The organism is Phaeobacter sp. JH20_02 (assembly GCF_048056915.1).
GTDB lineage: Bacteria > Pseudomonadota > Alphaproteobacteria > Rhodobacterales > Rhodobacteraceae > Phaeobacter > Phaeobacter bryozoorum.
This window is the reverse complement of the sequence record NZ_JAYMVP010000022.1, coordinates 456,483-514,153: the sequence shown is the minus strand read 5'-3', so window position 1 is coordinate 514,153 and position 57,671 is coordinate 456,483. Positions and strand designations below refer to the sequence as shown.

Below are 57,671 nucleotides of genomic sequence, written 5' to 3'. Positions count from 1 at the left end.
CCGCTCCCAACCCGCTCGACCAGAAGGATGGTCGCGCGGTGCTCAACCCCTTTGTGTTTGTGGATCAATCCGGCGTCACTCTGATTGCGCCCCGGGCGGAGATGGGACAGGGCGTCAAATCCGCCTGGGCCAGTCTGATCGCCGAAGAGCTGGACGTCGATCCGGCCAAGGTCACGGTCCTGCACGGCCCCGCCGCCAAGGCCTATTACAACAGCGCCATGATGTCAGAGGCGCTGCCCGGACGGGGCTATGACAGCTCGCCTCTGCAGCATTCACTGGGCGAAATCGTCGGTCACATGGCCAAGTTCCTTGATCTTCAGGTCACCGGCGGCTCCTCTTCCATGCGCGACGGCTTTGAGCGGATGCGCCATGCGGGCGCCAGCGCCCGCGAGACCCTGAAACAGGCCGCTGCGGAGCAGCTGGCAGTCGGACGCGATCAGCTCGCCACCGAAGATGGTCATGTCATCGCGCCGGATGGCACCCGCCTGCCCTATGGCAGCCTTGCCGTTGCAGCCGCCGCCCTTGACCCTGTCGAGGCGGATCTGCGCCCGGCGTCGAGCTGGCGCCTGATCGGCAAGGATGTGCCCCGCATCGACATGGTTGCCAAATCCACCGGCACCGCAGATTTCGGCGTCGACGTCCGCCTGCCGGGCATGAAATTCGCCGCCATCAAACAAAGCCCGCATTTCGGCGTGGGCAAGACCGCCTTTGACGCCAGCGCAGCCGAAGGCATGGCCGGTGTGGAAAAGGTACTGGATCTTGGCGATGCTGTCGCGGTGGTTGCCAGCAACACCTGGCTCGCGCAGCAGGCCGTGGATGCCATTGACGTAACGTGGGAGGCAGCCCCCTACCCCGAGACAACCGACGCGATTTTTGACGAGATCGCCCGCAGTTTTGACACTGCCCCCAACTCGACCCTGCGCGATGACGGCGATGTGGACGAGCTGCCGGACGGGGCAACCGTGATCGAAGCGGAATATCGCCTGCCCTATCTGGCCCATGCCACGATGGAGCCGATGAACGCGACCGCGCTTTACACCGGGGATGCGCTGCAAATCTGGGCGCCCAATCAGGGGCCAACCGTGGTGCAGAAAAACGCCGCAGCGCTTGCCGGGCTCGATGCCGAGGCGGTTGAGGTCAATACAACCTACCTCGGCGGCGGATTTGGGCGGCGGATTGAAACCGATTATACCGACCGCGCCGTTCAGATCGCATTGCAGATGCCCGACACCCCGGTGCAGCTGACATGGAGCCGCGAGGAAGACATGACCCATGACTTCTACCGCCCAGGCGCCATCGCCCGCTACCGCGCCGCGGTAAAGGACGGCAAGGCGGTGATGGTCCACGGCAAAATCGCCGCGCAATCGACCACCGTCGAAGGCGCTGGCCGGATGCTCGGCCTGCCAATGTCCGGCCCGGACAAGGGGCATGTGGATACCGCTTTCAACCAGCCGCTCGCCATCCCCAATTTCCGCGTCGAAGGCTATCTGGCCAAACCGATGATTCCCGTCGGCTTCTGGCGCTCGGTGGGGGCCTCCTTCAACGGCTTCTTCTCCGATTGTATCATCGACGAAATGGCCCATGCCGCCGGGCGCGATCCGCTGGAATTCCGGCTGGAGCTGGCCCGCGCCGAGTGGGAGCCTGCTGCCAAGGTGCTGGAAACCGTGCGCGACATGTCCGGCTGGACCGGCAAGACAGCCGATGGCATCGGCCGGGGTGTGGCGCTTGCCTATAGTTTCGGCACGCCGGTCGCGCAGGTCATCGAGGTCGCCGACCAGGACGGGCAGATTCGCATGACCAAAGCCTGGATCGCCGCAGATCTGGGCCGTGTCATCGACCCGCAGAACACTCGCGCGCAGATGTTTGGCGGCATGGTCTACGGTCTGTCTGCGGCCTGCTTTGGCGAGATCACCTTTGACGGTGGCGCGGTCCAGCAGCAGAATTTCCCCGACTATGACGCCCTGCGCATACACACGATGCCCGAGGTGCAGGTCGCGCTGCTGGAAAACCAGCCCCGCATGGGCGGCGCCGGGGAACCCGGCACGCCCCCGGCGGCCCCGGCGCTGGCCAATGCGATCTTCGATCTGACCGGCAAACGCGTCCGTCAGCTGCCGCTGATACATGAGTTTGATCTGCTGGTCTGAAAGACCAACGGCACCGCCCTAAAGGCGGTGCCGATTGAGGTGTCTACGGGTAGTCAAAGACCGGATGCCTCAGGCCGATGTCGTGTCTCAGGCCGATTTCCGTTGGGTTGGTCTGCCCGCACCCTCGGCCCAGGCGCGCACCGCGTCACCAAAGGCGGTGAACAAAGGCCGCGACACCGGGTCATTCGCGGCGTCCCACTCTGGATGCCATTGCACCGCAAGGGTAAAACCGGGAGCGTCTTTCACATAGATCGCCTCGGGCGTGCTATCAGGGGCGGTTCCGTCGATCACGATCCGCTTGCCCGGCACCTTGATCCCCTGCCCATGCAGCGAATTGGTCATCACCTCCGCCGCACCGAACAGACGATGGAAAACGCCGCCTTCACTCAGCTCAACGATGTGGCGCATGGCGAATTTCTCTTCCAGTGTCCCGTCGGGGGGCATCCGGTGGTTCATCCGTCCCGGCAGATCGCGGATTTCCGGGTAAAGCGTGCCACCCATGGCCACATTCACCTCCTGAAAGCCACGACAGATGCCAAGAAATGGCTGCCCCCGCTCGACGCAGGCGCGCACCAGCGGCAGGGTGATGGCATCACGCGCCCGGTCAAAGGCGCCATGGGCATCCGTCTCGGCCTCACCGTATTCATGCGGGTGCACATTCGGCCGCCCGCCGGTCAATAGAAAGCCATCAAAGCTCTCCAGCAGCTCCTCCACCGTCAGAAACCGGGGATCCGACGGAATCAGCAGCGGCATACAGCCTGCAACCTCGGCCACCGCCTCGGAGTTCATCGTCCCCCCGGCATGGGCGGGGTATTCATCATTGATGAGATAGGAATTGCCAATAATGCCGACTTTGGGGCGTGTCATTCTGTCCTCAGCGGTTTGGGCGCCGGCCCTTCTGTCCATCCTCGGACAGCATCTCCGGGTCACCGCAATCCTACAGCCCTGCCGCGGCGGGTTGCAATTCCCCTATGGGGCGCAACCTGCCGCTTTGCCGTAAAAAGCTGTATCTCCGCCGCAGCTTTCGGCAGATCGCGATCATCTGCCAGCTCGTCAGCGGGCGCCTCGGCTCACGCTTCCCCGGTCAGCCCGGTGGCGCGGATCCCGGCCATCGCCGCCTCGGCGTCATTGTCGGAGGTATCGCCGGTGACCCCCACAGCCCCGATCACCGCACCTGCATCACTGCGCAGCAATACGCCACCGGGGACCGGTACGACCTGCCCGCCGTAGACACCGTTCACGGCCGCCATGAAATAGGCCTGCTGTTCAGCGCGCGCCATCTGCGCAGTGCCAGCCATGCCCAGCATCACCGCGCCATAGGCCTTGCCATGGGCGATGGCAAAGCGGCCGGGCGCGGCGCCGTCCTCGCGTTCAAAGGCAAGCACATGTCCGCCCGCGTCCAAGACGACGACAGAGAGCGGTTTCAGCGCCATCTCCCGCCCCTTGGCGCGGGTATGTTCGATGATGCTGCGGGCCTGATCCAGAGTGAGGGTCATGTCTATTGTCCTTGATGTGCACATAAAAAGGGGCCGGGCAGACCGCCCGACCCCAGTCGTTTTTCTCAGCCCTGCGCCTTCAGCTCCAGGCGGCGGGCGTGCAGCACCGGCTCGGTATAGCCGGAGGGCTGGACGCGACCACGGAACACCAGATCGCAGGCCGCCTGAAAGGCAACCCCGTCAAATCCGGGTGCCATCGGCGTATAGCTCGGATCACCCGCATTCTGCTGGTCCACAACCGCCGCCATTTTCTGCATCGCAGCCATGACCTGCGCCTCGTCCACCACGCCATGATGCAGCCAGTTGGCCAGCGCCTGGCTGGAAATCCGACAGGTCGCCCGATCTTCCATCAGCCCCACGTCGTGGATATCGGGCACCTTGGAGCAGCCGACGCCCTGATCAACCCAGCGCACCACATAGCCCAGGATACCCTGCGCGTTGTTCTCGATCTCTTGCGCGATATCGGCGTCCGACAGGTTCTGACCATCCATCATCGGAATGGTGAGCAGATCCGCAAGGGTTCCGCGCGCACCGGCTGCCTTCAGGCTGTCCTGCACCGCGTGGACATCAACATGGTGGTAATGGGTGGCGTGCAGGGTCGCCGCCGTCGGCGACGGCACCCATGCACAGGTCGCGCCGGATTTCGGGTGGCCGATCTTGGCCTGCAGCATCTCGCCCATGCGATCCGGCATCGCCCACATCCCCTTGCCGATCTGCGCCCGACCCTTCAGACCGCAGGCCAGACCGATATCGACATTGCGATCCTCGTAGGAGGCAATCCAGGGGGTCGATTTCATCTCGCCCTTGCGTAGCATCGGGCCTGCTTCCATCGAGGTGTGGATCTCATCGCCGGTCCGATCCAGGAAGCCGGTGTTGATAAAGGCCACACGATGCTTGGCCGCGCGGATACATGCCTTGAGGTTCACCGAGGTGCGGCGTTCCTCATCCATGATACCAATCTTGACCGTGTGGCGCGGCAGGCCCAGCGCGTCTTCGACATGGTCAAAGATCCGGTTGGTAAAGGCGACTTCCTCGGGCCCGTGCATCTTCGGCTTCACCACATAGACCGAACCATGCAGCGAATTGCCGCCCTCCGCCTGGAGGTCGTGCATGGCGCAGAGCACGGTGATCATCGCATCCATGAAGCCTTCGCCCGCCTCACGGCCTTCGCTGTCCAGAACCGCTGGATTGGTCATCAGATGGCCGACGTTGCGCACCAGCAGCAGCGAGCGCCCCTTCAGCCGCAGATCGGACCCATCCGGCGCGGTGAAGGACAGATCGTCATTCAGCACGCGGGTAAAGGTGGTCCCGCCCTTGCTCACCTCCTCGGAAAGGTCACGCTTCATCAGGCCCAGCCAGTTGGAATAGGCCGTGACCTTGTCCTCACTGTCAACGCAGGCAACGGAGTCTTCGCAATCCATGATGGTCGACAGCGCGGATTCCAGGATGATATCGTTGATCCCAGCCTGATCGCCCTTGCCGATATTGCCCTCGGCATCGACCACGATCACTGCATGCAGCCCGTTGTTTTTTAGCAGGATCTTGCCCGGCGTGGCGGCGGCGCCGTCATAGCCTGCAAACTGCGTCCCATCCTTGAGCGCAGGCACCAGCGCGCCATCCTCAACCGACAGGCCAGTGCAGTCCGACCACGACCCGTCAGCAAGCGGGAAGGTCTGATCGAGGAACCCACGCCCCCATGCGATCACCCGCGCGCCCCGCCCGGCATCATAGCCTTTGCCCTCAGGCAGGTCGCCCATGGCATCGGTGCCATAAAGCGCATCATACAGGCTGCCCCAGCGCGCATTGGCCGCATTCAGGGCAAATCGCGCGTTGGTGATCGGCACCACCAGCTGCGGCCCCGGAACATTGGCGATTTCGTCGTCAACATTCTGCGTCTCGATCTCGAAATCATCCCCTTCGGGCAGCAGATAGCCGATCTCGCGCAAAAACACCTCATAGGCCGCCGCGTCATGGGCCTGGCCCCGGCGCGCGATATGCCAGGCATCAATCTGCCCCTGAAGATCGGCGCGTTTGGCCAGCAATGCGCGATTTTCGTCACCCATGCCGTTGACCAGACCGGCCAGTCCACCCCAGAAGGCATCTGTCGTGACACCGGTGCCGGGCAGCGCCTTGTCCTCGATGAAGGACACCAGCGTGTCAGCCACCTGCATATCATGACGTTCCTGCATCCCGCTCATGGGGCCATCCTCCTGTTAACTGGGCGTATTACTGCCCCCGATACACCAATAGTTCCGTATCATCAACGCTGGCGGTAATATTAGTTTACCAATTCATGCGAAACTGCTTCAAATAAACTCTACAGATGCCCGACAGCGCTGACCGTCTCTCACACTAGCGACACTCTCCAAACAGAAAAAGCCCGGTAGCGAGCTACCGGGCAAGTCGGGGAGGAATATCAGATTGTCATACAGGGTCAGTCACCGGCGATGGTCGCCTGCACTTCGGCGGCGGTCTGCGGTGCTTCGACCACGTCCTGCTCGCCACCTTTGTTGAAAACCCACAACAGGAAGACGGCGAACATCAAAAGCACCGCAACAACGACGCCCCGAATGCCCAACAGGGCCGGTTTGTGCAGTTTCTCTTCGCGTTCAACATTGGTGTCAGGTGCCGACATGGGCCGCTCCTTTGTCTACAAGTTTGCGCGGTTGCTGGCGCGGGGCCGCAGCCGCTGGTACATAGTCTTGGTATAGATACGCTGACGGACCCATCCGGGTTCCATGGAACAGGAAAAAACCATGAAAGATGCCGCGCCCGCCACCGCACCGGAGACGATTTATCTAAAGGATTACAAACCCTTCGGATTTGAGGTGGAGAAGGTCGAGCTGACGTTTCAACTCTCGCCGAATGCCACCCGCGTTCTGAGCAAGATCCGGTTTTCGCCCAAAGCCGAGGCCGCCGATCCCCGGTTCTTCCTGCATGGCGAAGCGCTGAAGCTGATCTCGGCCAAAATCGACGGCGCGCCGGTGACACCCGAGCTGATCGACGGCGGGCTGACCTGCGCCACCCCCGATACTCCCTTCGTCTGGGAGGCCGAGGTTGAAATCGACCCCGCCGCCAATACCGCGCTGGAAGGGCTTTATATGTCCAGCGGCATGTATTGCACCCAATGCGAGGCCGAAGGGTTCCGCAAGATCACCTACTACCCGGACCGCCCGGACGTGATGTCGACGTTCTCGGTGCGGATTGAAGGCGACGCGGCGGTGATGCTGTCGAACGGCAACCCGGTGGGCGCAGGCGAGGGTTGGGCCGAATGGCACGACCCCTGGCCCAAACCGGCCTATCTCTTTGCGCTGGTGGCCGGCGATCTGGTGAACCACCCCGACCGCTTCACCACCAAATCCGGCAAGGATGTCGAGCTGAACATCTGGGTCCGTCCGGGGGATGAGGGCAAATGCGCCTTTGGCATGGAGGCGCTGAAAAAGTCGATGAAATGGGACGAGGACGTCTATGGCCTCGAATATGACCTCGATCTGTTCAACATCGTCGCGGTTGACGACTTCAACATGGGTGCGATGGAAAACAAGGGGCTGAATATCTTCAACTCCTCCTGCGTACTGGCATCACCCGAAACCTCTACGGATGCCAATTTCGAACGGATCGAGGCGATCATCGCGCATGAGTATTTCCACAACTGGACCGGCAACCGCATCACCTGCCGCGACTGGTTCCAGCTCTGCCTCAAGGAAGGGCTGACCGTCTATCGCGACGCCCAGTTCACCGCCGACATGCGATCGGAGCCGGTGAAGCGGATCGAAGACGTCATCGCCCTGCGCGCCCGCCAGTTCCCGGAAGACGGCGGCCCCCTCGCCCATCCGCCGCGCCCGGAACAGTTCCAGGAAATCAACAACTTCTACACTGCCACCGTCTATGAAAAAGGCGCCGAGGTAATCGGCATGCTGAAGCGGCTGGTCGGCGATGAAAACTACTACAAGGCGCTGAAGCTCTATTTCGAGCGCCACGACGGGCAGGCCTGCACCATCGAGGATTGGCTAAAGGTGTTCGAGGACGCAACCGGCCGCGACCTGACCCAATTCAAGCTGTGGTACAGCGAGGCAGGCACGCCGCGGGTAAAAGTGTCCGAGGATTACGCCGACGGCACCTATACCCTGACATTTGAGCAATCAACGCCGCCGACACCCGGCCAGCAGAACAAGGCGCCGCGGGTCATTCCGATCGCGGTGGGCCTGTTGTCCCCCAACGGCGACGACCTGCGCGGCACCGAAGTGCTGGAGCTGACCGAAGCCAGACAGAGCTTCACCTTTGACGGCCTCGCCTCGAAACCGGTGCCCTCCATCCTGCGGGAGTTTTCGGCCCCGGTGATCCTGGAGCGCGAGACCACCAACACAGAGCGTGCCTTCCTGCTGGCCCATGACACCGACCCGTTCAACCGCTGGGAGGCCGGCAATCTCCTCGCGACCGAAACCCGCGTCGCCATGGTGACCGATGGCATCGCCCCCGATACGGCCTATCTTGATGCGCTGGTCAAACTGGTGCGCGACGATGCGCTGGACCCCGCCTTCCGCGCGCTGGTTCTGTCTCCCCCCAGCCAGTCGGAAATCGCCCAGACCCTGCACGATCGTGGGGTCACACCCGACCCGCAGAGAATCTACGACGCGGCGGAGACCTTCACCCAGACCCTGGCGCAGCAGCTGGAAACCAGCCTGCCCCGGCTCTATGCCGCCACCACTGTCGATGGCCCCTATCAGCCCGACGCCCATGGCGCGGGCCTGCGGGCGCTGAACGGCCGTATTCTGGCGCTGCTGACCCGTCTCGACGGTGGCGATCAGGCTGCGCGCCAGTATCAGACCGCCGACAACATGACCCAGCAATATGCCGCACTGGCAAGCCTGATGAAGGCGGAGAAAGGCGCGGACCAGAGCCAGGCCTTCTTTGATCAGTGGCAGGACGACCGTCTGGTGATGGACAAATGGTTTGCCCTGCAAGTGGCCTGCGCCGCGCCAGACGCCGCCGCTCGCACGGCCGCAGAGCTGACCCAGCACCCGCTGTTCAGCATGAAGAACCCCAACCGGTTCCGCGCCGTCATGGGCGCGCTTGCCGGCCATCACGCAGGCTTTCACCACGACAGCGGTGCAGGCTATTCCCTGCTGGCGCAGAACCTCATCGCGCTGGACCCGCTGAACCCGCAGACCACCGCACGGATGTGTGCTGCCTTCCAGACCTGGACGCGCTACGACAGCGCGCGTCAGGCGCTGGTCCGGGCCGAGCTGGAGCGCATTCTGGCCACTGACGGGCTGAGCCGGGACACCCATGAAATGGTCAGCCGGATCCTGAAGGGGTGATGCGACAGGCCGCGCAGAAGAGCGGGCCATATCATGGCCCGTTCGCAATCCGCCGCCGCTCCTCCGCGCCTCGGCGCGAACCATCTGTCATCGAGGCCCCGCCTCATGGCTGATGCTCCGATGACAGATCCGCCGACGAGCCGCCGGGCAGTCATTCCCGCCTATCGCTACAGCCGGGCCGCCCGCTCGCCACGCCTGCTGCTCGCCCTCGGCCTGTGGGGGGCCGGGATTGCGGCGCTGTCCGTCGCGCTCTGGATCTCGCTGCTGCTGATCCTGCCAATGCTGCCCGGCCTCTGGGAACTCTGGCGCAACCCGACTGCCAGTCTGAAGCTGAATGCAACACGGCTCTGCTGGCGCAATGCCTCCGGCGCCGTAGACCTGCCGATCAATCGGATAAGCCATGTGACGCTCGACCGGCGCTGGGACTTTTCTCACCGCGCCACCATTCATACGGAGGCGGGCAAGCGGTTGCGCATTCCCCCCGATTGCCTGCCACCGCATCAGATCCTTGAACAGGCCCTCACCGCAGCAGGCCTGCCCGTCAGGCGGCATCACTTCCGCATCTATTGAGCGCGGACCTCCCCAAAACGACTCCCCGCCGCCACGCAGGCAAATCTTAACCCGCGTTAACCTGCCACTGGAATATCCCAATCGTCCATCGCAATGGCGCGCGCCCGCCATGATTGCGCCCCAAAGAACGGCCAGTCTGATTGCAGTGATTTCAGCTGCCAGCACGCGGACATGGATATGCTCAACAAAAACACCCCAGCGCGCGACCTTATCAGACAGGTATTTTCAACTCTGCTACCCGGTGAAGGCCGGGCGACCCTCACGCAAAACACAGCGGCGCACCCCTGCGCTGCCGCCCGCAGCAGGCAGGATCAGGCAACCGCCCCCCGCCGCGCCGCAGACCGCCCGGATCACCCGCCGCAGCAGCTCATCGTGCCGGTCTGCGAGCCGGATCAGGGCGAAAGCGACTGCGCAACGCTTCAGGACAAGGGACAGTTTCTGGCCCGTCAGGACCGCTGGACCGACCTCTCCGCAGAGATCGCAAAAGCCGACAAGGCCCGCCAGAATACGCCGCATGGCCTGCCCGTTGCCGAGCTTCTTGCCCATGGCGCGCGCAGCGATGTGGTCAATGCCGTCGAACATGCGCTCAGCCTTGGCCACGCCGGAGACCGGCGCAAGATGATCGAAGGCGTCATGGGGCTGGAGACGATGTGCGTGGAACACCGCGACGATCCTTATCTGCGCACTCTGGTGGCCCTCGCCCATATTGATGTGGCCTGGATCTGGCGCGGCTATTCCGATGTCCTGTCAATCACCGTGGCCAATGGCCAGCGTTGCGCCGCCCATTTCGACAGGGCAGCCGCCTTGCTGCATCCGCTGGATGGTATTGCCCTCGACAGCCCGTTTATTGCCGCAGCGAAAACCGCGCTGCTCGCCGGGCAACGATCCGCCAGCGCGACGCAGGTGGCGGATGATTTCGCCGCACTCATCGACCTGGACCCCGACAATCACCGCCACATGCGCAGTCTCGGCACCCATATGCTGCCGCGCTGGTTCGGCAGCTACGATGCCCTCGACCTCGAAGCGCGCCGCACTGCCGCCCGTACACAAGAGATCTGGGGCGACGGCGGCTACGCCTGGGTCTATTTCGACGCCATCGCCTTGGACCCGGAAGCCTGCGCCCGCGTCGACATCGACTTCTTCATGGATGGCTTGCGCGATATAGTCTCACGCCGACCGGATCAGGAAATGATCAACCTGCTGGCCTCTTACTGCGCGGTGGCGCTGCGTTATGTCGAAGAGACCGCAACGACCACCACCGGGCAGCGCGCCGAGATCGCCGGGGCGGCGGATTGGCTGATCCGCGACCACCTGCGCGAAATTCATCCGCTGATCTGGGCCCACGCCGCGCAGCGGTTCGACAACAACCTGCGCATCGCCTCACCGCGCCGGTTTGCCGACCATGGCCGCCGGGACGCGCTGCGCTTCATCGCCGGCCTGTTTCGCAGCGAAATCGAGGCCGGCCAGCGGGTGGAGTTTTCCGCCAAAGGGCTGCGCGTCTCGCCTGATTAGGCGGGCCGCGCAGCATCGCTCAGGTTTTCTTGAACGCATCCAACAGGGCCGCACCCAGCGCGCCCGTGGTTTGGCCAGAGCTTTGCCCAGAGCCTTGACCTGAACCCTGCCCCCTGCCCTGACCACCCTTTGGGCCAGCGGACGTCTGGCGCTTGCCGCCGCCCGAATGCCCACCGGGCTTGCCACCACGCTGCGGAGCTGCGCCCTTGGCCGGGCCGCGAGCATTGCGCTCCTCTCTGGCTGAGGCACCGCCGTCCTTCTTCATGGTGAGGGCGATGCGCTTGCGCGGCACATCCACCTCGGTGACAGTGACCTTGACCACCTGTCCTGTCTTCACCACCTCATGCGGGTCTTTCACGAAGCGGTCGGCCAGCTGGCTCACGTGCACCAGCCCATCCTGATGCACCCCAATGTCCACGAATGCCCCAAAACCCGCGACATTGGTGACCGTGCCCTCCAGCACCATGCCGGGTTTCAGGTCGGTGATCGTCTCCACCCCATCCTTAAAGGACGCCGTCACAAAAGACGGGCGCGGGTCGCGGCCCGGTTTCTCCAGTTCCGCAAAGATATCCTGAACCGTCGGCAGGCCCACGTCGCCGCCCACAAAATCCTCTGCCCGCAAGGATTTAAGCGCCGCACCATCGCCCATGATCTGGCGGATATCACGGCCGCAGGCCGCCACGATCTTGCGCGCCACATCATAGCTTTCGGGGTGAACTGAGGACGCATCCAGCGGCTCCTTGCCATCGCGGATCCGCAGGAATCCCGCGCATTGCTCAAACGCCTTGGGGCCGAGGCGCGCCACCTTCAGCAGCTGCTTGCGCGAGCTGAATGCGCCGTTCATGTCGCGGTGCGCCACAATCGCCTCCGCCAGGCCGGGGCCAAGCCCCGAGACATGGCTCAGCAGCGGCGCCGACGCCATGTTGAGGTCTACCCCCACGGCGTTCACCACATCCTCAATCACCGCTTCCAGCGATTTCGACAGTTTGTGCTGGTCCACATCATGTTGGTACTGGCCAACGCCGATGCTCTTCGGTTCGATCTTCACCAGTTCCGCCAGCGGATCCTGGAGGCGGCGGGCAATCGAGACCGCACCGCGCAAGGAGACATCCAGATCCGGGAACTCCCGCGCCGCCAGCTCAGATGCGGAATAGACCGAGGCGCCGGCCTCGGACACCACCACCTTGGTCGGCGCCTTCACCTTGGCCGGCAGGTGTTGCAGCACCTCCGCCACCATCCGCTCGGTCTCGCGGCTGGCGGTCCCGTTACCAATGGCGATCAGCTCAACGCCATGTTCGGCAATCAGTCTCACAATCGACACCTGCGCCCCGCGCAGATCGTTCTTCGGCTGGAACGGATACAGGGTCTCGGTGGCCACCAGTTTTCCGGTTGCGTCAACCACCGCCGCCTTGACGCCGGTGCGAATGCCCGGATCCAGCCCGAGAGTCGGCCGCGCACCGGCTGGCGCGGCAAACAACAGATCCTTCAGATTGCGGGCAAAAACCTGAATCGCATCTTCTTGCGCCCGGCCGCGCAGATCGCCCATCAGCTCCAGCATCATCGAGAGCGACAGCTTCACCCGCCAGCACCAGCCCGCGACCTTGCGCAGCCAGACATCTCCCGGCCCGTTGCCGCCCGCGCCCAGCACCGCCGCTACCATCGCCTCGGCGCGCGCCACGCCTTCCTCCGGCTCCGGCCCGACGTCCAGCGTCAGCACGCCCTCGTTGGAGCCGCGCAGCATCGCCAGCGCCCGGTGCGAGGGCACATCCGCCCAGCGCTCGGAATGCTGGAAGTAATCAGAGAACTTGGCGCCCTCCTGCTCCTTGCCCTCGACCACCTTGGCAGACAGCACCGCCTCCTTCTGCAGGAACTCCCGCAGTCGGCCCAAGAGGGTTGCATTCTCCGTCAGCCGTTCGGTCAGGATATCCCGCGCGCCGTTCAGCGCGTCCTTCACCGTCACGACCGCCTCGGTAACATAGCCTTCGGCCAGCGCCTCCGGGTCGGTGCTGCGGTCGGCCAGAATGGTATCCGCCAGCGGCTCCAGCCCGTTCTCCTTGGCGATCATCGCCTTGGTGCGCCGCTTCGGCTTGTAGGGCAGATAGATATCCTCCAGCTGCGCCTTGGTCTCCGCCTTGGCAATCGAGGCGGCCAGATCGTCGGTCAGCTTGTCCTGCCCCTTGATCGAGTCAAGGATGGCGGCGCGACGCTTTTCCAGCTCGCGCAGATAGTCCAGCCGCTCCGCCAGCGTGCGCAGCTGGGTGTCATCCAGCCCGCCCGTGGCCTCCTTCCGGTAGCGCGCGACAAAGGGCACTGTGGCGCCTTCATCCAGCAGCGCAACGGCGGCACTCACCTGTTTGGCGGCGGCGCCGATTTCCGTAGCAATGGTCTGGCTGATGCGGGCGGATGTGTCCAAGGCGGCCTCCTGAAAATTCTGCTCGGGCTGCCAGTACTAGCCCTGCCGGAACGTCTCGCCAAGAGGCTGAATCAGCCCCGAGCGAACCATTGCGGAGGGCAGAGTCCGTCCCGAGGGTGGGCGTGAAGCGCCCGCCCATGGGCGCGGGACGGGCGCTGCCCGGACCTGCGGCCCATGCAAAAGGGCAAATCAATGTACCCTTCTGCCCCTCAATGCCCCCTTGCCCCTGCCCGCGCGGGGGCCTAGAACGCTTGCCAACATCGGACATTCGGATACGGCGGAAAACCATGCTCGACCTGACATATGAACTCCCCAAGCCCAAGGTGATCGCGGGCGCCAAGCATGACTGGGAACTGGTCATCGGTATGGAGGTGCATGCTCAGGTCAGCTCCAATGCAAAGCTGTTCTCCGGCGCCTCCACCAAATTCGGCGCCGAGCCGAACTCCAACGTGGCCTTTGTGGACGCGGCGATGCCCGGCATGCTGCCCGTGATCAACGAATACTGCATTGAACAGGCGGTGCGCACCGGTCTGGGCCTGAAGGCCGATATCAACCTGTGGTCGGCTTTTGACCGCAAGAACTACTTCTACCCCGACCTGCCGCAGGGCTACCAGATTTCCCAGCTTTACCACCCGATCGTGGGCGAAGGCGAAGTGCTGGTGGAACTGGGCGACGGCACCGCGCGCAACGTGCGTGTGGAGCGGATCCACATGGAGCAGGACGCGGGCAAGTCGATCCACGACATGGATCCCAACATGTCCTTTGTCGACCTGAACCGGACCGGCGTCTGCCTGATGGAGATTGTCTCGCGCCCCGACATTCGCGGCCCGGAAGAAGCCGCCGCCTATATCGCCAAGCTGCGCCAGATCATGCAGTATCTCGGCACCTGCGACGGCAATATGCAGAACGGCAACCTGCGCGCCGACGTCAACGTCTCCGTCTGCCTGCCGGGCCAGTACGAGAAATATCAGGAAACCCAGGACTTCTCCCACCTCGGCACCCGCTGCGAAATCAAGAACATGAACTCGATGCGCTTCATCCAGCAGGCGATCGAGGTCGAAGCCCGTCGCCAGATCGCCATCATCGAGGCAGGTGGCGAGATCATGCAGGAAACCCGCCTGTACGATCCGGACAAGGGCGAAACCCGCTCCATGCGCTCCAAGGAAGAGGCGCATGACTACCGCTATTTCCCCGACCCCGACCTCTTGCCGCTGGAAATCGAACAGGCCTGGGTGGATGAGATCAAGGCAAACCTGCCGGAACTGCCGGACGAGAAAAAGGCGCGGTTCATCAAAGACTTCGGCCTCAGCGACTATGACGCCTCGGTACTGACCGCGGATGTGGAATCGGCGGCCTTCTTCGAGGAAACCGCCAAGGGCCGCAGCGGCAAGCTGGCTGCAAACTGGGTCATCAACGAGCTGTTCGGCCGCCTGAAGAAAGAAGACCACACGATTACCGACTCCCCGGTCTCACCTGCCCAGCTGGGCGGCATCATCGACCTGATCGCCTCCGACGCGATCTCCGGCAAGATCGCCAAGGACCTCTTTGAGATCGTCTATACCGAAGGCGGCGACCCCGCTCAGATCGTCGAAGAGCGCGGCATGAAGCAGGTGACAGATACCGGCGCCATCGAAGCCGCGCTGGACGAGATCATCGCCGCCAACCCCGCGCAGGTGGAGAAGGCCAAGGTGAACCCGAAACTGGCAGGCTGGTTTGTCGGCCAGGTGATGAAGGCCACCGGCGGAAAGGCGAATCCGGCCGCCGTGAACAAGCTGGTGGCGCAGAAGTTGGGCGGCTGATCCGGCCACCGGGCACGCAACGCCCCTCAGATAAGAACCACGCAAGGGCGCCCCGGTGGCGCCCTTTGTCGTGTGAAAGGCGCTGCCACCCCCCAACCCGAACGCGATGATCTGGAAGCCGCAGCGGCAATTGGGGTATACTGCCGCCCGACAGGTCCCCGCCCATGGGGAACGCGGACGCTTGACCCCCCGCACGCTTGCGCTAAACCTGCCGCCGACACAGGAGACGTTTATGCAAGCTTTTGAATACAAAGTTGTCCCCGCCCCCGCCAAGGGCACCAAGGCCAAGGGCGTCAAAACCGCCGAAGCCCGCTTTGCCAATTCCATTGATATCCTGCTGAACGACATGGCGGCAGAGGGCTGGGAATATCAGCGCGCGGAGCTGCTGCCATCCGAAGAGCGCAGCGGGCTGACCGGCTCGACGACGAACTGGCGCAACGTGCTGATCTTCCGCCGTGCGCTGCCAGCCGCCGCCGAGCAGTTGCAGGCTCAGGCCGTGGCTCAGCTGGCCGCCCAGATCACCGCGCAGCTCGCAGCGCAGCCCCCCGCCCAAGCGGCGGATCACAGCACAGCGGCAGCTGCCACAGCGACCCCCGCGGAGGAGACACCAGCAGTCCCGACGCTTGGCCCGGCCACCACCAGCGCTGTCGCGCCACCCATCGCCATCGCCGGCGACCCAGAGGCCCCGGCAGGCGCCATTGCCGTTCCGGGCCGGGGCGCCCGCTCTATGGTCGCCGATGACGGCGTCGAGGAGCTGAGCCCGGTGTCCGGCCTGACCGCCGCCCTGAAAGCCCGCGCCAGCCTTGCCGCCACCCCGAAAGATGGCGCCGCCAAACCCGCGCCAAAAGTAGAACCAAAACTGACCAGATCGGAAAAATCCTCCGAGGATCCGGCAAACAGCTGACCAGCCCCCGGATGCAATTCCCCGCCAGCGTTGCCATTGTGGCACATCGGCGGGGCTTTGCCTGACTTCCGCCGCTAGACTCCGATATCCAGCGCCAGCGCGTGGATGCGCGGCACGATATCGCCCAGCGCCTTATGCACGGCGCGATGCTGCGCCACGCGGGACATCTCGGCAAAGCCATCGGCCCGGATATATACGTTGAAATGGCTTTCGCCACGCCCGTCGTGACCGGCGTGGCCGACGTGCTGGTCGCTCTCATCCTCAACCCGCAATGCGCGTGGTGCAAATGCGTCGCGCAGACGCGTCTCGATCTCTTCACGGATGCTCATTCTGGCGTGTCCTGCATAAAAATCCCCGTATTAATTTTCCCAGCCCCCTTCAATCTGCCGCCCCTTAGACTAAACTGCTGCCTCCGAGTCGAACAGTTGCGTCTAGAAGGTGCGCCCCATGACCAAGTCAGATCCCTTTGGTTTCGATATGTCCATCCGGTCAGCGAAGAAAAAGAACCCCCGCGGCCGGCGGGCCGCCACCGGCGCGTCCGAGACCTCGCAGCGCATCTGCGACAAGGATGGCTGCGATGAACCCGGCAAATTCCGCGCGCCCAAGGCACCGGATGTGCTGGATGATTACTACTGGTTCTGCCAGGAGCACGTGCGCGAATACAATACCAAGTGGAACTTCTTTGAAGGCACCACCGAGGCCGAATTGAACGCCCAGCAATCCAAGGACAAGGTCTGGGAACGTCAGACCAAACCGATGGGTGACCCCGAGGCGCGCGCCTGGGCGCGGCTGGGCATCGAGGACCCGCATCAGGTGCTGGGCCAGAACGCCACCCGGAATCCGGGGCGCTCAGCCCAGGCCGGGCGCCGCCTGCCCCCGACCGAACGCCGCGCGCTGGAAGTGCTTGAGGCCAAGGACGACTGGAGCAAGGCAGACATCCGCAAAGCCTATAAGAAGCTGATCAAGGTGCTGCACCCCGACATGAACGGTGGCGACCGCAGCCAGGAAGAACAGCTGCAAGAGGTGGTCTGGGCCTGGGACCAGATCAAGGACAGCCGCAGCTTCAAATAAGCGGTAGTTGCGCCCCGAACCAGCCAGACAGAAAACCAGAGCGTCGCGCAAGCGGCGCTTTTTCTTTGTGCAACCTCTGGGCTTTGCAACGCCAGAAGCTTGCAGCGTTCAGACGCCCGCCACGGGACAACTACGGATCGTCGCGGGGCAGAGATTTGTCCCTAAATGAAAAAGCCACGGCAGATCGGTGCCGTGGCTTTCTGTCTTGCTGACAGGCTCGGATGTTAGCTGCCCTTGCGCTGCGGCCGCGCCGCTCCGCCGGTTTTGGCAACTGCTGCCCGGGCCTTGTTCTTCTTGCTGGTCGGCTTGCCCTTTGGTGGCGGTGCGCCCTTGCGGCCCGATTTCCCCGGATTGGACCAATCGCCCTTGGGCTTGCCCGGAACCGCCGGTTTGGCGGGTTTTGAGGGGCTGGCGGCACGATCCGACGGGCCGCGCGCAGTCACCGTGGCCTTGCCGCCTTCGCCCGTGCGCTTTGGTTTGTCAAAGCGCGGCTTGTCGCCATAGCTGGGCTTGTCGCCACGGGGTTTGTCGCCATAGGGCTTGCTGCTCCGTGGCTTGTCACCGTAGGCCGGTTTGTCACCATAGGCAGGCTTGTCGCCCCGGGGTTTGTCACCGCGCGGCTTGTCATAGCTGGGTTTGTCGCCGTAGGGCTTGCGCTCACCACGATCCTGGCCACGGGGGCCACGTTTGTCATCGCGGAAACCATCGCGGTCCCGGTTCTGCGGGCGCGGCGATTTCGGCAGATCTGGCGCCTTGTCCAGACGCGTTACCGTGGCGCCCTCTTCCAGCTCACCATGTTTGACCGCACCCCAGAACGCATCGGCACTGCTTTCGCGCACCTCGACATAGCTCTGGTCGAACTGAATGCGGATCGCGCCGATGTCGTCTTTGGTCAGATTGCCGGCATTGCACAGCATCGGCAGCAGGCGGCGCGGCTCGGCACCGGCCTTGCGACCACCACTGACCGCAAACCAGACGGAGGGGCCAAAGGGCGCCCGCTCTTCCCGCTCGCGCTTGTCCATCTGCGGATCGCTCAGCTCTTCCGGCGCGCTGTGGCGGTCGTGGAACAGGCGCAGATAGGCGGCGGCCAGCTGCTCGGGAGAGAAACGCTCGACCAGTTCCGCCACCGGGGCGGTCTCATTTTCGCTGACCGGCTCGCTCCAGGCCTTGTCACCCAAGAGACGTTCAAAGTCGCGGGCGCGCACATCATCGGCACTGGGGGCCGGGCTGGTTTCTGCGGTGATCTTGGCGGCACGCAGCAGGCGCAGGGCCTTGCCCTTGGCCTTTGGGGGCACGATCAGCGCGGACACACCCTGGCGCCCGGCACGGCCGGTACGGCCCGAGCGGTGCAACAGGGTTTCGTGGCTAGACGGCAGATCCGCATGAATCACCAGATCCAGCTTCGGCAGGTCGATCCCGCGCGCCGCCACATCGGTGGCCACGCAAACCCGCGCCCGCCCGTCGCGCAGGGATTGCAACGCGTTGCTCCGCTCCGCCTGGGACAGCTCGCCCGACAGGGCAACCACGGAAAATCCGCGATTGCTCAGCCGCGTGGTCATCCGGTTCACCACCGCACGGGTGTTGCAGAACACGATCGCATTGGGCGACTCGTGGAAGCGCAGCACGTTGATAACGGCGTTTTCGACGTCGCGCTGCGCCACAGCCAGCATCTGGTATTCGATATCCGCGTGCTGCGAGGCTTCAGCCACGGTTTTGATCCGCTGGTGATCCTTGAGATAGGTCTCCGCCAGACGCGCGATACCAGTCGGCACAGTTGCCGAGAACATCAGGGTGCGGCGGTCTTCCGGGGATTCGCCCAGAATGAACTCCAGATCCTCGCGGAAGCCCAGATCCAGCATCTCGTCTGCTTCGTCCAGCACCACGGCGCGTACCTGCGACAGGTTGATCGAGCCGCGCATGATGTGATCGCGCAGACGGCCGGGGGTGGCCACGACGATATGGGCACCACGCTCCAGCGCGCGGCGTTCGTCGCGCATGTCCATACCGCCCACGGTGGAGACGACCTGCGCACCGGCCTCGGCATAGAGCCAGCCCAGTTCGCGTTTCACCTGCAACGCCAGTTCGCGCGTCGGCGCGATGACCAGCGCCAGCGGCAGCTCGGCCCGGTCCAGTTTCTCGGCCTCACCCAGCAATGTAGGGGCCATCGCCAGGCCGAAGCCTACGGTTTTGCCGGAACCGGTCTGCGCCGACACCAGAAGGTCGGACTGATCCAGCTCGGGCGCGGTGACGGCCTGTTGAACGGGTGTCAAATGCTCGTAGCCGCGCGCCTGAAGCGCTTGTTCGAGTGCTGTTTTCAAGATTTCATTTCGCTTGCTGCGGGGCGCGCCGCCAAAGGGCACGCCGAATATCGGGAATGTCCCCGACTGCGCAGGAACGCGGATGGCATCATCCAAGTGCGCGCTGATATCGGCTTTGCCCTCTTTTGTACAGGGTTCATTTGGCTCATCCGGCACCAGAAGCCACCAGCAGACGCAACCCCGCTATGCGTTTGCCGCCACACCCTGCCACCGGCAGAACACAGGGGCGCGGGCCGGAATGCCCCCGCCCGACACGCGCGCAACTGGCCCGGCCAGGCGCGGCCTTAGTGCCAGATTGAGACCAAACGTCACGACAGCTGGTCAAACCCGGCCTTGGCCCCTTGCGATTGCAGACAAGATCAGGCACCAATCCACCGGATTGCCGCCAGCCGACGGACGCTGCGCGGATGAGGATAAGGATCGATTGTGATGACCGACGGTATGCTGGATATGAACGCGAAACCCACCGAGACCCTTTCGGTGCGCGATGTGTTCGGAATTGATACGGATATGACCGTCAAGGGCTTCGCCGACGGCTCCGACCGGGTTCCGGCTCTGGATCCGACCTATAAATTCGATCCCGAGACCACGTTGGCCATTCTGGCAGGCTTCAGCCACAATCGCCGCGTGATGATCCAGGGCTACCACGGCACCGGTAAATCGACCCATATCGAACAGGTCGCCGCGCGCCTGAACTGGCCCTCCGTCCGGGTGAACCTCGACAGCCACATCTCCCGGATCGACCTCATTGGCAAGGACGCGATCAAGCTGCGCGACGGCAAGCAGGTCACTGAATTCCACGAAGGCATCCTGCCCTGGGCGCTGCGCAACCCGGTTGCCATCGTGTTCGACGAATATGACGCGGGCCGCGCGGACGTGATGTTCGTGATCCAGCGCGTTCTGGAGCATGACGGCAAGCTGACGCTCCTCGATCAGAACGAGATCATCACCCCGAACCCGTTCTTCCGCCTGTTTGCCACCGCCAACACCGTTGGTCTGGGCGATACCACTGGCCTCTATCACGGCACCCAGCAGATCAACCAGGCCCAGATGGACCGCTGGTCGCTGGTGGCCACGCTGAACTACCTCAGCCACGACGCCGAAAGCGCCATCGTCCTGTCCAAGGCGCCGCATTACAACACCGAGAAGGGCCGCAAGACCATCAGCCAGATGGTCACCGTCGCCGATCTCACCCGCACCGCCTTCATGAACGGCGATCTCTCCACCGTGATGTCGCCGCGGACGGTGATCAACTGGGCGCAGAACGCCGAGATTTTCCGCGATGTGGGCTATGCCTTCCGCCTGTCGTTCCTGAACAAATGTGACGAGCTGGAGCGCCAGACCGTCGCCGAGTTCTACCAGCGCTGCTTTGACGAAGAGCTGCCGGAAAGCGCCGCGAGCGTTTCGCTGGGCTAACAGCAATGTGCCGCCCGGCCGCAAGGCCGGGCAGCGCCCGAACTGCCCCCGCCAGACCGAAGGTTTGCCTCCGGCAAAACGGGCGGGCGCTTCGCCTCTCACCCCGCCGGGACCGGCGCTGCCCTATCCGCAGCAGTGCCACTGGACTTTTCCGACACGAGGGGGGATGCTCACAAGGGACTAGGTGCGACCATGAACAAGCCCAACGACAACCCCGCCGATCCGTTCAAGAAGGCGCTGGCCGAAGCCACCAAGGTCATGGCCAATGATTCCGAGCTGAACGTCTCCTACTCGGTCGACCCTGCCGGTCTGTCCGGCGACAATATGCGGCTGCCTCAGGTCTCCCGACGGATGACCCGCGAAGAGGTGCTGCTGGCCCGTGGCACCGCCGATGCGCTGGCGTTGCGCCACAAATTCCACGACCCCGCCACCCATGCCCGCTATGCCCCGCCCGGCGACATGGCGCTTGATCTCTACGAGGCGCTGGAATCCGCCCGCTGCGAGGCGATGGGCGCGCGGCACATGCCCGGCACCGCCTCCAATATCGACGTGAAGATCCAGAACGAAGCCCTGCGCAAGGGTTACGACCAGATCAAATCCGCAACCGAGGCGCCGCTGGCGGTATCCGCCGGCTATCTGATCCGCCATCTGGCGACCGGCCGCCCGATGCCCGAGGCCGCCGCCAACGTCATGGAACTGTGGCGCGGTTTCATTGAGCAGCAGGCCGGCGACACACTGGCCAATCTCGGTGACACCATCGAGGATCAGGCCGCATTCGCCAAATTCGCGCGGCAGGTGATCACCGATCTGGGCTATGGCGACCAGCTGGGCGACGACCCGGATCAGCTTGACGACGAACAGGACAGCGACGCCGAAGACGACGCCGAGGAGCAGCAGGACCCCGACAGCAGCGGTCAGGACGACTCCGAAGAGGAAGAGGCCGACGCCAACCCCGAACAGGCCCAGGAGCAGCAGCAGGACGAAAGCCAGGCGCAGGTCTCGATGGACGAGATGGCCGATGAAGAGCTGGCTGAAGATACCGAAATGCCCGATGGCGAGGCTCCGCTGGACCCGCCACCGCCGCCCGCCGTGTCGGAGGCTGATCCCGACTATAAGGTCTTCGATGATGCCCATGACGAGGAAATCGCCGCCGAGGATCTCGCCGAACCGGCGGAGCTGGAACGGCTGCGCGCCTATCTGGACCAGCAGCTGGAACCGCTGAAAGGGGCCGTCTCGCGGCTTGCCAACAAATTGCAGCGCCGCCTTCAGGCGCAGCAGAACCGCTCGTGGGAGTTCGACCTCGAAGAGGGCATTCTGGACGCCGGCCGTCTGGCCCGCGTGGTGGCAAACCCCACCACGCCGCTGTCGTTCAAACGGGAGAAAGACACCGAATTCCGCGACACCGTGGTGACGCTCCTCTTGGACAACTCCGGTTCCATGCGCGGTCGGCCAATCTCCATCGCCGCGATCTGCGCCGACGTTCTGGCCCGCACTCTGGAGCGCTGCAACGTGAAGGTCGAAATCCTCGGCTTTACCACCCGCGCGTGGAAAGGCGGGCTCGCGCGTGAGGCCTGGCTCAATGACGGTCGCCCGCAACTCCCCGGCCGTCTGAACGACCTGCGCCACATCATCTACAAAGCCGCCGATGCGCCGATGCGCCGGACCCGCGACAATCTTGGCCTGATGATGAAAGAGGGCCTCCTGAAGGAGAATATCGACGGCGAGGCGCTGGAATGGGCGCACCGCCGCATGGTCGCCCGTCAGGAAGCCCGCAAGATCCTGATGGTGATCTCCGATGGCGCGCCGGTGGATGACAGCACCCTGTCGGTGAACCCGGCCAACTATCTGGAAAAACACCTGCGTGATGTGATCGCGATGGTGGAGCGGCGCAAACAGGTCGAACTGCTGGCCATCGGCATCGGCCATGACGTCACCCGCTATTACGATCGCGCCGTGACCATCACCGATGTTGAACAGCTGGCAGGCGCCATGACCGAGCAGCTGGCCGCTCTCTTTGACAGTGACCCGCGCGCCCGCGCCCGGGTGATGGGCATCAAACGCGCGAGCTGAGCACGCCAGCCACGCCGCTCTGAATCAAAGCCCCGCGCCGCTTCGGTGCGGGGCTTTGTGTTACAGGGGTTGCGGGACGTCGCCGGATTTGGAACAAGTGTTCGCGACAGAGCGCGCCATGACCGCCGCGCCATTTCCTTGTTCCTGCCGACGTCGCGCAACACCCGCCCAGAAGGGCCGGCCGCTGCGCCCTGACCAACCGTCGCGGACCACCCGAAACAGATGGAGGGAGCCGATGTTCCAGACCTTCGACGTGACAGCCCGCCCGGAACAGGGCCCGCCCCGCCTCAAGGCTTTGCGCACCGAATTGCAGCGCGAGGGGCTCGACGGCTTTCTGGTGCCGCGCAGCGATGCCCATCAGGGCGAATATGTCGCCCCCGGCGATGAACGTCTGGCCTGGCTCACCGGATTTACCGGCTCTGCGGGCTTCTGTGCCGTGCTGCGCGATGTGGCCGGGGTGTTTATCGACGGGCGTTACCGCACGCAGGTAAAACAGCAGGTCGCGGAGGTCTTTACCCCGGTGCACTGGCCCGAGGTACAGCTGGCCGATTGGCTGAAGGAGCAGCTGCCGACCGGGGGGCGCATCGGCTATGACCCCTGGCTGCATTCGGCCAGCCAGATGCAGGGGCTCGATCTGCACGGGTTTGAATTCGTGCCGGTCGACAATCTGGTGGATCGCATCTGGCAGGATCAGCCCACCCCGCCGGTGCAGCCCGTCATCGCCCATCCGCTCAGCTATGCAGGTACATCCGCCTCCGAAAAGACCGCCTCTCTGGCCCAAGAGCTGCGCGACGCCGGACATAGCGCCGCCGTGATCACCCTGCCAGATAGCATCATGTGGCTCCTGAACATCCGCGGCAGCGATATCGCCCACAACCCGGTCGCCCACGGGTTTGCCATCCTGCACGCCGACGCGCGGGTCGATCTGTTCATGGCGGAAGAGAAGCTGACGGGTGTCAGGGATCACCTCGGCGCGGATGTGGCCGTTCATGCGCCGCAGAGCTTCCTGTCCGCCGCGGCTGAGCTCGCGCAGGCCAAAGATGCCTCCGTCACCGTCGATCTGACGACCCTGCCCCGGATCGTCGCCGATCAGCTCGGCGATGCGCTGGTTGCGGCCGGTGACCCCTGCGCCCTGCCCAAGGCCCGCAAATGCGCCGCCGAGATCGCAGGCAGCGCCGCCGCTCATCTGCGCGATGGTGCCGCCGTGGTGGAAACCCTCGCCTGGCTGGACGCCCAGCCCCCCGGCAGCATCACCGAAATCGACGTGGTCAAACATCTCGAAGCCACCCGCCGCAAGGATCCGAAGCTGCGCGACATCAGCTTTGAAACCATTTCGGGCACCGGCCCCAATGGCGCCATCATCCACTACCGGGTCAGCGAGGACAGCAATGCCGCGCTGCTGGACGGGCATCTGCTGGTGCTGGACAGCGGCGGGCAATATCTGGACGGCACCACCGACATCACCCGCACCCTCGCCATCGGCACCCCACCGCAGGAAGCCCGCGAGGCCTATACCCGCGTTCTGCAAGGCATGATCGCCATGTCCCGCCTGCGCTGGCCCAAGGGGCTTGCCGGTCGCGACATCGAGGCGGTGGGACGAATGCCGCTCTGGCTGGCCGGGCAGGACTTCAACCACGGACTTGGCCACGGGGTCGGCGCCTTCCTCAGCGTACATGAAGGCCCCCAGCGGCTCAGCCGTGCCGGCACCGTACCGCTGGAACCCGGCATGATCCTCTCCAATGAACCGGGATATTACCGCGAAGGCGCTTTTGGTATTCGCATTGAGAACCTGTTGGTGGTAGAACCGGCGCCTGAGCTGGACAGCGCCGACGCCGAACGCGAAATGCTGAGCTGGCGCACCCTGACCTACGCCCCGCTGGACCGCCGCCTGATCGTGGTGGACCTGCTCACCACGGCAGAGCGGGACTGGCTGAACGCCTATCATGCGGATGTAGCCGCCAAGATAGGACCCAACGTAACAGACCCGGCACAACGCTGGCTGGATGCCGCAACGGCGCCGCTGTGATACCGCAGTGTTACATCTGAAGACGACATTGATCCGTGACGAACGACGTGAAGGAAAAGACCATGACAAAGATCCATATTCGCAAAGCAGAAGGCACCTGGGTGGTGCGCTCCGGTGGTGCTGTGCTGGGCGAGAGCAGCAACGCGCTTGAGCTGAGCGAGGGCGATCTGGCGCCCGTCATCTATTTTCCCCGTGGCGACATCGCGACAGCCTTCCTCGACCGCAGCGACAAGACCACCCACTGCCCGGCCAAGGGCGATGCCAGCTACTTCTCGATTGTGAACAAATCATCCGTGACCGAAAACGCGGTCTGGAGCTACGAAACACCCAATGAGGCCGTAGCGCAGATCAAGGACCACCTTGCCTTCGTCACCGGTGACACCGTGAAAGTGGAGCGGATCTAGGCCCGCCCCGATCGGCAAAAATACGCTCTTATGCAGTCAGGGCGCCCCGTCTCGGGGCGCCTTTTTCGTGGATAAGCAGCCTTTCGCTCATCAGGAAACCGCGCTGGGAACCGGGCAACCTACCGCCCGCAGGCCCCGGCGCAGCGGCGCACGATTGTCGGAAAACGCCATCTGATGGGTCGCAAACGGATCCGAAAAACGGCCACTGACGCGGTCGGAAAACTCGGACTTCACATATTCTCCCGACACAGCAATTAGAAAGATGCACGTATAACGATCATATTGATCGTTATTTCGCTACCGTTTTTGCAGGCCAAAGAGAGCCCGCCCGGAACCCTGCCCCAGGACCAAATAAGATACCGACGAAGAAACAAATAGGCGCGACGGATGTCGCATGCCCCCCTAGTTCAGGATGGTCTGACAAAGATGCTGACGCGCGGCCTCGACGGCCTCACCGGTACAGAACATCTGTGCATCCCGTGCGCTTTGAACGACATAGTCGATCAGGGCCTCATAAGACGCCCGCTCATTTTCCTGCTCTACTGCCTTCGCCACTGTTTCAGCCTCTGTCGGGCTGATTGTTTTGTGTTGCATGTTTTCACTTCCGAAGAATGATCACCATTATCCTTATGTTAACCATATTTAAGCCGCTGGGCCGATAAAGGTTAAAATTTCTTCTGGAAAAAAGCGAACACCCGTTTCAGAAATATCACATATTTGGGATCGTCTTTTGCGGGTAAACTTGTCTTTAAGCGACGGCTTTATGGGAAATGTCGCAAATTGACGATGAGCCGCCGTAGTTTTCAATCCTCAACTATGCTCCTCCGCAGCCGCCGCAGCCAGCGCACGGGTGTAGGCTTTCAGCGAATCAATGTGGTAAAGGGCCCCGATGAGATTCGGCGGATTATCGCCGCCCTCCCCTTCGGCCAGTACCGGCAGATAGCTGAGATCGGCCCGGTCGAAGATCGGCATCGCGGCCTCCAGCGAGGCCGAGGCGCGGACCGACAGCCCCTGGTCAATCAGCGCGGCGCAGTCCTCCGCGCTGGCGCAACGCGGATCGCCCAGGGGCCGCATCACCGCTCCGGCGCGCAGCATCGACAGCAGATAGGCCTGTGGCCCCGCCGCGCAATGAATATTGCGCCGCTCCAGCTGGGTGAGAAAGAACGACCGGTCGACAATCCGCGACGCCAGCGCCGTCGACATCGACACCGCCACCATCACCGCCAGGCCGATCTGCCAGTCGCCGGTCAGTTCGAACACGATCAGCGTCGTGGAAATCGGCGCGCCCAGCACCGCCGCCGCCACGGCGCCCATCCCGGCAAAAGCATAGAGCGTATGCGTCCCCGACACATCCGGCAGCACAGCGGTCGCAATCAGCCCAAAGGCGAGCCCGGTCAGCGCCCCGACCATCAGCGACGGCGAGAACACCCCGCCCCCCATGCGCCCGCCCATGGTGATCGCCACGGCCGCGGTTTTGACCATGGCAAAGAGAATGGTCTGATGCAGCACCAGCGCGCCCGTGAGGGCCAGAACCGTGGTTTCATAGCCAACGCCAATGATATGGGGAAACCAGACCGCAAGCCCGCCCAGCAGCAGGCCAGAGGCCGCCGGACGCAGCCATCGCGGCAGACCCAGCTTTGTCTGCACAGCATTGCCGATTTCCTCGGCAAAGAAGATCGACCGCATCAGCACCACCGCCACGATCCCGCAGATCAGCCCAAGCATCAGAAAGGCCGGCAGCTCGACGTAGAATTGCAGCGCCCCCGGCGTGATCAGGTCGAACTCCGTCACATCGCCATATTCCAGCCGGTTGATCACGGTTCCGGCCACCGAGGCGATGACAATGGGCGCAAAGGCATGGACCGCGAAATGCCGCAGCACCACCTCCAGCGCAAAGAGCGCCCCGGCGATAGGCGCATTGAAGCTGGCAGAGACCGCCGCCGCCACCGCACAGCCCAGGAGATCGCGCCCGGTGATGCCATCGGCCTGAATGCGATTGCTGACCCAGGTCGAGATCACCCCCGCCATATGCACCACCGGCCCCTCGCGACCGGTTGATCCGCCGGTACTGAGCGTGATCAGAGAGGCACAGGCAGACGCCAGACCGGCGCGAATTTCCACCCGCCCATCGCCAAGCGCAGCCCCCTCGATCACATCGGCAACGGATCGCACCCGGGCATCCGGCGTAAACCGGTGCAGGATCAGCCCCACCACCAGCCCGCCAAGGGTCGGAATGATCATCAGCCAGTACCAGGGCATGTCCTGTGCGAAACTATGCAGGAAATTCACATCCTCCGCGCCATAGACCCAGGCCTGAAAGGCAGTGATCCCCTTGCGGAAGAACAGCGCCGCAAACCCGGCAGCGATCCCGATCAGCAAGGCGATAAACCAGAATTGAAACTGGCTCGGCCCCCGGTGGCGCAGCACCCGCCAGACATCCCGCACGCCAGCAACCCCCTGAGCCAGCTGGGCGGAAATGGCGGAGCGTATGGTCTGTGGCATGAACCCGATTGTCCCGGTGTCGTTCTTGTCTGTTTACGCGGCAAACTATCGGCAGGTTGGTTAAGCCATCGTGAAAACTCAACAGCTTAGAACGATCCGGGCAACAGTTTTAGCTCAGCCCACCAGCAGCGCCCTGGCGGCAGCGCGGGCCTCCGAGGTGATTGTATCACCTGAAACCATACGCGCCAGCTCATCGACCCGTTCGTCCTCATCCAGCGGCACCACCTGCGACAGCGTCTGCCCGTCGACAACCTGCTTCTGCACCCGCCAATGATGCGCACCCTGGGCCGCCACCTGCGGCGAATGGGTCACAACCAGCACCTGCCCGCCATCGGCCAGCGCCTTCAGCCGCCGCCCCACCGCATCCGCCGTCGCGCCGCCCACGCCGCGGTCGATCTCGTCAAAGATCATCGTCTGATTGCCGGTCTCGCCGCGCAGGCAGACCTTCAGCGCCAGCAAAAAGCGGCTCAGCTCACCGCCCGAGGCGATCTTGTTCAGCGGTCCCGCCGGCGCGCCAGGGTTTGTGGCCACAGTAAAGGCAACCGCGTCCTTGCCCTCCGGTCCCGGCTCGGCCTCGGTCAGGCGTGTTTCAAACACCGCGCGTTCCATCTTGAGCGGGGCCAGCTCAGCCATCACCGCCGCATCCAGTGCCGCCGCCGTCTCCCGCCGCGCCGCCGACAGCTGCGCCGCCGCCCCCGTATAGGCCGCCTCGGCCTCGGCCAGTGCGGCCTCCTGATCGGCGAGATCCTGATCCCCGGCATCCACCGCCGCCAGTTTCTCGCGCAGGGTTTCAGCATAGCCGCCCAGATCATCGGGCAGCACATCATGTTTGCGGGCCAGCGCGCGGATGGCAAACAGCCGCTCCTCGCTCTCTTCCAGCTCACCGGGATTGAACTCCAGCCCGTCGAGCACACGGGCAACGCCATCCTGCGCCTCACCCAGCTCGATCATCGCCCGCAACAGCGCCGCAATCGGCGCATCCAGCGCCGAGTCTGCCTGCGCAGAGACCCCTTCCAGCCAGCGCTGCGCATCCCCCAGTGCCGTCTCGGCACCATCGGTCAGGATGCTCTGGGCGCGCTGGATATCGCCACGGATCCGCTCGGCGGACTGCATCTCGCGGCGGCGCTGATCCAGTGCAGCATCCTCGCCGGGCTGCGGGTCAAGCGCGTCCAGCTCCGCCACCGCATGGCGCAGGAAATCCTCTTCGGCGCGGATGGCCTCCAGCGCGGCGCGGGTTTCGGCAACGCTCTTTCGGGCGCGGCTGGCAGCGGCCCAGCGATCGCGGACGGTCCGCAGAAGATCGCCAAGACCGGCAAACTCATCCAGCATGGCGCGGTGGCCGCGCGGGTTCAGCAGGCCCCGGTCATCATGCTGGCCATGCAATTCCAGCAGCGTGTCTGACAGCGCCCGCAGTACCTCGCCCGAACAGCGCCGGTCATTGACCCAGGCGGTCTTGCGTCCCTCGGCGGTGTTCACCCGGCGCAACAGCAGCGTATCGCCTCCGGGCAGCCCCGCCTCAGCCAGCACCGCATGGGCCGGATGGTCGGGCGACAGCTCGAACTCGGCCAGCACCTCTCCCTGTTTGGCCCCCTGGCGCACCAGTTCGGCCCGGCCCCGCCAGCCCAGCACAAAACCCAGCGAATCCAGCAGGATCGACTTGCCGGCCCCGGTCTCCCCGGTCAGCACGTTGAGACCCGGCTGAAAATTCAGCTCAAGATGGTCGATGATCAGGATATCGCGAATATCAAGCGCGCGCAGCATGGCCCGGCCCCAATTGCGGAAGTGGCAATTACAGCCACTCCCCCTTGATGGACTGACGGTAGATCTGGCTCAACCAGTTGTTGCCGACATCGCGCATTTTCAGCCCGTTGTCTGTCAGCAGCTTAAAGCTGTCCTCATACCATTCGGTCGATTGATAGTTATGGCCCAGAATGGCACCGGCGGTCTGCGCCTCATTCACCAGCCCCAGCGACAGATAGGCCTCGACCAGACGGTGCAGCGCCTCTGCGGTATGGGTTGTGGTCTGGAAATCCTCGACCACAACGCGGAACCGGTTCACCGCCGAGGTATAATGCCCCTTGCGCAGATAGTAGCGGCCGATCTCCATCTCCTTGCCCGCCAGATGGTCAAAGGCAAGGTCGAACTTCAGGATTGCCGAGCTCGCATATTCGCTGTCCGGGTAGACCTCGATCACGGTGCGCAGCGATTGCAGCGCCTGAAAGGTCAGGCCCTGATCGCGGCCCACTTCGTCGATCTGATCATAGTAGCTCAGCGCCAGCAGATACTGCGCATAAGCGGCGTCTTCTTCGGTCGGGTAGAAGTCGATATAGCGCTGTGCGGCAGCGCGGCTATCCTCGTAGTCACGCCCCAGATGATAGGCATAGGCCTGCATGATCAGGGCCTGTTTCGCCCAGGAGGAATAGGGGTAAAGACGTTCGATCTCGGAGAAGTAAAAGGCCGCATCCTCGGTCCGGTTGCGCTCCATCTCGAATTCGCCGCGCTCGTAGATCTGCTCCGGGGTGAACCCGTCAAGTGGCTGCGAACTCTTGGCCGCGCCCCCGTCTCCGCCACATCCCGAAAGCGCAGCTACGAGTAGAACCGCGCCGATGGTTTTGGCTGCCGCCCCCATGCCCATCATGTTCGCCTAACCTCACCGTCATTTACTTACGGGTGTGAACCCCGGTTCTGCCCGGTCTAGCACATTCAATTGACGCGCAAAACGTCTTTAACCGATTTCCCGCCCACTTGGCAGAGAAAGCGCGGCGGGGTCAAGAGTGCGAAGCAGCCCCGGCCCGCCACAACATGGCCCACGCCAGCCGATACCCCATGCCGCGCCGGGGTTCGCCGCAACCGAAAACATTGGTCAATATGAGGTGAGCGCTGCAAGGGTTCGAACCAAACGGGATCTGGACAAATCCCGGCAAGCCGCGTTGGGGCACGCTAAGGCCGCGCGCTGCGCCGTGAAGCCGCCGGTGTGATCTTCGAACCGCCCCGCCCCTCTAGGGTCACGACCTAAGGACGGCTCGAAGATCTCCCCCGGTGCCCCCGGCGCAATCTGCCCCGGTCGGGCTGCGCCAACGCATAGGCCTGTATTGGATCGAACTGTGGTGCAGTCTGCGCCCGGCGTCTGTGCTGCAATCATCAGTTCGCGAGTGACCGGAGTGCTGTCGTTGCAGCCCGCGGTCCGGTTGGCGCCGGGTGCACCCCGATTGTCCGGGGGAACCCAGGTTGAACGTCAGGCCCCCCAGCCGACGTTCCCGCCCGATAGCCTCAATTCAGTTACGCAACGCGGCGCGCATCGGTCGGGATCTCCGCCCAGACCAGCCCCTGCCCCGGCAGGCGCGCTGTCATCGCCGCATCGCAGCTCACCTGACGCACCGCGCCGGGTGTCGCAAAGACCGCCCGCAGCAATGTGTTGGTCAGCGAATGACCGGCACGCTCGCCGATATAGTGGCCAAAGACCGGGCCACCCGCCAGCGACAGATCACCAAGCGCGTCCAGCATCTTGTGGCGCACCGGCTCATCCGAGTGGCGCAGCCCCGCGCCGCTCTCGACCTGCGGGCCGTCGAACACAACCGCGTTCTCGCCGGGGACACCACCCAGCGCCAGACCATTGGCCTGCATGCTTTCGACGTCAACGCGACGGCAGAAGGTGCGGCTGTCGCAAAGCTCACGCGCAAAGGCACCATTGCGCAGATCCAGCGTCTTGCTCTGACGGCCAATCGCCGTCTCGGCAAAGTCGATGTGGAACTCGATGGTCAGGCGGTTGCTCGGCAACAGGGTGGCGGTGGCACCGTCATGGCTGACACTCACCGGCTTCAGGATCTGATAGGCGGTGACCGGCGCCGCAAGGCGCTGAATACCGGTCTGCATGATGCCCCGCACGAAATGCGCCGAAGACCCATCCATGATCGGCACTTCCGGGCCGTCGATATCAATCATCACATTGTGGATGCCACAGCCCGCCAGCGCGGCCATGATATGCTCCACCGTGGAAACCGAAACACCGGAGGCATTGACCAGCCGCGTGCACAATGGCGTCCGCTCGACCCGGTCCCAAAGCGCCGGCACCATGGTGTTGCCCAAAGCGATGTCAGTGCGCCGGAAGCAGATGCCATGGCCAGCCGATGCAGGCTTCAGGATCATGCGAACGGGTTTGCCGGAGTGGAGCCCCACACCGTCAAACGTCACTGATGCTTTAAGCGTATTCTGCACGATGGCCTCATTCCGTAAGGGTGGGCCGTACTTGGGCCCTTGTTGCGGAACAGAGGTAAGGTGTCACTTCGTTAGGCTCAACTCAATCTTTGTAACGGAATGAAACATCCCTGTAACAGATCGGCAAAACCCTGCCCAACCGGCACCAACCCGCTGATTCAAAACGAAAAAAGGTCGCCATATGGCGACCTTTTTGACTTATATGTGATCAGCTCAGTTGGCTTGACGGCGCAGGAATGCGGGAATTTCGATGCGTTCCTGCTCAGGGTTCGCCTGCCGCTGCGGCTGCGCTGCGGGTGCCGCCTGCTGGCCGTGATGCGCAACCTGGGACTGGTGCATCGGGGCCTGCTGTGCGGCGGCCTGCTGCATGGGCGGCTGCTGACGTACCGGTTGCTGCGGCTTGGCGGCCTGGCCTTCAGCGGCGCTGCCGGTCATGCGATGGATCAGCGAATTGAGCCCAAAGCGGCGCTGTTCGTGACCCGCTGCGGCGGGCTGCTGCACCTGCTGAGGCTGCTGCTGCACCTGCTGCGGGGCCCGCGGCTGAACCGTGTCGATCGACGGGCGCTGCTGCATCTGTGTCTGCTGCATCGGCTGCTGAGGCTGGGCGCGCTGCGCAGCCGCCTGAAGCCGCACGATCGCCTCTGGCGACGGGGTACCGGGTGCGGGCGCCTTTGGTGCCACAAAGCTCTCGGCCTGATGGGCCGCAACTTCGGCCTGCGGCTGGAATTCCGGCGCGGGCGTGCCCTGATAGGCCGGTGCGGGCAGACCGTCGGCGCCCAGCTGTTCGCCCGCGTCCTCCAGCACCTCTTCATAGTGACCTTCAGCGGCGGCCTGACCATCGTCGAATTCCGCAAACAGCGACGGCTCTTCCTGAGCGGCGACCACGGGTTCGGCGGCAGCTGCGGGCTGCTCAACCGGGGTGCTCAGCTCCAGCGGCGCGGCGCTGCGGCTGTCTTCGACGCTGACGGTCTGCTTCAGCGGTGCCGACATCGGACGGCGCGGCACCGGAATGTCGGTGTGCACATCCACGGCATCAATACCGGTCGCCACAACGGAAACCCGCATCTTACCTTCCATCGCGGTGTCGAGGGTCGAGCCGACGATGATGTTTGCGTTGGGATCGACCTCTTCGCGAATGCGGTTGGCCGCTTCGTCCAGTTCAAACAGGGTCAGGTCATGTGCGCCGGTGATGTTGATCAGAACACCCTTCGCACCCTTGAGGCTGATTTCGTCCAGCAGCGGGTTCGCGATGGCCTTCTCGGCGGCCTGCACGGCGCGATCTTCGCCCTCGGCCTCGCCGGTGCCCATCATCGCCTTGCCCATCTCGTCCATCACGGCGCGCACGTCCGCAAAGTCGAGGTTGATGAGACCCGGACGCACCATCAGATCGGTCACGCCTTTGACACCCTGATAAAGGACATCATCCGCCATCGAGAACGCCTCGGTGAAGGTGGTCTTTTCATTGGCCAGACGGAACAGATTCTGGTTCGGAATGATGATCAGCGTATCGACGACCTTTTGCAGGGCTTCGACACCCTCCTCGGCCTGACGCATCCGCTTGTTGCCTTCGAACTGGAACGGCTTGGTGACAACACCAACGGTCAGCACACCCAGTTCACGGGCGGCCTGCGCGATGATCGGCGCAGCCCCGGTGCCGGTGCCGCCGCCCATACCTGCGGTGATAAAGCACATATGCGCCCCCGCGAGGTGATCAACGATCTGTTCAATGCTTTCTTCAGCGGCGGCAGACCCAACCGAGGGGCGCGCGCCGGCGCCCAGACCTTCGGTGACTTTGATGCCCAGCTGGACGCGGCTTTTGGAGGCGCTTTGCTGCAGCGCCTGCGCGTCGGTATTGGCGACGACAAAATCCACGCCGTCCAGCTGTTTGTCGATCATGTTGTTGACGGCATTGCCGCCTGCCCCGCCGACGCCAAACACGGTAATCCGGGGCTTCAGCTCTTCCTGGCCGGGCATCGAAAGGTTCAAGGTCATGCTCGTTCCGCCTGTGTTATCAGCCCTCCCGCAAGGGCCTATTCCTGTCCATCTTTGCGACAATCCTACCGCGCAGCACGAGTCGCGTCATCCAAAAAAGCGCTATTTTCCACAAAATATAGACATAGTATTGTCTAATTTCGCGACATTTCGCCGATTTTGGCAAATGCTGTGGAAAGCCCAGCAACACACCACAACATGACGGCAGCCTCCGAAAACCAAAGCCCTCGAAAGCACATCTCGTCACTGATACTGGTGGCCACTGCTCGGCCTACATGCGCCGCATGATGCGGTCGTTACCGGAACATTAACGCGGCAGGATTTCGCTGTCACCCGCGAAACCGCCTTGCCAGCGAAGTTTTTCGTTAACATTTGATTAATGAAGGCGGCACTGCGAAGGCGCGGAGCGGGCCTGTCCCCCCTACTCCGACAGAGGCCTCACCAGTTGTCGCGGAACCATTTTACCGCCCGTTTCAGCGTGCCGCTGGCGTTGCGGTCCACCGGCATCTCAAAATCCCACCACTCATCCTGCGGATGGGCGGCAAACAGGCTGAGACCAACGGCGGAGGCAAAGCCGGGACCGGTTGCCGACTGCGGCAGGCCGTGAACCCGCAAAGGCCGGCCGAGGCGCACCTGCTGCCCCAGAACCCGGCTCGCCAGCCCGTCCAGACCCATAATCTGGCTGGAGCCTCCGGTCAGCACGATCTGCTGGCTTGGCAGGCTGTCAAACCCGGCGGCATCCAGACGGGCGCGCACCTCTTCAAGGATCTCTTCGACGCGCGGCCGCATGATCCCGATCAGTTCAGCCCGGCTGACAGTGCGGCGGTCATGTTCCCAGTCGCCGGTATCGGCGTGGATATCAATCATCTCGCGGTCATCGGCGCCGGTGGCATGGACGCCACCGTGAAAGGTCTTGATCCGCTCGGCGTTGGCCGTTGGCACCCCCAGCCCCATAGAAATATCGCTGGTGATGTGATCACCGCCCATACGCACCGCATCGGCATAGATCATATGTTTCTTCATAAAGACCGAAATCGAGGTCGAGCCGCCGCCCATGTCGATACAGGCCGCCCCCAGCTCCTGCTCATCCTCAACCAGTGCCGCAAACCCGGACGCATAGGCCGAGGACGCGATGCCCGCCAGCTCCAGATCACAGCGCTGGATGCAGCGCACCAGATTCTGCACGGTCAGCGCATCAACCGTCAGCATGTGCATATCCGCTGCAAGGGTCTGCCCCATCTGCCCGCGCGGGTCATTCAGACCCGACCGGTTGTCCAGCGCAAAGTTCACCGGCTGGGCATGCAGCACCTCGCGTCCAGCGCCATATTCCGGCACCTCGCAGGCCGCCAGCACGCGGGCGATTTCATTCTCGGTCACCACCTGACCTTCCAGATCCACCTGCGCATCCAGCCCGTAGGATCGCGGATTGGCCCCGGAAAAACAGGCGATCACGTGATCCACCCGCACCTCGGCCATCTTCTGCGCGGCCTGAACCGCCGTGCGGATCGCGCGTTCGGTTTCCTGCATGGCGGTGATCTCGCCGAACTGCACCCCGCGCGAGCGCGTGGTGGCCGCGCCGATCACCCGGAACCCCGACTGCCCCGCCAGGGACCCAATGGAATTATCCTCGCTCAGCCGCCCGGTGCCGTCGAAACGCAGCACCAGACAGGCAATCTTGGAACTGCCCACATCCAGAATGGCCACAACACCGCGCTGCATCGCCTGACGTCGCATCTGCCGCATGGCTCTTTGGGATTGGTAGAGATCGGTCATATCATAGCCCGCCTGCGTTCAACTGTCGGATCCGCCACCAGTCCTCGACGGCGTTTTCGGTCATTCTTACGGTTGGACGCGCCGCCAGGCGCATATCCACCACCGCCACATCACGCTCCAGAAGGTCGCGCACTTCGCTGACGGCAATCACCCGCTCCAATGCGGGCACCGGATTTTCGGCCGGCAGCATGATCCGCTGGCCACGGTCCAGCACCAGATCCCAGCGCCGTTCGCCAATCCGCACCAGCCCACGCATCCGCGGTCCCAGCGGCTTGGCCACCGCAAACAGCCGCAGCGCCTCCTCAATGGCGTCGTCGGCATTGCGCCCGGCCACCAGCGGCAGATCCGGGTGCATATTGCGCGCGCCCAGCTCAGCCACATGCACGCCATTGGCATCCAGCAGCGCCAGACCTTCGCGGCTGCGCCAGACAACTGCGGGTTTGCGCTCTTCCACCGTGACCTGAAGCACCCCACCCGGGCGGATCCGCACATCCGCCGTCCGCACCGGATCCAGACCGGTGATTTCATCGCGGATCTGGGCCAGATCCAGATCGAAGGAGCTGATGGGAAAATCAATCGGCACCACTTCGCGAATATCTTCGGCCACGCTGCGCCCCGCCCCGTCGATGGCCATCACATTGACCATGAATTCGGGGCGCTCCTCGATCGAGGCCCGCAGATCGCTGATCATCACCTGCAACCGGTCGCGTCGCGCCTCATCGGCCATGAACACGGTGCCGGCCACAAAGACCAGACAGAAGGGAATGCCAAAACGCACACCAAAGCGAATGCCCGGGGTCAGCATCCAGCGCTGGATGCGATAGGTCAGACGGGAGGGGGCAGGATCGGAACGCCCCTCGCGAGGTTTGCGAAACCGCGTGATCAGCGAGGGCATGTCGCATCCTCAACCAACCAGGCGCAGAGCTGCCCGAATGTCATACCCACATGTTCCGCCTGCTCCGGCGTCAGCGACGTCGGCGTCATTCCGGGCTGGGTATTGGTCTCCAGCAGGATCAGCCCCTCGGCGCCGCGCGTCTCGTCCCAGCGAAAATCGGTGCGGCTGATGCCCCGGCACCCCAGCGCCTCATGGGCCTTCACTGCATGTTCGAGACAGAGCGCAAAGATCTCCTCCGGGAGATCCGCAGGCAGCACATGACGCGAGCCACCGGGTTTGTACTTGGCGTCATAGTCATACCAGCCGTCGGTCAGGATATCGGTCACCGTCAGTGGTCTGTCGCCCAGTACGGTGGTGGTCAGCTCGCGGCCGGGGGCAAAGCTCTCGACCATCACCTGATCGGGCATGTCCTGCGACAGCTGCGGCGGACCGTTGGCGACTTCATTCACCAGATAGACCCCCACGCTGGAGCCTTCGTTATTCGGCTTCACCACATAGGGCGGCGCCATCACATGGCCGGCCATCACCTCGGTCTTGGAATAGATGCCGCTCTCGACAACCGGCAGACCTGCGGCCCGATAGATGGATTTGGCCCGCTGCTTGTCCATCGCCAGGGCAGAGGCCAGCACGCCGGAGTGGGTATAGGGGATGCCGAGCCATTCCAGGAGCCCCTGCACGCAGCCATCCTCGCCCCAGCGGCCATGCAGGGCGTTGAACACCACGTCAGGACGATCCGCCTGCAAACGCGCCGCGAGATCCGGACCCGCGTCCAGTTCTGTAACCTGATATCCCTCGTCCCGCAGCGCGGTGGCGCATTCGCGCCCTGTGGACAAAGACACCTCGCGTTCAGCCGAGGGACCACCCATCAATACCGCCACTTTCGGGAGTGTCCTGCTCGACTTACTCACGACAAGCGCCTCAAATGTTCCGGGGCTTCTCGCCCCTTGTTATGCGGTCGTAAATTGACCCCAATTCGCGCAGGCCAAGGCCTGCTTTTTCGTCTTGCGAGGCTTATTCCCCGCACCGGACGGACCACTGTGGTTCGCTGTCACCACATTAACGTCATAAACGTTACCGGCCCGTTAACAGTGCCTTTACCAAGATCGCGCTTTTCCAGTTCGCCAGCTGCTGCGATTCCCACAGGAGCGACCTGCTGATCAGAGGTAACCCCCTGAAAAACATGGCCTTTATCGGCTATTTGGAAAGCGGATCCCCCACCCGCATGATTTCCCACTCTAGCGTTATGCCAGAATTGGCGTAAACCTCTTTTCTGACATCTTCGCCCAATCCCTCAAGATCTGCGGCAGATGCGCCACCTGTGTTAATCAAGAAATTGGAATGCTTCTCGCTCATCTGCGCACCGCCGCGCCGGGCGCCGCGCATTCCGGCATCATCAATCACTTTCCAGGCCTTCAGATCATGGACATCATCGGCCTGACCGGTCGATGAAAACCCCGCCGGATTGCGAAAGGTCGACCCGGCTGACCGGTCCTTTGTCGGCTGGGTGGCATCGCGTTTGGCCAGCTGCTCTTCCATGCGCGCATGCAGGGCTTCGGGATCACCCATCGGGCCGCGCAACACCGCCGACACCAGCACCGCCCCCTCCGGCAGGTCGCTCTGGCGGTAGGCGAATTTCAGGTCCTCACCGCTCAGCCTCACCACTTCACCGCTGCGCAGCACCACCGTTGCCGACTGAAAGACATCTGCGACATAGCTGCCATAGCAACCGGCATTCATCCGCACCGCGCCACCGATCGATCCGGGAATGGTGCGCAGAAATGTCAGATCCACCCCCGCATCCGCGGCCTTGCGGGCCACATGGGCATCCAGCGCAGCAGCGCCAGCGGTCACCGTGTCGCCCTCGACCTCAATCGCGTTGAACCCGCGCCCCAGCCGGATCACCAGCGCCCGCAACCCGCCATCACGCACGATCAGGTTTGAGCCGACCCCCATCGGGAACACCGGCACCGACGGATCCAGAGACCGCAAAACATGCGCCAGATCCTCCACATCGGCAGGCTGAAACAGATAGTCCGCCGGTCCGCCAACCCGCAGCCAGGTCAACCCTGCCAGATCGCGATTCGGATGAAGCTTGCCGCGCAGCCCGTCGATGTTCATATGCTCTGCCCCTGCCTGTCTTGGCGTCCACCCCGGCCAAGCGAGCCGACGCAGCACCCAGCGGGCAAACGACGACGAGACTCAGCAGCCCGGACCGGCCCTGCGTGTACTCCGGTTTTGCCCATGCACACAATGGCCCAGCCCGTAGCCCGGCGCAAAGGGCAGAGCGCTCATTCGTGGAAATCGGCGGGGTTCAGCTGCGGCTCAGGCGGTTGCGCAGCCAGCGGCCCAGATAGATCACCGGCCAGCGCAGCATCGACATGCCCGCAAACAGCGCCGCCAGCCCCCACCAGGGACCGTTTTCATAGGTGACATAGCCCAGCAGCGGGATGCCAAAGGCAATCAGGAGATAGGCGCGCGACCAGTGATTGTCCCGGCTCGGCAGCATCGCCAGCACATTGGCGGCCACCACCCAGAGACAGGCCAGGATCAGCGACTGCGTCATTCGCCAACCTCCGGCCCGGAGGCCCGGCGCAGGCGCGACAGCACATGCAGCAGCGGACGGCGGAACATCGACACCAGCGCAAAACAGCCAAAGGCAGCGGCAAACCAGCCGTGGTCACGCCCCAGGAAATAGATCAGCACCGGCGCCACAGCGACCAGCGCAATCCCCGGCCCGCGCTGCCAGCGAACCGGCAGGGCGGCCACGCCGGTGGCAATGAACACCCACAGGACAGAGGCCAGCAGGCTCAGCATGGCGCTGCCTCAACCGCCGGGACCCTCGCCCGCGGATAGGAGATCACGCCAGCCACCCTCAGCCCCGCAACCGCTCGGGCAGACCATTGGCCCAGGCGCTGATGGTACCCGCCCCAAGGCAGACGACCATATCGCCGGGTCGGGCCTGTTCACGCACCAGCCGCTCCAGATCGGGTTCGTCCAGCAGCGCGCGGGCATGGCGATGGCCATGACGGATCAGACCGGCCACCAGATCGTCGCGCCCGGCGCCCTCGATCGGGTCTTCGCCCGCGGCAAAGACCTCGGCGATGGCGACCACATCGGCCTCGTTGAAACAGGCGCAGAAATCCTCGAACAGGCTGGACAGGCGCGAATAACGGTGCGGCTGATGCACCGCGATCACCCGGCCCTCGCAGGCCTGCCGGGCCGCTTTCAGCACGGCAGTGATCTCGACCGGGTGGTGGCCGTAGTCGTCAATAATGGTGACACCGTCCACTTCGCCCACTTTGGTGAAGCGGCGGTTGACGCCGCCAAAGGCCGCCAGAGCCTCGCGGATCTCGCTGCTTTTCATGCCCAGATGGCGCGCCACGGCCACTGCCGACAGCGCGTTGGAGACATTGTGATCCCCCGGCATCGGCAGAGTGCAGCCCTCGATCACGCGATCCTCGGCCTGAAGATGAATATCAAAATGCGCCACGCCCGCCTTGTAGGTCAGGTTGACCGCCCGCACATCTGCCTGCGCGTTGAACCCATAGGTCACGACCCGGCGGTCGGTGATCCGGCCAACCAGAGCCTGCACCTCGGGATGGTCGGTGCAGCAGACCGCGACGCCGTAGAAGGGAATATTGGAGACAAAGTCATAAAACCCGTCCCGCAGCGTATCGAAATCGCCCCAATGCTCCATATGCTCAGGGTCGATATTGGTGACGATCGCAATGGTTGCGGGCAGGCGGTTAAAGGTGCCGTCGCTTTCGTCGGCCTCAACCACCATCCACTCGCCCTGGCCCATCCGTGCGTTCGACCCATAGGCGTGAATGATGCCGCCATTGACAATGGTCGGGTCGAAATGACCGGCCACCATCAGCTCCGCCATCATGGTGGTGGTCGTTGTCTTGCCATGGGTGCCTGCGATGGCGATGTTGGATTTGAGCCGCATCAGCTCGGCCAGCATTTCGGCCCGGCGGACCACCGGCAGGCCACGCAGGCGCGCCTCGTCCAGCTCTGGATTGCCCGGTTTGATCGCCGAGGAAATGACCACAACCGCCGCATCTTCCAGATTTTCTGCCGCCTGCCCGACAAAGATCCGCGCGCCCAGCTCTTCCAGCCGGTTGGTGATCTTTGACGCTTTCAGATCCGAGCCCTGCACCACATAGCCAAGGTTCAGCAGCACTTCGGCGATGCCGGACATGCCGATGCCGCCGATGCCAACAAAATGGATCGGGCCCACATCACCGGGGAGTTTGGTCGCAGGGTTCATGTCATTCCTTCCTCGGACAGCTGTTCAACAAGCCCCACCAGCCGCTCGGTCGCATCGGGAATACCCACTTGCAAGGCGGCCCGTGCCATCTGGCTGGCACCATCGGGATTGCTGAGAACCGCGCTCATTTGCTCTGTCAGCGCCGAAACGTCAAGAGCGCTTTCCGGGATCAGGATCGCCGCCCCGGCATCGACCAGCCCACGGGCATTGGCGCTCTGGTGATCGCCAGCCGCCGCGGCAAAGGGGATCAGGATCGACGGGCGGCCGATCACCGAGATATCCGCAACCGACGACGCACCGGAGCGCGAGATCACCAGCTGCGCCTCCGACATGCGGGCGGGCACATCGGTGAAAAACGGCTGCACATCCGCCGCGATCCCCTGTTCGGCGTAGAATTGCGCAACCCGTGCACCATCTTCATCGCGCGCCTGATGCGAGACCCGCAACCGGCTGCGCAGCGCCTCTGGCAGTGCGGCAATCGCTGCGGGCACCACATCCGACAGAATCCGCGCGCCCTGGCTGCCGCCCATCACCAGCACCGACATCGGATAGTCACCCGGCGGAATATAACCGGCCCCTGCCCGCTCCAGCACCGCAGCGCGCACCGGGTTGCCGACATGGACGCCATCAACCCCCTCCGGCAGCGCCGTGGGCCAGACGCCACAGGCCACCCCGGCCACACGGGGAGCAAACAGCTGATTGACCCGGCCCAGCACGCCGTTCTGTTCATGGATCATACGCGGCAGCTTCAGCAGGGTCGCAGCCCCCAGTGCCGGGATCGACGGATAGCCGCCAAAGCCGACCACCACGTCAGGCCGGTCCCGCCGCATCTGCATCGCCATCCTTGTGACACCTGCGGCGATCTTCGGCGCGACCATCGCCTTGGCCAGCAGCCCGCCGCGGGCAAAGGTGGCCGAGGGCACCTCGGCAATCTCGGTGGTATGCGGATAGCCGCCGGTGTACCGCGCGCCCCGCGCGTCCGTTGACAGTTTCACCCGCCAGCCGCGTCTCAGCATCGCCTCGGCCAGGGCCTGCGCGGGGAACATATGCCCCCCGGTGCCACCCGCCGCCATCAAGAGCAATTTCTGCGCCATCGTATTTTCGGTCTTTCTGTCTCTGCTCACTCACCCCCCCGACCGCGCAGGGCAGACCGAGGGGTGCGCTTCAATCGGGCAGGCTCAGCCGCGCCCGTGTCCGCGCAGGAAATCTGCAATCTCGCCCTGCGGGCGCGACCGCGAAAACGCCAGCAACATCCCCACCGCGATCCCGCCGGCAATCAGCGAGGAGCCACCGTAGCTCACAAACGGCAGAGTCATGCCCTTGGCCGGCAAGAGCCGCACCGCAACGCCCATGTTGATCATCGCCTGCACGCCAAAGGTACAGACAAGACCGGTTCCGGCAAGCCGGATAAACGTGTCGCGCTCCCGCATCAGCCGGAACAGCGTGCGGGCCACCACCGCCGAATAAAGCAGGATCAGGATCACCACCAGCACCAGCCCGTATTCCTCGGCCGCCACTGCGATGATGAAATCGGTATGGGCATCCGGCAGCGACCATTTCACCTCGCCCTCGCCAACGCCGACACCGAACAACCCACCTTCGCGGATGGCATTGGTGGCATAGCCCATCTGGGTGGTCGGGTCGATTTCAGGGTTCAGGAAGCCGTCGATGCGGCGGGCAAAATGCTCGGAGCTGGAATAGGCCACAACCCCGCCCATCACGACCACCGCCGCCATGATCACCAACAGCAGCATCGGTGCACCGGCCACGAAATACATCACGCCCCAGCCAAACAGCACCAGACAGGCCTGACCAAAATCAGGCTGCATCACCAGCATCAGCACCACCGTCAGGCACAGGCCAAAGGACATCAGCGTGCCCGGCGGGCCGTTGATCTGCTGGCTCGCGGCGATCATCCAGGCCGCCACCACGATGAATCCGGGCTTCAGGAACTCCGACGGCTGCAACGAGGCAAAGCCGAGGCTGTACCAGCGCGTCGCGCCCTTGCCGAAATCGGTGCCAAACACCGGCAGCAGCGCCAGCGCGACAAAGGCGCAGATAAAACCGATCACCGCCAGTCGCCGCACCAGTGTTGGCGACATCATCGAGGTGATCAGCATCGCCACCAGCCCGGTGATGCCAAAAATCGCCTGCCGCTCGACATAGTGGAAATTGTCAAACCCATTGCGCTCGGCCAGCGGCACCGAAGCGGCCAGCCCCAAGAGCAGCCCGATGACAAACAACATCAGGACGCAGGACATCGTCCATTTGTCCAGCGTCCGCCACCATTTGGGTAGAATCGGCTCGCCCGCCTGTACGGGGAGCGCGCCATAGACCATTTCAGTCATGGAAGTACCGCCACTATCTGCCTCGTCATCCGTCCCGTTTTCGGGATCGTTAGGCAAACAGTAACCGGAAACTTTGCCTCAGGCCACCCTCTTCCTCTTGCCTTTGGCAGTTATCCGCGCCTATGGCCGGGCATGGCATATGAAACCCTGATCCTTGGCGCCGGCGCGGCCGGCATGATGTGTGCAACCCGCTCCGGCGCAGGCACGCTGGTGATTGATCACGCCAAGGCGCCGGGCGAGAAAATCCGCATTTCCGGTGGCGGGCGCTGCAATTTCACCAATATGTACGCCAGCCCCGAAAACTACCTGTCGCAGAACCCGCATTTCTGCAAATCCGCCATGGCGCGCTACACCCAGTGGGATTTCATCGAGCTGGTGGACCGCCACGGCATCGCCTGGCATGAAAAGACACTGGGCCAGCTGTTCTGTGATGGCTCGGCCAAACAGATCGTCGCCATGCTGGTGCAGGAGATGCAGGCCGCCGGGGCCGAGCTTTGGTTGCAGACGTCCGTCACCTCGGTAAGCCGCAGCCCGGATGGGTTTCGCGTCGCGGTGGAGCGAGAGGGCAAGCCGCAGGTGCTGACCGCGCGCAATCTGGTGATTGCCACCGGCGGCAAGTCGATCCCGAAGATGGGCGCGACCGGTCTGGCCTATGATCTGGCGCGCCAGTTTGAGCTGCCGCTGACCGAAACCCGCCCGGCACTGGTGCCGTTCACCTTCTCCGAAGACCGCTTCAAACCTCTTGCGGGCGTCGCCCTGCCCGCACGGCTTTCCAATGAGCGCACCAGTTTTGACGAGGCGCTGTTGTTCACCCATCGCGGCCTCTCCGGCCCCTCGGTGCTGCAACTGTCCTCCTACTGGCGCGAGGGGGAGCAGATCCGCGTCAACCTGATCCCGCAAACGCCGCTGTTTGATCACCTGCGCCGCCAGCGTCAGGAAACCGGGCGCAAGGATCTGACCACCGAACTGGCCCGTCACCTGCCCGGACGGCTGGTGGAGTTCCTGGCCCCTGAATTCGCCCTGAAGGGGCGGCTCGCCGACCAGTCCGACGCCGCCTTGCGCGATCTCTGCGACCAACTGGAAAACTGGACGCTCACCCCTTCGGGCAGCGAAGGCTATCGCACCGCCGAGGTGACGCTGGGCGGCATCGACACCGATGCGCTGTCGTCAAAGAGCATGGAGGCCAAGACGGTTCCGGGGCTTTATGCGATTGGCGAAGCGGTTGATGTGACCGGATGGCTGGGCGGCTATAACTTCCAATGGGCCTGGGCCTCCGGCGTCGCGGCCGGAACCGCTATCGCCGCCAAGGGCTGAGCCTCGGGCGTCTCCGCTCGGGCCAGCCCGAAACGCCGCCCCGTTCACCCCTCGCGTCACTCCTCGATAAACACCTTATTGGCCGGCGTGACGCCGCGCGTATAGGTGCAGAAGGTGTCATGCGCATCAGGCGTGGTGGTATGGATCTTGATATTGGTGATCACCTCCACCGCCCCGGCATCGAGACAGGCCTGTTCGGCCTGTTTCACGATCCCCAGCAGCTGATCCAGCTCACCACGCATCGTGGTCTCCATCGCCCCCACCTGAAACGGCAGGCCTGAGGCCTTCACCACATCAATCGCGCGGTCCACAACCTCGAAGTTATTGCCCTCACGCAGCCGGGGAATGACTTGAAAGGCCAGCATCACCGTGTTCTGCGGCGCTGTCGTCTCGGCCATCAGATTGCCTCCCCATCGGGTTGCGCCGGGGCCTCCCCCTGTCGCTTCTGCACCTCGGCAATGAAATCCTCTCCGCGCTGCTCGAAGTTGTCATATTGGTCGAAACTCGCTGCCGCCGGGGCCAGCAGGACGGTATCACCCGCCTCCGCCTCAGCGGCGGCCCGGGCCACCGCCTGCGCCATGGTGATGCAGACCTCGGCCTCCACATCCAGCTGCATGGCAAAGCCTGCCGCCTCGCGACCGATCACATAGGCCTTGCGCACTTTGCCGGTCTGGCCGCGCAGAGCGTCCAGGCCGCCCTCTTTCTCCAGCCCGCCACAGATCCAGCGGATATTGTCAAACGCGCTCAGCGCCTTGGTCGCGCTGTCAAGGTTGGTGGCCTTGCTGTCATTCACATAGCGCACCCCCTGATGGGTCGCGATGGTCTGGCTGCGATGCGGCAGACCCGGATAGCTGGCCAGCGCCTCCTCGATCAGGCGGGGGGCCAGCCCCAGTGCCCGCGCTGCCGCATAGGCCGCACAGGCATTCTGATGGTTATGCGCGCCCGGCAGCCCCTGCATCTGACGCAGATCAATCGAAGCCGCCTGCCGCCCCTTGCGGTATTCGCTCAGGAACCCTTTGCGGGCAAAGACCTGCCAGCCCGGTCCGGTCAGTTTCTGGCTGGCCGAAATGCGGATCACCCGGTCATCGCTGGCCGCCTCCGACAGCTGACCGGCCAGATACAGCCCCTCATCCTCATCGACGCCAATGATCGCACGATCCGGGCCGCCTTCGGCAAACAGTCGGCGTTTGGCCGCGAAATAGCCGCCCATGCCCGCGTGCCGGTCCAGATGATCGGGGCTGAGGTTGGTGAACACCGCCACATCCGGCGTCAGCGCCCGCGCCAGATCGGTCTGATAGCTCGACAGCTCCAGCACCACCACGCCCCCGGAGCCCGGCGGATCAATATCCAGCACACCGCGGCCGATATTGCCCGCCAGCTGGCTTTCGCGACCGGCCTCCTGAAGAATATGGTGGAGCAGCGCCACCGTGGTGGATTTGCCGTTGGAGCCAGTGACCGCCACGATGCGCGGCGCCTGATCGTATTGCTCCCAGCCCTGGGTCGCGATGGACCGGAAGAACAACCCGATATCATTGTCCACCGGCACCCCCGCCACCAGCGCTGCGCGGATCACCGGGTTGGGTTTGGGGTAGAGATGCGGAATACCCGGCGAGACGATCAGCGATGCAACATCGTCAAAGGCGCCGGATTTCAGCAGATCCCGGCAGGTGAACCCCTCGACCTCGGCCCGGGCCCGCGCGCCGGGGTTGTCATCCCAGCAGACCGGCTCTGCCCCGCCTGCACGCAAGGCCCGCGCGGTGGCAAGGCCAGACCGTCCAAGCCCCAGCACCGCTACAGTTGCGCCTTCGAATCCGGTCACAGGGATCATCGCCTGCCCTCCCATTTGATCTTTGCTCGAATCGCTACCCGATCAGGGGAACCAACACCAGTCCCGTTGCGTTTGCCAGTCCGCCGACACCCGGCTAGTGTCGGCCAAAAATTGGGAGGCCCCACAGCCATGGACGCGCGATTGCAGCAGATCCTCGATGCCATCAACCGCGATCTTCGCGACGATCCCGACCGGGGCGACGTGGCCAGCTACATTCCCGAACTGGGGCAAGTCGATCCCCACCAGTTTGCCATCTCCGTGGCCACCGCCGACGGCCAGATCTACAGCGCCGGGGATGCCGCCACGCGGTTCTCGGCCCAGAGCATCACCAAGCTTTTTACGCTGGCGATTGCGCTCGGGCGCTCCGGCGATCAGCTCTGGCAGCGGGTTGGTCGCGAACCCTCCGGCACCGCCTTCAACTCCATCGTGCAGCTGGAACATGAACGCGGCCGCCCGCGCAATCCATTTGTGAATGCAGGCGCCATTGTCACCACGGATGAGGTGCTGGCGGGCCGCGAACCGCGCGATGCGCTGGCCGAATTCCTGGGCTTTATCCGCGCCGCCGCCGAGGATGACGATATCCACATCAATGGCGCGGTTGCCCGCTCCGAAACCGCCCATGGGCACCGCAATTTCGCCCATGCCCATTTCCTTGCCTCCTGCGGTAATCTCAAGAATGACCCGGACAAGGTGCTCGGCACTTATTTCCACCATTGCGCCACCGAGCTGACCACCACCCAGCTGGCCCGTGCCGGCCGCTTCCTGATCGGCGCCGGTGTCGGTCCGCGGCTGGTCTCGCTGGACCGGGTGCGACGGCTCAATGCGCTGATGCTGACCTGCGGGCATTACGATGGCTCGGGCGAGTTCGCCTATCGCGTCGGCCTGCCCGCCAAAAGCGGGGTTGGCGGTGGTATTCTGGCCAGCGTACCGGGCAAGGCCAGCATCGCCGTCTGGTCGCCGGGGCTGGACCGCAACGGCAATTCGAAACTGGGCACCGAAGCGATGGAGCGGCTGGCGCGAGAGATGGACTGGTCGGTGTTCTGAGCCGCCGTTGCCAGCCCGGCGCACGCAGGGCTTACCATCCGTTCAGGCGGCAGCGTTATGCTCACATCCGTTGCAACACCAAGATCAGGAGAACGTCCCCGCCCAACTGACCCTTTCAAGGTCAAGACTCCGGGCGTATGGGGATCCGCACAGGCCGACAGACGGAGATGACCCCTGGCAAAGGTCATCCACCCTCCGCCCCTCCGGCGGCGCCGCCTTCTTCTTACGCAAAACCGCCCGAAGCATTTTCAGCCCCGAGCGGTTTCAGATATCAGACCATATCGGCACACCGCCCCGCAGGATGACCTGCGCGGCGGCGATCCGGCGTGGCTCAGCGCACTTTCAGCGTGGCCAGACCAATCATCGCGAGGATCAGCGAGATGATCCAGAAGCGGATCACGATGGTCGGCTCCGCCCAGCCCTTTTTCTCATAGTGGTGATGGATCGGCGCCATCAGGAAGACCCGTTTGCCGGTGCGCTTGAAATAGAGCACCTGAATGATCACCGACAGCGCCTCCACCACGAACAGCCCGCCGACAATCGCCAGCACCAGCTCGTGTTTGGTGACCACCGCGATGGCGCCCAAGGCGCCGCCAAGGGCGAGCGAGCCGGTATCGCCCATGAACACCGCCGCTGGCGGCGCATTGTACCAAAGGAAGCCCAGACCGCCACCAAACAGCGCCGCGGCAAAGATCAGGATTTCCCCGGTGCCGGGCACGTAATGCACATCCAGATATTCGGTAAAGTCCACACGCCCCACCGCATAGGCAATCACCCCAAGGGTCGAGGTCGCGATCATCACCGGCATAATCGCCAGCCCGTCAAGCCCATCGGTCAGGTTCACCGCATTGGCCGCGCCGACGATCACGCAGATCGAAAACGGCACGTAGAACAGACCAAGGTTGATCAGCGTATCCTTGAACACCGGCAGCGCCAGCTGGTTCTGCAACTCCACCGGATGATAGGCCGAGGCCCAGAGGGCGGCGATCACCGCAATGGTGATCCCAAGCGCCAGCCGCAGCTTGCCCGGTACGCCTGCGGTGTTCTGCTTGGAGACCTTGGCATAATCATCGGCAAAACCGATCAGCGCAAAGGACAGCGTCACAAACAGCACCAGCCAGACAAAGGGATTGTCCCAGCGCGCCCAGAGCAGCGTCGCCGTCACCAGCGCGCCGACGATGAGCAGCCCGCCCATGGTGGGCGTACCGGCCTTTGCCAGATGCCCTTCGGGGCCGTCATCACGGATCGGCTGACCCTTGCCCTGCTTCTTGCGCAGCACATTGATCAGCGGTGGCCCAAACAGAAACCCAAACAGAAGCGCCGTCAGAAACGCCCCGCCCGCGCGGAAGGTGATGTAGCGGAAGAGGTTGAAAAGATCGCCCCCATCCGACAGCGCGGTTAACCAATAGAGCATGTCAGCCGGTCCTCAGTTCGTCAAAGTTCAGTAAGTGGCCTCGCCATGGCCCAATTCGCGGATGCCGTCAACAACCTTGGCCAGCGCCATGCTGAGCGACCCCTTGGCCAGAACCACATCCCCCGCCGCGATCTGACCCGCCAGTTCCGCCTGCACATCACCGCTGCTGGCATAGTGACCACCGCGTTTGTCCGCAGGCAACGCCGCATGGAGTGCCCCCATCAGCGGGCCGATGCAATGCACCACATCGAGATCCGCCATCGCGGGCAGATCGGCAAGGGCCGCGTGCAGCTCGGCCTCCTGCGGTCCCAGCTCCTTCATATCGCCCAGATAGGCAATCCGCCGCCCCGCGCAGGGGGTCGCGGCCAGCACCGCCAGCGCCGCCGCGACCGAGGTCGGATTGGCGTTGTAACTGTCATCCAGCAGCAGGATCTCGCCCCGCCCCGCGCCAAGCGTCACGGTTTCACGCGCCCCGCGCCCGGTGACCGGCGACCAGAGCGACAGGCTTTGCACGGCCTTGGCCAGATCCAGACCCAGCGCCGCCAGACAGGCCAGCGCGCCAAGCGCGTTCATCGCAAAATGGGCGCCAAGCGACTGGATATTCAGGCGATATCGCTGCCCATCCGGCAGCGTGACCTCGGCCTCTGTCTCATCCCCGCGTGAGGCGGTTCCGGTCAGGCGATAGCCCGGCACGATCGGCCCCTGACCGGTGCCAAACCACTGCGCAGGGCGCGCAGCCTCCTCGGCAACGGAGTGCAGGATCGGAGCCTCGGCAATATCGGCGTTCAGCACCGCAACACCGCCCGGCTCCAGCCCGTCGATGATGGCGGCTTTCTCGGCGGCGATGCCCTCGATCCCGTCAAAGGCCTCCAGATGCACCGGCGCCACGGTGGTGACCATCGCCACATGCGGACGCGCCTGTTTGGCAAGCGGGCTGATTTCACCGGGGTGATTCATGCCGATCTCAATGACGGCAAATTCGGTGTCCCGCGGCATCCGCGCCAGCGTCAGCGGCACGCCCCAATGGTTGTTATAGCTGGCAACAGCCGCATGGGTGCGCCCCTGATCGGACAGCATCCGCGCCAGCATTTCCTTGGTCGAGGTCTTGCCGACCGATCCGGTGACCGCGATCACCCGTGCATCCGTGCGCGCACGACCTGCCCGGCCCAGAGCCTCCAGCCCGGCCTGCACGTCATTCACCAGCAACAGCGGCGCATCGTCACCGACGCCCTCGGGCCTGCGCGAGACCAGCGCCGCACCAGCACCTTTCTCCAGCGCCTGCGCCACGAAGTCATGGCCATCGCGCGCCGCCTTCAGCGCCACAAAGAGATCGCCCGCCGCAATGCTGCGGGTGTCGATGGAGATGCCATTCACGCTCCAGTCGCCAATCGCCTGACCACCGGTGGCCGCTGCCGCCTCCTCAGCTGTCCAAAGGCTCATACCAACCTCCCGTCCAGAGCCGCGACCGCCATGCTGGCCTGCTCCACATCATCAAAGGGCAAAACATCACTGCCAACGATCTGGCCGGTTTCATGGCCCTTGCCGCAGATCAGCAGGGCATCGCCGGGTCCCAGCGCATCAACGCCGCGCAGGATCGCCTCGGCCCGGTCGCCAACTTCCATCGCATCCGGCGCGCCGCCCTTGACGGCGGCGCGGATCACGGCCGGGTCCTCGCTGCGGGGGTTGTCATCGGTCACGATCACCAGATCGGCATTGTCCTGCGCCGCCTGCCCCATCAGCGGGCGTTTGGCGGCATCGCGATCACCACCGGCACCAACAATGGCGACCAGCCGACCCAGCACATGCGGGCGCAGTGCCTTGATCGCGGTGGCCACGGCATCAGGCGTATGGGCGTAATCCACAAAAACCGTCGCGCCATTTTCGCGCGTGGCCGCCAGCTGCATCCGGCCGCGCACGGTCTGCAAATGCGGCAGCGTCGCAAAGACCGCATCCGGGTCCTCGCCGCTTGCAATCACCAGACCGCAGGCCAAAAGGATATTCTCCGCCTGAAAGCCGCCAATAAGGTTGAGCCGCGCCTGATAAGGCCGGTCATGCCAGGTAAAGCGCATGTCCTGCCCCGAGGCGTCATAACGCGCACCGACAAGGCTCAGATCACCGAGACCGCGCCCGACCGATATCACCTCATGCCCGCGCGCAGCGGCGACCGCCCGCATCTCGGCGCCGCGCGGGTCGTCCATGTTGATGACGGCCACGCCATCATCGGGCAGCACCCGGCGGAACAGGCCCGCCTTGGCGGCGAAATATGCCTCAAACGTCTCGTGGTAATCGAGGTGGTCCTGGGTGAAATTGGTGAACCCCGCCGCCGCCAGATGCACACCGTCCAGACGCCGCTGATCCAGCCCGTGCGAGGAGGCCTCCATTGCGGCATGGGTAACCCCCGCCGCCGCCGCTTTTGCCAGCGCGTCATGCAGGGTAACCGGCTCCGGGGTGGTGTGGTTGAGCGGATGGCTCCAGGCGCCCTCAACCCCCGTGGTGCCGAGGTTCACCGCCTTATGGCCCAGCTCCACCCAGATCTGGCGCACAAAGCTCGCCACCGAGGTTTTGCCATTGGTGCCGGTCACTGCCACCATGGTTTCGGGCTGTGCGCCGAACCACAGCGCCGAGGCATAGGCCAGCGCCTGACGCGGGTCTTCGACCACCACCAGCGCCACGGTCGACTCGCGCAGCAGCTCCGCCGCAATCGACGCGCCTGTCGCATCGGTGAGAATCGCAGCCGCCCCATTGCCGAGAGCGGCGGGCACAAATTTGGCGCCATGCACCTGACTGCCCGGAAGGGCTGCAAACAGCCCCCCTTCGACCACCTTGCGGCTGTCCACGGCAATGCCATGGATCGTCGGATCGACACCGCCGCGAGCGGTCAGCCCCAGCTGGCTAAGAGGACGGTTTTCAATGGTGCCCATAGCAACCCCACCTGATCAGTTTGAGGTGAGGGTTATAGCAGCCATCTCATCCGGTTCAACTTGCGGTCTGAGGCCAAGCAGCGGCGCGATCCGACCGATCATTTCGCCAGCGACGGGCACAGCGGTCCAGCCTGCGGTGCGGCGCTCCTCGCCATGGGCGATGACCGAGGGTTCATCCAGCGTCACCACCAGCACATATTTCGGATCATGGGCCGGGAACATCGCGGCGAAGGTGGCGATGACCTTGCTTTCGTAATAGCCGCCGCGTGGTTTGGGTTTATCGGCGGTGCCGGTCTTGCCGCCCACCTGATAACCCGGAACCTCGCCAAAGGAAGCGGTGCCGCTGGTCACCACCTTGCGCAGCATGGCGCGGGCCTGACGGGCCGCCTCAGCCGACATCACCCGGTGGCCCAGCTGCGGCCCCTTCTGGCGCAGGATGGTGGGGCTGACATATTGGCCGCCATTGGCGATGGCCGCATAACCGGCTGCAAGATGCATCGGGCTGGTGGACAGCCCGTGCCCATAGGAAATCGTCACCGTGCTCAGCTCGCCCCATTTGCTGGGTTTGAGCGGCTTACCGCCTGCGGCCTCGGCGATTTCGATCGGCGTCGGATCAAACATCCCCATGGCGCGCAGGAAATCCTGCTGCCGCTGGGCACCGATCTGCAGCGCAAGGCGCCCGGTGCCCCGGTTGGAGCTGTTGACGATGATATCGGCGACACTCAGCTTGCCGTAGTTCTTGTTGTGGAACTCGCCAATCGGAAAGCGCCCGATCCGCATTGGACCGGAGGTGTCGATAATGGTCTCGGAATTCACCAGCCCCAGATCAACGGCCTGAGCTGCGGTGAAAATCTTGAAGGTCGAGCCCAGTTCATAGACCCCCTGCACCGCGCGGTTGAACAACGGGCTGTCGGAGGGATCGAAACCGGAGGTCGGCGGACGTGGGCGGTCATTGGGATCGAAATCCGGCAGCGACACCACCGAAATCACCTCGCCGGTGTGAACATCCATCAGGATCGAGGTGGCGCCTTTGGCGTTCATCAGCTTCATGCCGCCGAAAAGCACCCGCTCGGATGCCGCCTGCACCGTCAGATCCAGCGAGAGCTGCAAGGGCCGCCCGCCGTTGGCCGGGTCGCGCAGATAGTCGTCGAACTGTTTTTCGACCCCGGCAACACCGATCACCTCGGCAGCGCTGACGCCTTCCTTGCCGAAACCGGCGCCGCCCAGCACATGGGCCGCCAGGCTGCCATTGGGGTAAAGACGCATTTCGCGCGGACCAAACAGCAGCCCCGGATCGCCGATGTCATGGACGGCCTGTTTCTGTTCGGGGCTGATTTTTTTCTTGATCCAGATGAACTTACGCTTGCCGGAAAAATCCTTCAGCAGGCGTTCCAACTCCAGATCGGGGAAAATCTCCACCAGACGCCGCGCCGCCCCTTCCGGGTCGACCATCTGCGGTGGCTGGGCATAGAGCGAATGGGTCTCGAAGTTGGTTGCCAGAATGCGGCCCTTGCGGTCGACGATATCGGCGCGCTGCATGGCAATGGCGCTGCCCGGCGCGCTGGCGACCGGTTCGACCGGCTCCGAGGTGGCCAGCGTTGCCATACGGGCGCCAATCGCGGTGAAAGCGCAGAGGAAGAACATGCCCAGAACCAGCAGCCGCCCCTCGGCGCGCTGGCGGGCATGGGCCTGCATCTCGGCGTGGCGCTGGCGCAGGTTTTCGCGTTCTATGGCATCCGGGTTCTCGCCCCGCGCGCGCGCGGTCAGGATCCGCGCCAGCGGGCGTAGCGGCGTGCGGATCATGGCTGTGTCCCCGTTGCGGTCTGCCCATTGGCCCCAAGCGAGGAAACCTCAACCCCATTGGTAAAATCCAGCAGCTCATCCTCCTGCGGCGGATAGGCGACCTCATCCACGCGGCCAAACTGTTCCGGGCGCAGCGGCAGCAGGCTGAGGCGATCAAAATTGAGTTCCGCCAGTTCGCGCAGCCGGTCGGGACGGTTGAGATAGGCCCATTCGGCGCGCAGCACGCTGAGCCGGACCTGCGATGCGCCGATCTGGCGTTGCAGGCTGCGGGTTTCCTTCAGCACCTGCTGAGTGGTGTAATTCTCGCGGTAGGCCCAGAAAGCCAGCCCAAAGACGGCGAGACAGGTGGCGATATAAAGCAGGGTCTTCATCAGCGTTTCTCTCTTGCCTGCGCCTGTTTCAGCTGCGGCATGCCAATATCCTTGGCGCTGATCGCAATCGGCGCGGCCCCGGTGCGGCGACCGACGCGCAGCCGGGCGGAGCGGGAGCGCGGGTTGTCCGCCAGCTCCTGATCGTCCGGCCCGACGGCCTTGCGGGTGACCAGCGTGAATTGCGACGGCGTTTCCTCGACCTCGGGGGCGTAGCGGTTGGCGCGACCGGTTTTGCCCGCGCGATGCTGGAAGAAGCGTTTGACCATGCGATCTTCGATGGAATGGAAGGTCACAACCGCCAGCAGGCCGCCGGGTTTCAGCGCGCGTTCGGCGGCCAGCAGCCCCTCGAACAGCTCTTCATATTCGGCGTTCACCGCGATGCGCAGACCCTGAAAACTGCGGGTTGCCGGATGTGACTGGCCGGGTTTGGAGCGCGGCAGGCAGCTCTCGATGATTCCGGCGAGCTGGAGTGTCGTGGTGATCGGCGCCTCGATGCGGGCCTTCACGATGGCGCGGGCAATACGGCGGCTGGCGCGTTCCTCGCCAAAGAGGAACAGGATATCGGCCAGCGCCGCCTCGTCCAGTTCCGCGACCAGATCGGCGGCAGAGGGGCCATCCTGCGACATCCGCATATCCAGCGGCCCGTCGCGCATGAAGGAAAAGCCGCGTTCGGCCAGATCCAGCTGCATGGAGGAGACGCCAAGATCGAGGACGACGCCGTCGAGATCCTGCGCATATTCATCCATGCGGGAAAACACCCCCTGTTGCAGGGTCAGGCGGCCGGCATAGTCGCCGATCCAGCTTTCAGCCATTTCAAAGGCCAGCGGATCGCGATCAACGCCGATCACGTGATCGGCCCCCGCCTCCAACAGGCCCCGGCTGTAGCCCCCGGCCCCGAAGGTGCCATCAAGCCAGCGCCCGGAAACCGGCGCCACGGCTTTCAGCAGCGGACGCAGAAGGACCGGTACGTGAGGACCGGTTGAGGTTGGGCGGTCCGTTGTCATGGATCAAGCGCCTCCGGCGCCATCGAGGAACTCCGCCGGGTCAAAGTCCTCGGGCAGATCGTCCAGCCACTCCTCGGATTTTGCCAGTTCTTCCTCTTCATAGGTTTCAGGCTTCCAGATCTGGAAGGTGTCGCCGGCGGCGATGAAGAACGCCTCGGCCTCCAGATTGATCTTGTTGCGCAGCTTGGCGGGCAGCACCAGCCGCCCGGTTTCATCAACAGTGGTCGGGAAGGACTGACCGTGGAACATGCGCTGCAACATCTTGCGCGGCATCGAGCCGCGCGGCAAGGCGTCGATTTTGGCGTCGACTTCCTCGATCGCCTCCATCGTGTAGCATTCCAGGAAATTGCGGCGGTGATCACCATAGACGATGACCAGTTCGGGGTTGCTGCCGGATTGCCAGTTGGGGTCGCCCGCTTCCAGAACACGGCGAAAGGAGGCCGGAATCGAGACCCGCCCCTTTGTATCCACCTTGTGGTGGCTTTCACCTCTGAACCTACGGCCCAATCTATCGTCCCTTTTTTCAGCGTCCCTCGTGCCGAAGCTATCCCCAGAAGCAAAAGGGGCGGGCTGATCTGCTGCCACTGATCAACCCGCCTCCTTGTCCCGACTTGCGGGGTGTCCGACTGCGCGCGCCACCTGGGGGGATGTCTGCTCGCTCGCGCGCCGGATCTCTCTATTTTCGATGAAAGCGAAGGCCTGTATGAAACCTGCTTCTTAGTAGTCTTGGTTGGGGTCGTTTGGTGCCCCTGCTCTTCGTCTCATTCGATGAACTAGGGATACTATGGGAATACGTGGGCGACAACTGTTTTTTATGGACCACATCTGCACATCTAGATAACGACGCGCCGATTCTACGGGAAAGAATCGCAGATACGTCCAGTGGTAGATTAAGCCACCATAAAGGCCACTATATGTAGGGTCACATCTGTTTTGGAAAAAGTGCCATGATTTCCCAGAAATTTTGAGAGCGAGTCTGGAGAATCAGAATGTTCACATTCCGTTCACGGGTGCGTGTGGCAGTTGGACCGGGGCAAATCCCGTGATCCGGGCGATATCGCCTGAAAATCACGCCAGAACAGCACAGTGATTCGGGAAAGCGGGCCAAAATGTCTCAACGCCGCCCATAATTTCCCACACGGCCCATCAATTCCCACGCGGCCCATGATTTCCCAGCAGCGCCGGGAGCGTTTCAACTTCGCGATCTAGGCCATGCCGCCGCGGATCAGACCTTCGGCCATTTTTGCATAGGCCTCGGCCATCAGACCGTCACCGGCAGCGATGGGAGTGCCATTGTCACCGGCCAGCCGGGTCTCAAGATCAATCGGCAGCGCCCCGAGCAAGGGCACCCCGATGCGCTCAGCCTCGGCAGCAACCCCTCCGTGACCAAAGATGTGATGTTCGCCGCCACAATCCGGGCAGGCAAAGAAGGACATGTTTTCGATCAGGCCCAGCACCGGTGTTTTCAGGGTGTTGAACATGTCAATCGCCTTGCGCGCATCCAGCAGCGCCACATCCTGCGGGGTGGAGACAACGATGGCGCCGGACAGCTCGGCCTTGGTGCACAAGGTCAGCTGCACATCGCCGGTGCCGGGCGGCAGATCGACGATCAGCACGTCAAGCTCCCCCCAGTTCACCTGCCCCAGCATCTGCTGAAGCGCGCCCATCAGCATCGGGCCGCGCCAGACCACCGCCTTGGCCTCGTCAACCATGAAGCCGATCGACATCAGCGTGACGCCATGGGCGTGCAGCGGTTCGATGATCTTGCCGTCAGGGCTGGCGGGGCGGCCGCTCGCCCCCATCATACGTGGCTGGCTGGGCCCATATATGTCAGCGTCGAGCAGGCCCACCTTGCGCCCCTGCCGGGTGAGCGCCACGGCGAGATTGGCGCTGACGGTGGATTTACCCACGCCGCCCTTGCCCGATCCGACGGCGAGAATGCGTTTCACCCCGCTGGGTTTCAGCGGCCCCTGCTGCGGCTTGGGGTGGCCGCCCAGTTTCAGGGTCGGCGCGGGCCGCGCGGCGGTATCGGAGTGGGCGGTCAGCGCCGCGGAGACGCTCTCCACCCCCGGCAGCGCCAGAACGGTTGCCTCGGCGGCACGGCGCAGCGGCTCCATCTGGGCGGCGATCTGCGGGCTGGGCGCCTCGATCACGAAGCTGACGCGGCCTCCCTCCACCATCAGCGCGCGCAGCATGTCGCGCGAGACCAGCGTTCCGCCATCGGGCAGTTGCAGCCGCGCAAGGGCGTCGCGAATCTCATCCTGGGTGGGGGTCATGGCCTGTCTCCTGTTGGTTACCCGCCATATAAGACCTGCGGCCGACAAGCCCAAGACCGCATCGGACCCTGCACAGGCTCCCGGTCGGCCCCAATCTGCGCGCGGCCTGTAGCCTGCCCGTTTGCCGCCTGCCGCGAATTTAGGCATCAGCACACCGATTGGCGCATACCTCGGCAAGATCAACCCGGTTTCCGCAAGGAAACCCATGCATTTGCTGCATAGCAGAAATGCCCCTTT

General features: G+C 63.8%; 45 protein-coding genes (1 of these 45 only partly in view). 13 read left to right on the top strand and 32 right to left on the bottom strand.

Annotated features, from left to right (window positions below; genetic code table 11):
* On the top strand, window positions 1–2,144 hold the 3' portion of the coding sequence (locus VWY34_RS09200; protein WP_416545378.1) for a molybdopterin cofactor-binding domain-containing protein. It extends 97 nt beyond the left edge of the window; only the last 2,144 of its 2,241 coding nucleotides appear in the window; its start codon lies off the left edge, out of view; it ends in the stop codon at window positions 2,142–2,144.
* 87 nt (window positions 2,145–2,231) lie between these two features.
* On the opposite strand, the gene VWY34_RS09195 is transcribed toward VWY34_RS09200, so the two are convergent.
* The 4 genes from VWY34_RS09195 to VWY34_RS09180 form a co-directional block, all read right to left on the bottom strand.
* Entirely contained in the window at window positions 2,232–3,011 is a 780-nt protein-coding gene (locus VWY34_RS09195; RefSeq protein WP_340545072.1) for a gamma-glutamyl-gamma-aminobutyrate hydrolase family protein, read from the bottom strand.
* 203 nt (window positions 3,012–3,214) lie between these two features.
* Window positions 3,215–3,640, bottom strand: a complete 426-nt coding sequence (locus VWY34_RS09190) for a GlcG/HbpS family heme-binding protein (RefSeq protein ID WP_340545071.1) — start codon at window positions 3,638–3,640, stop codon at window positions 3,215–3,217.
* Between the two features lie 65 nt (window positions 3,641–3,705).
* Window positions 3,706–5,838 carry a malate synthase G gene (locus VWY34_RS09185; RefSeq protein ID WP_416545376.1) on the bottom strand — a complete coding sequence of 711 codons (2,133 nt, stop codon included), beginning with the start codon at window positions 5,836–5,838 and terminating at the stop codon, window positions 3,706–3,708.
* A 236-nt stretch (window positions 5,839–6,074) separates the two neighbouring features.
* Window positions 6,075–6,275, bottom strand: a complete 201-nt coding sequence (locus tag VWY34_RS09180) for a hypothetical protein (protein ID WP_340545069.1) — start codon at window positions 6,273–6,275, stop codon at window positions 6,075–6,077.
* Between the two features lie 121 nt (window positions 6,276–6,396).
* Here VWY34_RS09180 and pepN point away from each other — a divergent pair, with 121 nt between their 5' ends.
* The 3 genes from pepN to VWY34_RS09165 all read left to right on the top strand — a co-directional run bounded on the left by pepN (window position 6,397) and on the right by VWY34_RS09165 (window position 11,043).
* Window positions 6,397–8,961 carry an aminopeptidase N gene (pepN, locus tag VWY34_RS09175; RefSeq protein ID WP_416545374.1) on the top strand — a complete coding sequence of 855 codons (2,565 nt, stop codon included), beginning with the start codon at window positions 6,397–6,399 and terminating at the stop codon, window positions 8,959–8,961.
* A gap of 105 nt (window positions 8,962–9,066) precedes the next feature.
* Window positions 9,067–9,531, top strand: a complete 465-nt coding sequence (locus VWY34_RS09170) for a hypothetical protein (RefSeq protein ID WP_416545372.1) — start codon at window positions 9,067–9,069, stop codon at window positions 9,529–9,531.
* Between the two features lie 177 nt (window positions 9,532–9,708).
* On the top strand, window positions 9,709–11,043 hold the full coding sequence (locus VWY34_RS09165; protein ID WP_416545433.1) for a hypothetical protein: 1,335 nt from the start codon (window positions 9,709–9,711) through the stop codon (window positions 11,041–11,043).
* A 19-nt stretch (window positions 11,044–11,062) separates the two neighbouring features.
* Here VWY34_RS09165 and VWY34_RS09160 read toward each other — a convergent pair whose 3' ends face one another.
* Window positions 11,063–13,456, bottom strand: coding sequence for a Tex family protein (locus VWY34_RS09160; RefSeq protein WP_416545370.1), 2,394 nt, complete (start codon window positions 13,454–13,456; stop codon window positions 11,063–11,065).
* Window positions 13,457–13,743: 287 nt separating this feature from the next.
* On the opposite strand from VWY34_RS09160, the gene gatB reads away from it, so the two are divergent.
* Window positions 13,744–15,255, top strand: a complete 1,512-nt coding sequence (gene gatB / locus VWY34_RS09155; protein WP_416540427.1) for an Asp-tRNA(Asn)/Glu-tRNA(Gln) amidotransferase subunit GatB — start codon at window positions 13,744–13,746, stop codon at window positions 15,253–15,255.
* A gap of 232 nt (window positions 15,256–15,487) precedes the next feature.
* A complete protein-coding gene (locus VWY34_RS09150) occupies window positions 15,488–16,159 on the top strand; it encodes a DUF4177 domain-containing protein (protein ID WP_416548986.1) in 672 nt (223 codons plus the stop codon).
* A gap of 74 nt (window positions 16,160–16,233) precedes the next feature.
* On the opposite strand, the gene VWY34_RS09145 is transcribed toward VWY34_RS09150, so the two are convergent.
* Complete coding sequence (locus tag VWY34_RS09145; RefSeq protein WP_340545062.1) at window positions 16,234–16,488, bottom strand: BolA family protein; 255 nt, start codon at window positions 16,486–16,488, stop codon at window positions 16,234–16,236.
* 118 nt (window positions 16,489–16,606) lie between these two features.
* Between VWY34_RS09145 and VWY34_RS09140 the strand changes: the two genes are divergently transcribed.
* On the top strand, window positions 16,607–17,230 hold the full coding sequence (locus tag VWY34_RS09140) for a DnaJ domain-containing protein (RefSeq protein WP_340545061.1): 624 nt from the start codon (window positions 16,607–16,609) through the stop codon (window positions 17,228–17,230).
* A gap of 224 nt (window positions 17,231–17,454) precedes the next feature.
* Here VWY34_RS09140 and VWY34_RS09135 read toward each other — a convergent pair whose 3' ends face one another.
* Complete coding sequence (locus VWY34_RS09135; protein ID WP_416540430.1) at window positions 17,455–19,548, bottom strand: DEAD/DEAH box helicase; 2,094 nt, start codon at window positions 19,546–19,548, stop codon at window positions 17,455–17,457.
* 429 nt (window positions 19,549–19,977) lie between these two features.
* Between VWY34_RS09135 and cobS the strand changes: the two genes are divergently transcribed.
* From cobS to VWY34_RS09115, 4 genes are all read left to right on the top strand, one after another.
* Window positions 19,978–20,964, top strand: a complete 987-nt coding sequence (cobS, locus tag VWY34_RS09130; RefSeq protein ID WP_416536769.1) for a cobaltochelatase subunit CobS — start codon at window positions 19,978–19,980, stop codon at window positions 20,962–20,964.
* 192 nt (window positions 20,965–21,156) lie between these two features.
* A complete protein-coding gene (gene cobT, locus VWY34_RS09125; RefSeq protein ID WP_416545366.1) occupies window positions 21,157–23,034 on the top strand; it encodes a cobaltochelatase subunit CobT in 1,878 nt (625 codons plus the stop codon).
* Window positions 23,035–23,269: 235 nt separating this feature from the next.
* The gene (locus VWY34_RS09120; protein ID WP_416545364.1) at window positions 23,270–25,060 is read left to right on the top strand and encodes an aminopeptidase P family protein; all 1,791 of its coding nucleotides are present in this window, start codon (window positions 23,270–23,272) and stop codon (window positions 25,058–25,060) included.
* Between the two features lie 62 nt (window positions 25,061–25,122).
* Window positions 25,123–25,464: a DUF427 domain-containing protein gene (locus tag VWY34_RS09115; RefSeq protein ID WP_340545056.1), complete on the top strand. Its 342-nt coding sequence runs from the start codon at window positions 25,123–25,125 to the stop codon at window positions 25,462–25,464.
* Between the two features lie 402 nt (window positions 25,465–25,866).
* Here VWY34_RS09115 and VWY34_RS09110 read toward each other — a convergent pair whose 3' ends face one another.
* The 15 genes from VWY34_RS09110 to ftsW all read right to left on the bottom strand — a co-directional run bounded on the left by VWY34_RS09110 (window position 25,867) and on the right by ftsW (window position 43,459).
* Window positions 25,867–26,058, bottom strand: a complete 192-nt coding sequence (locus VWY34_RS09110) for a hypothetical protein (RefSeq protein WP_340545054.1) — start codon at window positions 26,056–26,058, stop codon at window positions 25,867–25,869.
* Window positions 26,059–26,274: 216 nt separating this feature from the next.
* The gene (locus tag VWY34_RS09105) at window positions 26,275–27,966 is read right to left on the bottom strand and encodes a chloride channel protein (protein ID WP_340545053.1); all 1,692 of its coding nucleotides are present in this window, start codon (window positions 27,964–27,966) and stop codon (window positions 26,275–26,277) included.
* A 114-nt stretch (window positions 27,967–28,080) separates the two neighbouring features.
* Window positions 28,081–29,727, bottom strand: coding sequence for a DNA repair protein RecN (gene recN / locus VWY34_RS09100; protein WP_340545052.1), 1,647 nt, complete (start codon window positions 29,725–29,727; stop codon window positions 28,081–28,083).
* Between the two features lie 28 nt (window positions 29,728–29,755).
* A complete protein-coding gene (locus tag VWY34_RS09095) occupies window positions 29,756–30,604 on the bottom strand; it encodes an outer membrane protein assembly factor BamD (protein ID WP_340545051.1) in 849 nt (282 codons plus the stop codon).
* 641 nt (window positions 30,605–31,245) lie between these two features.
* Window positions 31,246–32,181 (bottom strand): UDP-3-O-acyl-N-acetylglucosamine deacetylase, encoded by a 936-nt coding sequence (lpxC, locus tag VWY34_RS09090; RefSeq protein ID WP_416536765.1) that lies wholly within the window; start codon window positions 32,179–32,181, stop codon window positions 31,246–31,248.
* Between the two features lie 213 nt (window positions 32,182–32,394).
* Window positions 32,395–34,173, bottom strand: coding sequence for a cell division protein FtsZ (gene ftsZ, locus VWY34_RS09085; RefSeq protein ID WP_416545362.1), 1,779 nt, complete (start codon window positions 34,171–34,173; stop codon window positions 32,395–32,397).
* A gap of 438 nt (window positions 34,174–34,611) precedes the next feature.
* On the bottom strand, window positions 34,612–35,946 hold the full coding sequence (gene ftsA / locus VWY34_RS09080) for a cell division protein FtsA (protein ID WP_014874087.1): 1,335 nt from the start codon (window positions 35,944–35,946) through the stop codon (window positions 34,612–34,614).
* A gap of 1 nt (window position 35,947) precedes the next feature.
* Window positions 35,948–36,841: a cell division protein FtsQ/DivIB gene (locus tag VWY34_RS09075; protein WP_340545048.1), complete on the bottom strand. Its 894-nt coding sequence runs from the start codon at window positions 36,839–36,841 to the stop codon at window positions 35,948–35,950.
* Window positions 36,829–37,749 (bottom strand): D-alanine--D-alanine ligase, encoded by a 921-nt coding sequence (locus VWY34_RS09070; protein ID WP_416545360.1) that lies wholly within the window; start codon window positions 37,747–37,749, stop codon window positions 36,829–36,831. The genes VWY34_RS09075 and VWY34_RS09070 overlap by 13 nt, the downstream gene beginning before the upstream one ends.
* 286 nt (window positions 37,750–38,035) lie before the next feature.
* Window positions 38,036–38,959, bottom strand: coding sequence for a UDP-N-acetylmuramate dehydrogenase (gene murB / locus VWY34_RS09065; protein WP_340545046.1), 924 nt, complete (start codon window positions 38,957–38,959; stop codon window positions 38,036–38,038).
* Between the two features lie 193 nt (window positions 38,960–39,152).
* Entirely contained in the window at window positions 39,153–39,404 is a 252-nt protein-coding gene (locus VWY34_RS09060) for a DUF2484 family protein (protein ID WP_340545045.1), read from the bottom strand.
* Window positions 39,401–39,655: a DUF2484 family protein gene (locus VWY34_RS09055; protein WP_340545044.1), complete on the bottom strand. Its 255-nt coding sequence runs from the start codon at window positions 39,653–39,655 to the stop codon at window positions 39,401–39,403. Before VWY34_RS09055 ends, VWY34_RS09060 begins: the two co-directional genes overlap by 4 nt.
* Before the next feature lie 58 nt (window positions 39,656–39,713).
* Window positions 39,714–41,111, bottom strand: coding sequence for a UDP-N-acetylmuramate--L-alanine ligase (gene murC, locus VWY34_RS09050; RefSeq protein WP_340545043.1), 1,398 nt, complete (start codon window positions 41,109–41,111; stop codon window positions 39,714–39,716).
* Window positions 41,108–42,205: a UDP-N-acetylglucosamine--N-acetylmuramyl-(pentapeptide) pyrophosphoryl-undecaprenol N-acetylglucosamine transferase gene (locus VWY34_RS09045; protein ID WP_340545042.1), complete on the bottom strand. Its 1,098-nt coding sequence runs from the start codon at window positions 42,203–42,205 to the stop codon at window positions 41,108–41,110. Before VWY34_RS09045 ends, murC begins: the two co-directional genes overlap by 4 nt.
* Before the next feature lie 84 nt (window positions 42,206–42,289).
* Complete coding sequence (gene ftsW, locus VWY34_RS09040; protein WP_416536759.1) at window positions 42,290–43,459, bottom strand: putative lipid II flippase FtsW; 1,170 nt, start codon at window positions 43,457–43,459, stop codon at window positions 42,290–42,292.
* 132 nt (window positions 43,460–43,591) lie between these two features.
* Here ftsW and VWY34_RS09035 point away from each other — a divergent pair, with 132 nt between their 5' ends.
* Entirely contained in the window at window positions 43,592–44,773 is a 1,182-nt protein-coding gene (locus VWY34_RS09035) for an NAD(P)/FAD-dependent oxidoreductase (RefSeq protein ID WP_416545358.1), read from the top strand.
* Window positions 44,774–44,829: 56 nt separating this feature from the next.
* Here the strand turns inward: VWY34_RS09035 and VWY34_RS09030 are convergent, their stop codons facing one another.
* Both VWY34_RS09030 and murD read right to left on the bottom strand, forming a co-directional pair.
* The gene (locus tag VWY34_RS09030) at window positions 44,830–45,171 is read right to left on the bottom strand and encodes a thiamine-binding protein (protein ID WP_340545040.1); all 342 of its coding nucleotides are present in this window, start codon (window positions 45,169–45,171) and stop codon (window positions 44,830–44,832) included.
* The gene (murD, locus tag VWY34_RS09025) at window positions 45,171–46,601 is read right to left on the bottom strand and encodes a UDP-N-acetylmuramoyl-L-alanine--D-glutamate ligase (protein WP_416545356.1); all 1,431 of its coding nucleotides are present in this window, start codon (window positions 46,599–46,601) and stop codon (window positions 45,171–45,173) included. The genes VWY34_RS09030 and murD overlap by 1 nt, the downstream gene beginning before the upstream one ends.
* 129 nt (window positions 46,602–46,730) lie before the next feature.
* On the opposite strand from murD, the gene VWY34_RS09020 reads away from it, so the two are divergent.
* Window positions 46,731–47,645, top strand: a complete 915-nt coding sequence (locus VWY34_RS09020) for a glutaminase (RefSeq protein WP_340545038.1) — start codon at window positions 46,731–46,733, stop codon at window positions 47,643–47,645.
* A 331-nt stretch (window positions 47,646–47,976) separates the two neighbouring features.
* Here VWY34_RS09020 and mraY read toward each other — a convergent pair whose 3' ends face one another.
* From mraY to VWY34_RS08980, 8 genes are all read right to left on the bottom strand, one after another.
* Window positions 47,977–49,059, bottom strand: a complete 1,083-nt coding sequence (mraY, locus tag VWY34_RS09015) for a phospho-N-acetylmuramoyl-pentapeptide-transferase (protein ID WP_061048820.1) — start codon at window positions 49,057–49,059, stop codon at window positions 47,977–47,979.
* A gap of 27 nt (window positions 49,060–49,086) precedes the next feature.
* On the bottom strand, window positions 49,087–50,499 hold the full coding sequence (locus tag VWY34_RS09010) for a UDP-N-acetylmuramoyl-tripeptide--D-alanyl-D-alanine ligase (protein ID WP_416545354.1): 1,413 nt from the start codon (window positions 50,497–50,499) through the stop codon (window positions 49,087–49,089).
* Window positions 50,496–51,980 (bottom strand): UDP-N-acetylmuramoyl-L-alanyl-D-glutamate--2,6-diaminopimelate ligase, encoded by a 1,485-nt coding sequence (locus VWY34_RS09005; RefSeq protein WP_416539195.1) that lies wholly within the window; start codon window positions 51,978–51,980, stop codon window positions 50,496–50,498. Before VWY34_RS09005 ends, VWY34_RS09010 begins: the two co-directional genes overlap by 4 nt.
* Window positions 51,981–51,995: 15 nt before the next feature.
* Window positions 51,996–53,783: a peptidoglycan D,D-transpeptidase FtsI family protein gene (locus VWY34_RS09000; protein ID WP_416543597.1), complete on the bottom strand. Its 1,788-nt coding sequence runs from the start codon at window positions 53,781–53,783 to the stop codon at window positions 51,996–51,998.
* Window positions 53,780–54,154 carry a cell division protein FtsL gene (gene ftsL / locus VWY34_RS08995; RefSeq protein WP_014874069.1) on the bottom strand — a complete coding sequence of 125 codons (375 nt, stop codon included), beginning with the start codon at window positions 54,152–54,154 and terminating at the stop codon, window positions 53,780–53,782. Before ftsL ends, VWY34_RS09000 begins: the two co-directional genes overlap by 4 nt.
* Complete coding sequence (rsmH, locus tag VWY34_RS08990; RefSeq protein WP_416545352.1) at window positions 54,154–55,158, bottom strand: 16S rRNA (cytosine(1402)-N(4))-methyltransferase RsmH; 1,005 nt, start codon at window positions 55,156–55,158, stop codon at window positions 54,154–54,156. The genes ftsL and rsmH overlap by 1 nt, the downstream gene beginning before the upstream one ends.
* A 3-nt stretch (window positions 55,159–55,161) precedes the next feature.
* The gene (gene mraZ, locus VWY34_RS08985; RefSeq protein ID WP_340545033.1) at window positions 55,162–55,665 is read right to left on the bottom strand and encodes a division/cell wall cluster transcriptional repressor MraZ; all 504 of its coding nucleotides are present in this window, start codon (window positions 55,663–55,665) and stop codon (window positions 55,162–55,164) included.
* Window positions 55,666–56,363: 698 nt separating this feature from the next.
* Window positions 56,364–57,434 (bottom strand): Mrp/NBP35 family ATP-binding protein, encoded by a 1,071-nt coding sequence (locus tag VWY34_RS08980; protein ID WP_416545350.1) that lies wholly within the window; start codon window positions 57,432–57,434, stop codon window positions 56,364–56,366.
* Window positions 57,435–57,671: the final 237 nt, after the last annotated feature.

Coding starts and splice junctions, on each gene's coding strand:
- VWY34_RS09035 (WP_416545358.1), top strand. CDS start 43,592: ATGGCATATGAAACCCTGATCCTTGGCGCCGGCGCGGCCGGCATGATG.
- VWY34_RS09170 (WP_416545372.1), top strand. CDS start 9,067: ATGGCTGATGCTCCGATGACAGATCCGCCGACGAGCCGCCGGGCAGTC.
- rsmH (WP_416545352.1), bottom strand. CDS start 55,158: ATGACAACGGACCGCCCAACCTCAACCGGTCCTCACGTACCGGTCCTT.
- VWY34_RS09120 (WP_416545364.1), top strand. CDS start 23,270: ATGTTCCAGACCTTCGACGTGACAGCCCGCCCGGAACAGGGCCCGCCC.
- VWY34_RS09115 (WP_340545056.1), top strand. CDS start 25,123: ATGACAAAGATCCATATTCGCAAAGCAGAAGGCACCTGGGTGGTGCGC.
- VWY34_RS09005 (WP_416539195.1), bottom strand. CDS start 51,980: ATGGGCACCATTGAAAACCGTCCTCTTAGCCAGCTGGGGCTGACCGCT.
- ftsZ (WP_416545362.1), bottom strand. CDS start 34,173: ATGACCTTGAACCTTTCGATGCCCGGCCAGGAAGAGCTGAAGCCCCGG.
- VWY34_RS09020 (WP_340545038.1), top strand. CDS start 46,731: ATGGACGCGCGATTGCAGCAGATCCTCGATGCCATCAACCGCGATCTT.
- VWY34_RS09180 (WP_340545069.1), bottom strand. CDS start 6,275: ATGTCGGCACCTGACACCAATGTTGAACGCGAAGAGAAACTGCACAAA.
- cobT (WP_416545366.1), top strand. CDS start 21,157: ATGAACAAGCCCAACGACAACCCCGCCGATCCGTTCAAGAAGGCGCTG.
- VWY34_RS09055 (WP_340545044.1), bottom strand. CDS start 39,655: ATGCTGAGCCTGCTGGCCTCTGTCCTGTGGGTGTTCATTGCCACCGGC.
- VWY34_RS09195 (WP_340545072.1), bottom strand. CDS start 3,011: ATGACACGCCCCAAAGTCGGCATTATTGGCAATTCCTATCTCATCAAT.
- gatB (WP_416540427.1), top strand. CDS start 13,744: ATGCTCGACCTGACATATGAACTCCCCAAGCCCAAGGTGATCGCGGGC.
- VWY34_RS09030 (WP_340545040.1), bottom strand. CDS start 45,171: ATGGCCGAGACGACAGCGCCGCAGAACACGGTGATGCTGGCCTTTCAA.
- VWY34_RS09010 (WP_416545354.1), bottom strand. CDS start 50,499: ATGAGCCTTTGGACAGCTGAGGAGGCGGCAGCGGCCACCGGTGGTCAG.
- murC (WP_340545043.1), bottom strand. CDS start 41,111: ATGAACCCTGCGACCAAACTCCCCGGTGATGTGGGCCCGATCCATTTT.
- murB (WP_340545046.1), bottom strand. CDS start 38,959: ATGAACATCGACGGGCTGCGCGGCAAGCTTCATCCGAATCGCGATCTG.
- VWY34_RS09095 (WP_340545051.1), bottom strand. CDS start 30,604: ATGATGGGCATGGGGGCGGCAGCCAAAACCATCGGCGCGGTTCTACTC.
- VWY34_RS09060 (WP_340545045.1), bottom strand. CDS start 39,404: ATGACGCAGTCGCTGATCCTGGCCTGTCTCTGGGTGGTGGCCGCCAAT.
- VWY34_RS09185 (WP_416545376.1), bottom strand. CDS start 5,838: ATGAGCGGGATGCAGGAACGTCATGATATGCAGGTGGCTGACACGCTG.
- recN (WP_340545052.1), bottom strand. CDS start 29,727: ATGCTGCGCGCGCTTGATATTCGCGATATCCTGATCATCGACCATCTT.
- VWY34_RS08980 (WP_416545350.1), bottom strand. CDS start 57,434: ATGACCCCCACCCAGGATGAGATTCGCGACGCCCTTGCGCGGCTGCAA.
- VWY34_RS09000 (WP_416543597.1), bottom strand. CDS start 53,783: ATGATCCGCACGCCGCTACGCCCGCTGGCGCGGATCCTGACCGCGCGC.
- mraY (WP_061048820.1), bottom strand. CDS start 49,059: ATGCTCTATTGGTTAACCGCGCTGTCGGATGGGGGCGATCTTTTCAAC.
- VWY34_RS09165 (WP_416545433.1), top strand. CDS start 9,709: ATGCTCAACAAAAACACCCCAGCGCGCGACCTTATCAGACAGGTATTT.
- cobS (WP_416536769.1), top strand. CDS start 19,978: ATGACCGACGGTATGCTGGATATGAACGCGAAACCCACCGAGACCCTT.
- VWY34_RS09045 (WP_340545042.1), bottom strand. CDS start 42,205: ATGGCGCAGAAATTGCTCTTGATGGCGGCGGGTGGCACCGGGGGGCAT.
- ftsW (WP_416536759.1), bottom strand. CDS start 43,459: ATGACTGAAATGGTCTATGGCGCGCTCCCCGTACAGGCGGGCGAGCCG.
- VWY34_RS09110 (WP_340545054.1), bottom strand. CDS start 26,058: ATGCAACACAAAACAATCAGCCCGACAGAGGCTGAAACAGTGGCGAAG.
- VWY34_RS09150 (WP_416548986.1), top strand. CDS start 15,488: ATGCAAGCTTTTGAATACAAAGTTGTCCCCGCCCCCGCCAAGGGCACC.
- ftsA (WP_014874087.1), bottom strand. CDS start 35,946: ATGACCGATCTCTACCAATCCCAAAGAGCCATGCGGCAGATGCGACGT.
- VWY34_RS09105 (WP_340545053.1), bottom strand. CDS start 27,966: ATGCCACAGACCATACGCTCCGCCATTTCCGCCCAGCTGGCTCAGGGG.
- VWY34_RS09075 (WP_340545048.1), bottom strand. CDS start 36,841: ATGCCCTCGCTGATCACGCGGTTTCGCAAACCTCGCGAGGGGCGTTCC.
- pepN (WP_416545374.1), top strand. CDS start 6,397: ATGAAAGATGCCGCGCCCGCCACCGCACCGGAGACGATTTATCTAAAG.
- VWY34_RS09190 (WP_340545071.1), bottom strand. CDS start 3,640: ATGACCCTCACTCTGGATCAGGCCCGCAGCATCATCGAACATACCCGC.
- VWY34_RS09140 (WP_340545061.1), top strand. CDS start 16,607: ATGACCAAGTCAGATCCCTTTGGTTTCGATATGTCCATCCGGTCAGCG.
- VWY34_RS09145 (WP_340545062.1), bottom strand. CDS start 16,488: ATGAGCATCCGTGAAGAGATCGAGACGCGTCTGCGCGACGCATTTGCA.
- murD (WP_416545356.1), bottom strand. CDS start 46,601: ATGATCCCTGTGACCGGATTCGAAGGCGCAACTGTAGCGGTGCTGGGG.
- ftsL (WP_014874069.1), bottom strand. CDS start 54,154: ATGAAGACCCTGCTTTATATCGCCACCTGTCTCGCCGTCTTTGGGCTG.